Source organism: Paraburkholderia sp. EG286A, assembly GCF_040965375.1.
Taxonomy (GTDB): domain Bacteria; phylum Pseudomonadota; class Gammaproteobacteria; order Burkholderiales; family Burkholderiaceae; genus Paraburkholderia.
The window spans coordinates 516906-574250 of record NZ_JBFRCB010000005.1; the positions used below are offsets into that span (position 1 = coordinate 516906).

Genomic DNA, 57345 nt, shown 5'->3' on the forward strand with positions numbered 1-57345 from the left:
GAAGCCCGCCGTCGCACTCACTTCGGCGAGATACGGATCGGCCATGGAAAGCCAGAAGCCGACCTGCTTCCTGCGCGCGGCGAGCGCCGCCTTGAACGGATTAAGCCCTGACGTCTGCGGGTTCATGAATGCGTGTCTCCTGTGAGGGGTCGCCGAATTGGATGGGTTCCACCTTCCCGAGGAGGAACAGATAGTTGACGATCGCAATGCCGATCAGCGCCGCCGAGAACAGCAGCGCGGCAACGAACGAGCCGGTCGCGCCGACGATGGCGCCCGTCACGATCGGGCCGACCACGCCGCCGAGATTCGACACCGTGTTTTGCAGGCCCGCGATCATCGAGACCGCATTGGGCGGCGCGACGTCGCCGGGCAACGCCCACACCTGCGAGGCCGCGACCGTGGTGCCGGACTTGGCGATGCACAGCAGCAGCACCGCCACGAGCGCCGAATGCGCGAACGCCGCGAAGCCGATGCTCGACGCCATCACGAGCCCGATCACGAGAAACAGCTTGCGCGTTGCCGTGAGCGAAAGCTTGCCGCTCGCGAACACGCGATCCGAAGCCCAGCCCGCGAAAATCTCGACGACGATCGACACGAGCAGCGGTAGCGAGGCCATCCAGCCCATTTGCAGCACGCTCATGCCGCGCTCCTTCATCAGATACGTAGGCAGCCACGTGATGAAGAAGTACGAGTTGTAATTGATCATGAAAAAGCCGATGCACATCGCCCACACATTGCGGTGCGCAAGCAGCTTGCGCCACGGCGGACGCACGGGCGGCCGCGCGCTTTGCGCGCCTTTATCGCTTTCGATGTGCGCGAGTTCCGCCGCATTCACGCGCGGATGATCGGCGGGCGAATCGGTGAAGCTCGCGAGCCACACGACGAACCACACGATGCCGAGCAGGCCCGTGAGCACGAAGGTCATCTTCCAGTCGAACGCGGCCAGCATCCACGCGATCAGCGGCAAGGCGATCGCGCCGCCCAGCTTCGAGCCGCTGTCGAAAATGCCCGCGGCGGTCGCGCGTTCCTTGCGCGGAAACCAGCGCGTGGCGATCCCGGCGTTGCTCGGGTACGCCCCCGCCTCGCCCACGCCCAGCGCCACGCGCAATCCGACGAGCGAGCGAAAACCGCTCGCGAGGCCCGTCATCGCCGTAGCCAGCGACCACCAGAGCACCGCGAAACCCAGCACTTTCTTCTGGCCCAGGCGATCGGCGAGCAAGCCCGCAGGCAATTGCAGCAACGCATACGACCAGAAGAACGCGGACATGACGATGCCCATCTGCATCGCGTCGAGATGAAACTCCGACTGAATTTTCGGCGCCGCCGCCGAAAGCACCGTGCGATCGATATAGTTGATCGCGATCGCGGCCCACATGAGGCCCGCGACCCACCAGCGCATCTTCGAGCGGCCATGCCGTTGCGCAGATTCGAGCATCTGCTGTCTCCCTACCTGTTCTATTGAAGTCGATTCGAGGCGCGCAGTGACGCGCCCTCAGCTCACGATACCCATGTGCCAGGGCACGAACTCGTTGTCGCCGAGTCCGAGCAACTCGCTCTTCGTGCGCTCGCCCGAAGCCGCGCGCACGATCAGATCGAAGATGTCCTGACCCATTTCCTCGATCGTGCGTTCGCCGTCGATCACGAGACCGCAGTTGATGTCCATGTCCTCTTCGAGGCGCGTGAACATGGGCGTATTGCTCGCGAGCTTGAGCGTCGGCGCGGGCTTCGAGCCGAACATGGAGCCGCGGCCCGTCGTGAAGCAGATCAGGTTCGCGCCGCTCGCGATCTGTCCCGTCACCGCGACGGGATCGTAGCCGGGCGAATCCATGAAGACGAAGCCCGCGCGATCGATCGGCTCTGCGTATTCGTACACGGCCTGCAACGGCGTCGTGCCGCCCTTCATCGCGGAACCGAGCGACTTTTCGAAGATGTTGGCGAGACCGCCCTGCTGGTTGCCCGGCCCGACCACGCCGTTGAACTGGCCATTCTGGCCGCGCGTATAGCGCTCCCACCACGCGAGCCGGTCGAGCAGCTTCTGCCCGACTTCGGGCGACACGGCGCGGCGTGTGAGCATGTATTCGACGCCATGAATCTCGGGCGTTTCGGAGAGGATCGCGGTGCCGCCGTGCCGCACGAGCAGGTCCATCGCCGCGCCCAGCGCCGGATTCGCGGTGATGCCCGAGAACCCGTCCGAGCCGCCGCATTCGAGACCGATCTTCAGATGGCTGACGGGCACCGGCGTGCGCACGATGTCGTTCGCGGCGGGCAGCATGGCCTGCACGGCCTGGATGCCGGCTTCGATCGTCGCGCGCGTGCCGCCCGTATCCTGCATCACCAGCGCGTGCACGGCCTTGCCCGTCTTCAAGCCTTGCGAGTCGAGCAGATCGCCGACCTGGTTGCGCTCGCAACCCAGCCCGACGATGAGTACGCCGCCCAGGTTAGGATGACGCGCGTAGCCCGCAATGGTCCGGCGGAGCACGTCGAAGTGCTCGCTCGGCGAGGACATGCCGCAGCCGCTGGTTTGCGCGAACGCGACCACGCCGTCGACATTGGGATAATCGCGCAGGCGCTCGGGCGTGAAGTAATCGGCGATATGGCGAATGACCGTGGCCGAACAATTGACCGACGCGATAATGCCGACGAAGTTGCGCGTGGCGACGCGGCCGTCGGCCCGTACGATGCCGTTGAACGTCGCGCGCTGTTCCGGCGCGACGTAGTCTACGGGCCTCACGTCGAGACCGAAGCCCGGATCGCGAGCGAAATCGACGAGCGTGATGTTGTGCGTGTGGACGTGGTCGCCGGGCTCGATGTCGCGCGCGGCCACGCCGATCACGGTGTCGTACTTGCGGATGGGCTCGCCCGCCGCAATGCGCCGCGCCGCCACCTTGTGGCCCGCCGCGACCTGGGCGCGCAGGCGAATCGCTTCGCCCTCGATCTGGACTTGATGCCCGATCGTCAGCGGCTCGCGCGCGATCAGGACGTTGTCATTCGGGTTGAGCCGGATCAGCGGCCCGTTATAGGACTTGTTGGACTGGAGCATGCGCCTGTCTCCGCTGACGATCCGGAGAGCGCACGGCGGCGCCTGCTCCGGTCCCATGCGAGATGGTTGCTGGCCGCGCCGGGGAACGCGCCGCCTTTCGTTCTGGAACACCGTTACCGGTTAATGTAACCGGTAACATAGGTGCCATCGTAGTACAGTTTTGGGATAATTGCCAACACCTTTTTGCAGCAGGAGCGCCCGCGCCCGTGACCAAGACCTCGACAGAATTCGCCCCGCCCACCGCCGGCACCGCGTCGCGGCGTGCCCGCAAGAACACCGGCCGGGTCACGCTCAGCGATCTGGCCCGTCTGACCGGGGTCACGAAGGTCACGGTTTCACGCGCCCTCAACAATCCCGAACTCGTTTCGGTCGAAACGCTGGAACGCGTGCGCGAAGCCGTGCGGCAAACGGGCTACACGCCCGACCTGATCGCGGGCTCGCTCGCCTCGAATCGCAGCCACCTCGTCGTCGCGCTGATCCCGGCGATGGCGGGCAGCGTGTTCCAGGAAACCGTCGCCGCCCTGACTGCGGAGCTGGAGACGGCCGGCTATCAGTTGCTGCTCGGCCAGAGCGGCTACGACGAATCGCGCGAAGAGGCGCTGCTCGACGCCATCATCGGCCGGCGTCCGGCCGGCATCGTGCTCACCGGCGTGATCCACTCGGAGGCGTCGCGGCAGAAACTGCGCGCCGCCGGCATTCCCGTGGTCGAAACGTGGGACATCACGCGCTCGCCGCTCGACATGCTGATCGGCTTCTCGCACACGCGCGTGGGCGAGGCGGCGGCGCGCTACCTGCGCGAGCGCGGCGCGCGGCACCCGGCCATCGTCACGCCGGGCGACCGCCGGGCGACACTGCGCGCGAATGCCTTCATCGAAGCCTTCGGCAGCGAGCGCGAGATTCCCGTGGCCGCCGTGCCCTCGCCCGCGCATCTCGGCGACGGCCGGCGCGCGCTCGCGCAGCTGCTCGACGACCATCCGCAGATCGACGCGATCTTCTGCGGCGCCGATATCATGGCGCTCGGCGTGCTCATGGAAGCCCATGCGCGCAGGCTCGACGTGCCGGGGCGCCTCAAGGTGATTGGCTACGGCGACCAGAATTTCGCCGCCGACACCGACCCGGCCCTCACGACCATTCGCATCGACGGTACGAAGATCGGCAAGCTGGCAGCGTCCATGCTGATCGAGAAGATCGAGACCGGCACGAGCAAGCGCGCGAAAGTCGACGTCGGTTTCACGCTGATCGAGCGCGGCTCGGCCTGAGTTTCATCGCGTCGCGATGACAACGCAAAAAAGGCCTCGCAAACATCGCGAGGCGTTTTGCTTTTAACGCGTGAAAACCTGATCAGAACTTCGTGCGGATGCCCGTGAACACGTCGACCTGACGATTCGTGGACGACGCGCCGCCCGCATACGCGATCGCCGCGATCCTGCTGTAAGACGAACCCACGCGCGTCGACGCGTCGCCGGCCGCGAGCTGATACGTGCCCGAGAGGTAGACGTCCGTGCGCTTCGAGAGCGCGTAGTCCACGCCCAGCGTGAACTGATGCCACTTCGGCTTGAGCGTCGCGCCGCCCGTGCCCGGCAGGCCGTTCGCGCGGCCGTCCGTGAACGTGTACACGCCGATCAACGTCGTGGCCGGCGTGAGCGAGTAACGCAGATTCGCGTCGTAGTTGTTGAACTTGCGCGTGGAACCGTCGTTGTAGTTGAGTTCCGTGTGGCTGAACGCAAAGCCCGCAATCGCGCTGCCGATCTTGTAGTTCGCGCCGGCCACCGCGATCTGCTGACGGGCCACGCCGCCATCGAGGCCGTAGAAGAACCCGCCGCTGTAGTCGTCGCCGGTCGTGCTCGATGCGCCGCCGATCGCGCCGCTCGTGTTGGTCGTCGTGTTCGGATGATCGAGCAGCACGTAGCCGCCGCCGATCGAGAGCGGACCGTTCACGTAGTTCGCCGCGACGCCCCATGCGCGGTTGTTGCCGAAGCCTTGCCCGGCCGAGCCGCTCGCCTGGTTGCTGAACGCGTACATGCCGTCGACCGTGAAGCCCGCGATGGTGTCGCTGCGGAACTTTACCGCGTTGTTGATGCGGAACGTCTGGTTCAGGTTGTCGTTGTCGCCCACGTGGGTGGACGGCGACCACGTGCCCGGACCCGCGTATTGCGCGACCAGGTCCGCCAGCGGTTCATACTGGCGGCCGAGCGTGAACGTGCCGATGCCGCTCTTCGCAATGCCGACGAACGCGCTGCGGCCGAACAGGCGCCCGCCCTGTGCGGCTGTGCCGTCGCTGGGCTTGAAACCGCCTTCGAGCGTGAATACCGCGCTCAACCCACCGCCGAGATCCTCATTGCCTTTCAGGCCCCAACGGCTGCCGCTCAGGCGGCCGCTCGTCAGCTGGAACGCCGAGCCGCCCTTGATGTTATTGACGTAGCCGATACCGGCATCGACGAGACCATACAACGTGACGGAGCTCTGGGCCTGCGCCACGACGGGTGCGACGGACAAAAGCCCGGCCGCTGCGAAAAGTGCTTTTTTCATACAGGTGACCTGTCTGGTTTTAATATTTACAGGAGTACTACGAATTCCGGCTCGAGGGGATCAGCGGGAATTTTTCATCGACACAACGAAGGCCGATCGGGTGGAGTTACGGGGCGTTGCTGTACTCGCGCGCCTGCGGCTGCGGCGAAGCACCGTCGAGACGAATCGGCTCGACCTTGCCCAGCAGGAACAGATAGTTGACGATCGCCACGCCGATCAGCGCCGACGACACCACGAGCGCGGGCACGAACGAACCCGTCGCGCCGACGATCGCGCCCGTGACGATCGGGCCAACCACGCCGCCGATATTCGATACCGTGTTCTGTACGCCCGCAACCATCGACACGGCGTTGCGCGGTGCGACGTCGGCCGGCAGCGCCCAGACCTGCGAAGCCGCCACGGTCGTGCCCGACTTCGCGATGCACAGGAGCAGCACCGCGACGGCGGCCGAATCGGCGAACGCGGCGAAACCGATGCTCGATGCCATCAGCAAGCCGATCACGAGAAAGAGCTTGCGCGTGGCGGTAAGCGAAAGCTTGCCCGAGGCGAACACGCGATCCGACGCCCAGCCCGCGAAAATCTCGACCACGATCGAGACGAGCAGCGGCAGCGACGCCATCCAGCCCATTTCCATCATCGTCATGCCGCGCGCCTTCACGAGATAAGTGGGCAGCCAGGTGATGAAGAAGTACGAGTTGTAGTTGATCATGAAGAAGCCGATACACATCGCCCAGATGTTGCGATGCGCGAGCAGCTTGCGCAGCGGGGGCCTCGCCGCCCGGTCGCTTTGCTCCGCCAGCAAATCGCTCTCGATGTGCGCGAGTTCCTCGGGATTGACACGCTTGTGGTCACGCGGCGAATCGCTGAATGTGAATTGCCACACCACGTACCAGATCAGGCCGAGCAAACCGGTCAGCGCGAACGTGATCTTCCAGTCGAACGCCGTGAGCATCGCGGCGATGAGCGGTAGCGCAATGGCGCCGCCGAGCTTCGAACCGCTGTCGAAAATGCCCGCGACCGTCGCGCGCTCGCTGCGCGGGAACCACTTCGACGCAATGCCCGCGTTGCTCGGATACGCGCCCGCCTCGCCCACGCCAAGCGCCACGCGCAGCGCGACGAGCGACTTGAAACCATTCGCGATGCCCGTGGCCGCCGTCGCCAGCGACCACCAGAGCACCGCGAAACCCAGTACTTTCTTCTGGCCCAGCCGGTCGGCGAGAAACCCCGCGGGCAATTGCAGCAGCGCGTACGACCAGAAGAACGCCGACATGACGACACCCATTTCGACCGCGCTCAGATGGAACTGCGACTGGATGCGCGGCGCCGCCGCCGACAACACCGTGCGGTCGATGTAGTTGATCGCAATCGCCGCCCACATGAGGCCGGCAACCCACCAGCGAACCCTGGAGCGGCTTCGCACGTTGGTGGCCAGATTCATCTCGTGTCTCCTGTTCTATTAATAGTGGTCGCTTTCGGCCGCGCCGGGGTGAAGCGCGGCTTTGCTCATCGCAATGTTACCGTTTACTGTAACCGGTAACATTTGGCGCAATCGTAGTACGCCCAGCAGAGAAATGCCAGCGTCTTTTCCTTGGGGTAATTGCGGATACCCACCTTTCAATTCGCAAGCCTGGCCTGCGTGGGCGGGTTTGGAGCAGCGCAGGACTGGCAACCGGAACAGGCTGATTGATATTCGCGCGGGCATTCATGCAGACGAGTTACGGGACTCGCGCGCCATGCACCCAGAACCCGGCGCCGCTTCGTTCGCAGAAATAGCAGGAGTCTTAACTAAATCGGCCCGGCTCTCGCGGCGTGCATCAAATCTGTCGATGCATCCAGATCCAGGCGCGCCGCTAGCCAGGTGACAAATATTCGAGTTGCAGACTAGCCGCCGCCCCTGACACGCTCCCAACCGTGCTTCACAGCCGTCTTGAAGCGTTCCCATCCGCTTTCCGGATATCGCGACTCCCAGTTCGCGCGCGCACTCGCTTCCACGCCCTGCCAGTCGGCCCCGCGAAACCGCTCGTCGCGTCCGAGCGTGGCGCCGTGTGAATACGCACGTCGATACTCGTCGAATGACGCACCTGTGTTCGCGTAATGTGCGTCGTAGTCCTTTCTAAATTCGTTATCGTACGGCTGCTGGTCGTCATGCTGGCCGCCGAGTCCCGGGTCGCCCATGAAGCCCGTCCCCGATGGACGCTGGGCGTTTGACGCAGCGGCGTTGCCGTCGTGCGCTTGCGCGGTGTGCGGCTGTTTCTCCCCGGCCGGGGTCGAACCGCGCCCTGCTGCGGCAGGGGCGCCCGGGGAAGGCGTCGGCCGCGCCGCCGATGCGGCCCGCGTGTCACCGTGCCAGCCATGTGTGACTTCGTGCGGCTTGGCGCGTTCGCCGGTCATGGCGCTGCCTGGCTGCGCTGTGTGTTCCGGACCTTGCGCCTTCGCAGAACCGGCGTGCCATGCGCTGGCGCGCTCCTCGATGTCGGCAGCGCCCATGCGGATCATCGTGTCAATCGCCTGATCGACCTGCGATTCGGAAACATCGGCGCTGACTACCGTGCCACCGCGACGGATGAACTCCCTGTAATCCTCCGCATCCGGTGGATACGCTCCTTTCGTGAAGATGCGCGTGAACAACTGCTCCAGTCGATCGAAAACTTTCTTGTGGTGGTGCGTATCGACAGCACCCTGTACATAGACACGTGGCCCCTTTTCGCGAGGAGCATCAACCGATATCGAGTAGATGGCAATATCCGCTTGCGCTATCCCAGCCTCGCCCAGTGCGCGCTGCCCCGAACACGCATTCGCGTAGCTGTCGTACACGCCTAACACGGTTGGCCTCATGACTTTCCCCTCCGCAATTGGCGGGCGGCGTCCTCGCCGCCTGTCGGCGCGAGCCGCATAACTCGTGCCCGCGTTCGTCGTATAGATCGGTCACGAAGAAGCCGGGCACGCCTTCGATTGTAGGCCGTGACCAATATGCGCGTAACATAAGTACGCTGATTGCTCCGGCAGTAGCCCATTTACCGTATGGAGGGGCGGATATGCGGCTCGCAGACTTTATCGTGCGAGACATGGAGGCGATACTTGCGGCATGGGAGGCGTTCGCAGCCACCTTGCAGCCGGCGTCGACCGCTATGGGATCGGTAGAGTTACGCGAAGAGGCGGAGCAAATGCTGCGCGTCGTAGCCGCAGACTTGCGCACGCCGCAGACCAGAGAAGCCCAACGGAAGAAATCAATAGACCAGGGCCCCACACGGATAGGGACGTCCGAATCCTCCGCGCGAACGCATGGTTTTCTGAGGGCTCGGGCCGGCTTCACGGTTAACCAGCTCGCCGCCGAGTATCGAGCGTTACGCGCAAGTGTGCTTCGTCTGTGGATGGACGCCTGCGCGCCGGAAGTGCCCGACCTCGACGACATTATTCGTTTCAATGAGGCGATCGATCAGGCGCTCGCCGAATCGGTCACCTCGTTCAACATGCAGATCGAGCAGAACCGGAACCTCCTGCTTGGCATGCTGGGGCACGACATGCGCAGCCCCCTCCAGGCGATTCGGGTAACCTCAACGTATCTGGCAGCACTGAACGCCGGGGAAGACGTGTCGAAGGCCGCCGGCCGCCTGATACGCAGCGGGGCCCGGATGCAGGCATTGCTGGATGACTTGACGGAATTCAACCGGACAAAACTGGGCCTGGGCATCAACGTCTCGCCTACGCATATCGATCTGGCGGACGTGCTTGCCGAGGAACTCGACGAGTTGCGTGCCATTCATCCCGAAAGAAAGATTGAATTGCACGTGACGGGTGACTTGCGGGGCGTCTGGGACAGCCAGCGCCTGCAGCAGTTGCTGGGAAATCTTGTTCTCAATGCCATCAAGTACGGGGCACAGGACACACCGGTGCGCGTGATGATGACGGGTGATGTCACGCATGTCCGAATTGACGTCAGCAACAGCGGCGCTGCGATCGAACCCGCAACGCTCGCCCGCATCTTTCATCCGCTGGAGCGAGGACGAGGCGATCAAAATCAAGACGACAGATCGGGCAGCCTCGGACTGGGTTTGTTTATCGCAAGTGAGATCGCCAGGGCTCACCACGGCGCCATCGAAACGCGGTCGAATGAGACGGAGACCATTTTTTCGGTGTCGCTGCCGCGCGTGATAGCGTAACGTGAGGCCGACAGGTCGTTACAGTGACAAGCGATGCCGCGTGAAGTTGTCAGAGGACACGCTCACCTTCGCCGGCCGTGCACGCGCCGACAATCTGCATCGCCATTGCAAGATCAGCATGGAGCGGAAAATGCCGCGGGCACCGTGATCTGCTCCAGGCGCGTCAGCATCGCGGTGCTACACACCATGGTCTCGTACAAATCGATTGCCAGTTCGGTCTGGACACCGTGCCCTTCAAGCCCCGATATCCGGCGCTCCTGCTCGGCCAACAGTTCGCAGGCGCGCGCAACGCGCTGATGCTGCCGATTCGCGATTGCCGATGGGATGCCCGTTTCGCCCACCTCGTACGCGACGCCATGCGACATCGGGAGCGCGCTTGCGCTGCCACACTTCTTGCGCGCTGAAAGGCTCGCAAGAGCATCGAGAAGCATGCCTGGGTCGAAAGGTTTATGGAGAAAGCCTTCGGCAACAATACTTGCGTCTGTGTCGTCGCCGGACATGAGAATGACTGAAACATGGCAAAACCGTGGGATGGCTCGCAACATGGATACGGCGTCCGGCCCTTCGAGAACGGGCATGTGGACGTCTGAGACGATCACCTCGGGCGTGACCGCCAGGGCCGCCGAAACCGTTTCCAGGCCATTGCCAGCGGTCGTGACTTCATGGCCGGCATCGTCCAGCAATGTCTGAAGCGCATCACGAAAGGCTGTATCGTCGTCAGCCAGCAGCACGCGGCTCATCGCTATGTCCCAAACAGTTGGCTACTTCGCAGCATCGGCCGTTCCCACCGACAAATACCAGAAACGCATTTCGGAAACCACGGAGCGGTCGTGCCCCGAATCGCCTCAATGCACCGGTAATGCATCGCCTGGGTGACCAACCGATGACAGGAGTCTTTGCGACGTTCCGCACCGTCGCTGCCGCTCGTTTTGTTAGGGATGCCAATAATTCAGCTAAGCAGGACGGCTTGCGCAGATATCTCGTTGCATTGTGGGAAGCAAACCTTTCAAATACGCTACATCCGGCTGTAATGTTTGGTAATAATCCGCGCCTACAATCCTGTTCGTGGCAGCTGTCCCGTCGACGGCCATAACGAAAGGTGCTGACCAGATAGTCGCGCGCCGGGAGCAGAAGTTACATGCAGGAAAGTAAGGATGACGCCGGCGTCGCAAAGGTCAGCATCGAACAGGTTTCCGTCTCCCATGGCGCGGCGCGGTTCGACGTGCCGCATCCGCGCGAGTTGACCACGGGCAGCCGGCCGGCGTCGCCCGTCACGCCATTGATCCCGGCATTACCGCGTGCCCGCAAAGGCGGGCGGGCATTGGCGGCCTCACGTTGGTTCGTCGGGTTGCTTGCATTCGCGCTCGTTTGCGCCTGGCTCCTGCCTGGCACGCTCGGCCACGATCCGTGGAAGCAGGACGAAACCTACACCTTCGGCATCATCGAGCACATGCTCGACACCGGCGATCTGGTCGTCCCGACCAACGCCGGGCAGCCCTTCGTGGAAAAACCACCCATCTACGATTGGGTAGCAGCCTCACTCGCGTGGATGTTCGGCCGCTCTCTGCCGCTGCACGACGCGGCCCGTCTCGCGAGCGTCGCCTTCGCTGCCCTCACGCTTGCCTGTACGGCGCGTCTCGCCTGGCGCGCTACCGGCGCCGTGCGCTGGTCCGACCCGCGCGTGGCCGGAACACTCGCGCTCTTCGCCAGCACGCTGGTGGTCGTCAAGCATGTCCACGACATGATGACGGATGTCGCGCTGATGGCCGGCGCTGCGCTGGCATTCGGCGCACTTTACGAGCTTGTCTGCGCTCACTTGCGGATGGGCGGCGGATTGCGTCGTTCTCCTGATGGAGACTGCAACACTGGACCCGCATGGCCAGAATCCCCCCCTTCACAGCATGCGTCCAGCGACTGCGAGGACAGCCGCATTCAAGGGCGCGCTGCCCGGCATGCCGCTGCGATGTTCGGCGTTGGCGTCGGCATCGCCTTTCTGGCAAAAGGCCTGTTCGTGCCACTCGTGTTCGGCGCGACCACCTGCGCGGCGATGCTGCTTTACCCAGCGTGCCGTAGCAGCCGCTTTGCGCGCTCACTGGCACGCTCCGCGCTGTACTTCGCGCCGTTCGCGCTGATCTGGCCGCTTTGCCTCTATCTGCGCTCCGAAACGCTGTTCAGGATCTGGCTGTGGGACAACAACATCGGCCGCTTCTTTGGCTTTTCAGTGGCGCAGCTCGGCTCGGAAAACGTCGGGCACCTGTTTGTGCTGCGCACGGCGTTGACCGTCGGCTTTCCAGTCGTGCCGCTCGCGCTCGTGGCGCTTGCGGGCGGCGCATGGCGACGTCTACGCGAACCCGAAGTTGCGCTGCCGGTGCTGTTTTCGGGGATCGGCTTCGCGGTACTGCAGGCGTCGGCGACGGTGCGCGAACTCTACATCCTGCCGTTCATCGCCCCGCTCTCCCTGCTGGCCATGCAGGGAGTCCGCTATCTGCCGCAACGGGTGCACCTCGTTTGGGACATGACGAGCCGTATCGTGTTCGGCGCGTTCGTAGTGCTTGCATGGTTCGTATGGTGGACGATGACGGCCTCCCCCGACACCCACGGCGCCCTGCATCTGCTTGGCCGTTGGCTGCCGCTCGACTGGGTGATGCCAATTCAGCCGAAGCTGATCATCGCGGCGCTCGCCCTCACGCTCGGGTGGGGATTGCTGCTGCCCAGGCTCAAGTCAGCGGGCAACTGGCGTGGCGTATTCAGCTGGTGCCTGGGCGCCATCGTCACATGGGGTCTCGTCAGCACGCTGCTGCTACCCTGGCTCGACGTCGCGAAGAGCTATCGCGCACCGTTCGAGGATCTGCGTGCCACACTGAACGGCGCCTGGAAAGCCGGCGACTGCATGGCGAGCAACGGGCTCGGCGAGTCTGAAGCGCCCATGCTCTACTACTTCGCCGGGGTCATGCACGAGCCCACCGCGGACCCTCAGGCCACGTCCTGCAACTGGCTTATCGAACAGGGTCGACCTGCGCAGGGACAGCCGCCCGCCGGAGGCTGGCGACTGTACTGGGAGGGCAGCCGTCCGGGTGACAACGACGAGGTGCTGCGCGTCTATCAGCGCATGGCGGCGACGACGTCTTCGTAATCGGTGCCGCTGAGTCCGTTGAAAATGGCTCAATTGCGGCCGCTTCGAAACGCTCAGTTTCAGATCGCCGGCGCCCGTACGTGGTAGCCGACGCCCCCACCGCCTCTCGATCACTCACCTGCAGCCCATCGCGACATCGCGCAACAGAAACGCAAGACAAGCGCAACGGTCCGCTCGATCCGCGATGCGAACAGCGCTCCGGTGGCCAATGCCATAGATGCCCAGACAACAAGGCCCGCAACGTCGTGCAGAATGAACACGCGTAACCGCACCGCCAAGGCACCGCACAACGGCATCAAAAGAAATGAGAGTCCTGGGACGAATCGCGCGATGATGAGAATGCGTACCCCCCAACGCCCGAAGAAACGCTCGATGTACGCGATCGGCATCTGCCGGGCCATCAACAGGTTGCAGACCGCGTAGAACGAGTGAATGCCGTAACGTTTGCCGCATTGGAACCACACGAAGTCGCCCAACACCCCACCGATCACGGCCGCTCCCATCACCTCGACCAGGTGCATCAGGGTTGACGACACACCGCCCGTCGCACGCAAGATGTTGGCGCCGATCATGATCAATGTCGGAGCAGCGGCAAGCGGCAAACCAAGGGAAGATCCAAATACACTCAAAAAGACGATCAGTATGCCAAACCGTTCGACCAACGCATACGACAACATGATGTTCTCCTGTGCGGAAATCCTCGCATCGACGGCTCGAAAGATGCTGGGCACGATGCCTGTACGAAGTCCTGTCGTCGACCGCGTATTCGCGCCCTGCACTTTCACCACCCGTATGTATGCGAGGCCTCGTGGTCAGTAGTCCCAGAAGACCGGTACCCAACGAAACGCGTCGCCGTTGACTGCCACCCGGCCGACTGACGGAAACGGCAGGTGAGTGGCGACCAGCAGGCCGCCGGTCGCCGCAAGCTCCCGCAAAAGACCGATGCGCACGCGCACCGACTCCTCGGGGTCATGTTCGAAGCCGTTGTGCCAGTCCGGATGGTCGAACCCAACCGGGAATATGGCGTCGCCGGCGAACGTCAGCTGGTCGCCACCGGACGCGAGGCACACCACGCTGTGCCCGGGCGTATGGCCGCCGGTGCGACGGACGATCACCCCTCGCGCCACTTCGGACTCCTCCTCGAAGATCCGCAGCTGGCTCTGGTACTCGTTGAAGAAGCGTGTGGCGGCGGAACGAAGAACCGGCGGCACCGACGGCGGCATGGAGGTACGGGAGAAATCGGGCGACTCCCAGAACTTGACCTCGGCTGCGGCGACGTGAATCCGCACATCCGGACGCAGCCGCCCCTTCACCCCGTCGACGAGCAGCCCGCCGACGTGATCCATGTGCATGTGGGTAATCACGATGTCAGTCACGGACGCCAGCTCGATGCCGGCAGCCTCGAGGCGCGAAGGCAACTGCCCTGCCCGCGGAAAGCCCGGGTACTCGCCGCCCAATCCGGAGTCGATGAGAATGTTCTGGTCGCCGCTACGCACCAAGGCAACGTTCAGCGGCCAGTCGAACGCATCCGGAGGCAGGAACATGTCGTCCAGCCAGGTCGCCCGCTCGGCCGGATCGGCATTGGTGGCCATCGTCGCCGTTGGCAGCGGCAGCACCCCGTCGCTGACCACCAGCACGTCAATCTCGCCGATCCGCAGCGCGTAACGCGACGGAACGAGGTCCCCGGTCTCCGGCTTGCCGAGGTTGTTCGAGTTCATGTTTGCATCCTGTTCGGTGTTGAGGATCATCTGATTCATTTCGAAAGCTCCTTCGTTCGATCGTGGGCAGGCCGCGCTTCCGGCGAGGAACACGCGTGAAATGCGGGTGGGGCGTTCAGAGATCAGTGACACGTTCCGGATCTGCCGACGCGAGCGCCGCGGCGCGTTCGGCCTTCGGCGGATAGATCCAGACGGTGTTGATCTCGCGTTTCGTCTTCCTGGCGACGTCGCCGACCATCTCGACCTTGCGCTCCCAGCCGCGTGTGAACAGCGCGCCGGCCTCGCCGAGATCGAGGCAGGTGACGTAGGCTTTCTGGTGGTAGGGTCTGGCCGGAACGCCGAGCAGTTCCGCCGCGGCGTTGTTGCCGGCAAAGGCGCCCATGCGCGTGGCGTGCTGGCACGACATCAATGCGTAGTTGCCGTCCTCGTCGCAGGCGGCACGGGCCGCATCGCCGGTCGCGAAGACGCCCTGAACGCCAGGCACGCGCAGATCGCGATCGACCAGTAGCCGGCCTAAATTGTCCCGTTCGGCGGGAATCTGCGAAGTCAGCGGAGCGGCACGCATGCCCGCTGCCCAGATCACGGTCTCCGTCTCGATGTGTTCCCCGCTGGACAATGTCACGCCCGATTCGTCGAGCGACGCGACGCTGGCGCCGAGACGGGTTTCCACACCGAGCTTGCGCAATGCGTCCTCGATGACAGGCCGGGGACCCGCACCCATATCGGGCGCGATCGCGCTGTTGCGATCGACGATGATGACGCGGGTCTTCGCGTCATTGCCGAGAATCTCGCGCAGCCGCGCCGGCATTTCCGTCGCCGCCTCGATACCGGTGAATCCGCCGCCGGCCACGACGACCGTGTTGCGCCCATTCGCAGGCGGACGCCCGGCGAGGCGATGCAGGTGTTTGTCGAGGGCGACCGCGTCGTCGAGCGAGTCCACGCTGAATGCGTGCTCGGCAAGACCCGGAACGTTGGGACGGAACAGCCGGCTGCCAGTGGCCACGACCAGTCGGTCATAGGCGAGCGATTTGCGCGAGCCGTTTCCGGTCGCAATCTGCATCGTGCGGGAGTCGGTATCGATCGTCTCGACACTGCCCTGCACATACACCACGTCGATTGACTCGAGCACATCCAGCAGCGGCGCGGTGAGGGTTTCAGGGTTCGGTTCGTAGAGCCGCGGGCGAACCACCAGCGTCGGCTCCGGAGACACCAGTGCGATTTCGAGTTCTTCGGACGAAGCGCCCCGGATGTCGCGCAGGCGAGCCGCGGAAAGTGCGGCGTACATGCCTGCGAAGCCGGCGCCTATGATGACGATTCGCATGAGATGGGTTCCTGTAGTTAGGTAAGCTGACCGACTTGCGCACACGGTCGCGGCAGAGCAATCTTTCGTTTCAATCTGTTCGAAAGCTGGGCCGTACAGCTTTGTCGGGCATTGGTTTGACGCCGCCGTTCGTTGTCGTGGGCACAGCCATAATCTAGTGAACTGCGCCCGCAACTGCTCCAGAGCGATTGACCTGATTGCAGAGCAATTGCTGTTAACACGTGCGTTGTTGCGAACCACGAGCTTTGCCGACTGCGCCTGGACAGGGCGTCCAGGAGCTGGCTTCATGCGATTGACGGGGCTGTGGCGAGATCGCTGCTAACAGGCGCTTCGTCGCCAGTCGCTCGGCGTTTCTCCGGTTAGCTTCCGGAACGCCGCGGTAAATGCAGTTTGGGAGGCATAGCCAAGCGCCGCGGCGACCGACATGACCGATGCTTCCGTGTCGCGCAGCATGTTCATGGCCTGCTCGAGCCGGTGTTGGCGCAGCCAGGCATGAGGCGAAAGCCCGGTGCTTTCCTTGAAGGCGCGGCAGAAGTGAAACCGCGAAAGGCCCGCCTCCGAGGCGAGCGCCGCGAGCGACACGTCCGCATCGCTATCCGAACGCAAGCGTTCGACCGAGCGAAGCAGGGTTTTCGGCGCCAGGCCGCCCCTGACCGGCTGAATCGCCGCTGGAGAGCCGGTGTGTGCAGCCAGGAGGCGCGTGGCCAGCAGGTCTATCAGTTGCTGCCGGAACAACGTGTCCAGCGCTTCATTGCCGCCCACGGCATCTGCCGCGCTCAAGAGCAAACGGGACGTAACCGCATCGGGCTGCGCCGTTCGCTCCAGGAGTTCGACCGGCGTGGCGACGTCGGCTTCGTTGGCGACGCGCTCGAGCGTTGCATGTGGAAGATAGAGTTGAACGACATCCACAGGCTTCGGGATATCCCATCGGGAACTCGATCCTTCCGGGATGACGATCACTACGCCGGGACGAAACGTTCCGCTCACCGCCGATCTTCCCGTTCGCCGCTCCATTCGCTGCACGGTACCGTTGTATGCCATGATGACGTGGTGAGTCATGGGCTCCACGACATCGTGCAGCGGTTCATGTTTCCAGTGGGCAATCCCGGCGCCGGATGCATCCAGAGCCATGCGAAACGGTATGGTCCCGAGTACCCGCGCCATCTCCCTATCGGCCGGTCGCATGTCGGAAACCGGCAAGTTGTGCTGTCGCGACTCAGAGGTGGTCGGCGCATTCCCCGAAGGATCGTGCGAGTTCGGTGACAGTGCCATACTTCGCTCCCGGATGGACTGCTTTGGACAGCATGAATTAGCCTGCCCCGCAGAGCCAGATTGCATTTCACCGGAAAAACTGGATGGCGTTTTGCGTGGAGGAGCAACTGCCCTCTTCTGTCCTCGCCGAAGTGACCCGTCCAGAACCGTGCGAACGAATAATTTTTACCACACGCACGAGGGCGTGTTTGTTGCATGCAAGGCAACGCCGTGATTGCCTGGATCCGGCTTTCGTGCCGCCTCCCGGGGCGTTACTGTTCGATGGAAAAGTCAGCGGACTTTTCCTCAATCCACAGGAGCCTGCCATGCGATCGCTTCTCAAGCCACTCAAGACTGTGTGCGCTTTCGCGCTGTTCGCAACGCTGCCCGCAGTCGCAACCGCCGAAACGTTTTCCCTGCAAGTCGCCGAACTGGATCATGGCCGCTTCAGGAATGAACAGGTATTCAGCGGATTCGGCTGCCACGGCGAGAACGTGTCGCCACGCATTTCGTGGTCGAACGTCCCGGCCGGTACGCGCAGCATCGTCGTGACGATTCATGACCCTGACGCCCCGACGGGCGGCCTCGGCTGGACGCACTGGACCGTGGTCAATATCCCGGCTTCGCAGACATCGCTGGAAAAAGGTGCCTCCGGCAACACGCAGCGACTGCCGGCAGGCGTCACCGAAACGCTCACTGACTTCGGCGAATCGAAGTACGGCGGACCTTGTCCGCCGCAAGGCAAGCCCCACCGCTATGTCGTCACCGCTTATGCACTCGACGTCCCGCATATCGATGTGAGTCCGGCGTCGAGCCCGGCACTCGTGGCGTTCCAGATGCATGGCAAGATCATTGCACACGCGCGCTATGTCGCAACCTACCAGAGCGCGGCGAACTGAGCGGTGTCACGCGTGACTTCAATTGAGGGCCATGCCGCCGTCGACGCGCAGATTGACGCCGTTGATAAAGCTGCCATCGTCACTCGCGAGAAAGAGCGCCGCGCGCGCAAGCTCCCCGGGACGTCCGAGGCGGCCTAGCGGAATGCGCCCCGCTATGGCCGCCTCGAACGCCGGCCGCTCGTCATTCGCGACACCAAGCTTCGAAAGGATTGGCGTGTCGACGGGTCCTGGACTCAGGACATTCACGCGAATGCCGCGCGCCTTCAGTTCGATCGCCCAACTCCGCGCGAAGGCTTCGATTGCGGCCTTTGTGCCTGCATAAACCGCGTGCCCTTCGAACACTTTCGAGCTCGCGATTGAACTCGTCAACAGAATGGCGCCGCGTTCGCGCATGAGCGGAACCATCCGCTGCACGCCGAAGAAAACCGCCCTCGTGTTGACCGCGAAGTGCGCATCATAGGATTCGGCGCTCACTTCGCTCGACGCCTCGATCGTGTTGATTCCCGCATTCGCGAAATACAGGTCAAGTCCGCCGAAGCGCCGGGACACCAGCGCGGCCACTTCGTCGTGCGTTTTCGGGTCCGCGAGGTCCCCCGTGAGGCCCAGCGCCCGGTCGCCGAGATCAGCCACGGCTGCATTGATGGCATCCGGGCGCCGCCCCACCATGATGACGTGCGCGCCCTCTTCAACCAGCAACCTGGCGGTGGCCAGGCCGATTCCGCTATTCGCGCCGGTGACGACAGCAACCTTGTTGATGAACCGATTCATGCTATCTCCGCTATATTCCGCCTGTCCGGCGTACAGTCAGAATTTAGCAATGGCCTCCGGATCACTGAAGTCACACAACGGCAATTTCACTTATTCCTGTTTGTCACATCATGTCCGCAGAAAATTTTAGCGGCCTCCCCGCATTCGTTCGCGCAGTCGAGACGGGCTCGTTCACGGTTGCGGCGCAATCGTTGGGCACAACGCCGTCCGCCGTGTCGAAGAGCGTGGCGAGGCTCGAAAAGCGCCTGGGCGTCACGCTGTTTCAACGCTCGACACGCGCCTTCGTTCTCACCATCGAGGGTCAGGCGTACTACGAGCGTGTTGCGCCGCTCATGCGCGGCCTGGAAGGCGCGGAAGAGGTGCTGCGCTCGCCGGCCTCCGCCACGGGAAGGCTGCGTGTGAGCCTGCCTGGCGAACTGGGCCGCCTGTTGCTCGACCCGCTCACCCGGCAACTCATGGCAACCCATCCGGAACTCGCACTCGACGTGAGCGTCAGCGACCGCCACGCCGACCTGATTCGCGATCGCGTCGATATTGCGATCAGAGCGGGATGGCTGGAAGACAGCGGCCTGCATGCGCTGCCGCTCGCGAGTCTTCCATTAACGTTGGTGGCGTCACCTGCTTATCTGCGCGAGCGGGGAACACCGCGTGTGGTTGCGGATCTCGCTGCGCATCGGCATGTGCGCTACCTGCTCAGCGGCAGGGCGTACCCTCTGATTTTCGCCGATGGAACCTCCATGTCCATCGAAGGCAGGTTCGACGCGGACAACGGCGACACAATGCGCGTGGCGGCTTTGAATGGACTGGGTATCGCGCAGATACTGGAAATCGCGGTACGGGACGACCTGGCCGCCGGGAGGTTGCAGACCGTGCTGCCCGATCAGGCGCTGGCGTGCGTCCCTGTGCACGCCATTCATGCTTTCGGAAAGAACATGCCCACGCGCGCGCGCGTTTTCGTCGAATTCGTCGCAGCTCAACTCTCGGGCTGGAATACCGCGTGATCCCGGCGTTCCACCGGGTTGCCCACCAACGCGCCGCGTTCGAACCGGGCGACGAAAGCGCCGCTCATTTCGCGGGCACGAGAACCGGCGCGCCCTTCTCCTTCAGCAACAGCACGATGAACTTCGCGGGCTTTGTCTGGCTCGCGTTGCGCCCGACTGTGTGGACGTCGTTCGGACCTTCATAGAACGTCTGCCCGGGCGAAAGCGTAACCTGCTCGCCGCCCCTCACCTGCATGACGATCGAACCTTCCAGCACGTAGATGAAGCCGTGCGCGTTGTGCCGATGCACGGGGTCCACCGCACCCGGCGGATACTCCACGCTGATCATCAGCGCTTCCTTGCCCGGATAGTCGTCGAGCGCCCTGGTCATGAGCGGCGTGACGATAGCTTCGGGCGGCGCGGCCTGCGCGCAGCACACCAACGCCTGCGTGGCGAGGAGCGCGGCGATAGCGGCATGTTTGAAACCGGACATGATGAGCCTCCAGTCAAGCGGCCCGCATAAGCGGGCCGGCGGCGAAGTGCAAAAGTGCGGGCAATCAGGCCAGATTGGCCTTGTCGAGGCCGAACGCCTTGTCCGCCGAACCTGGTACGGTGGTGAACGCGATATTCGCGCGGTTCCAGCCGTTGATGGCCATCACGTCGTAGGTCAGGTCCGAGAGTTCCTTCTCCGAGAACTGCGTGCGCACGCGCTCGTAAATATCGTCGGCGACGCCGTGCGCGTCGAGCTTCGTCAGCGCTTCGGTCCATGCGAGAGCAGCGCGCTCACGAGGCGCGAACAGCGTGGAGTCGCGCCAGATCGTCAGATGATGAATGCGCAGTTCGCGCTCGCCGTGCATGCGCGCTTCCTTCACATGCATATCCACGCAGAATCCACAGCCGTTGATCTGCGAGGCGCGGATCGAAACGAGGTCGCGAATCGTCTCCTCGATCACGCTCTCCTTCAGTTGATTGCTGAAATCCATGAACTTCTTGAAGAGTTCCGGCGACTGCTGGATGTAGTTGATACGCTGCGTCATGCATTTCTCCTTGCGTAGATGAGTGTCGAAGCGCGACTGCCTGCGGCCTCGAACGAGGGTCGTCGCGTAAGTCAATCGTAGGCTCGTGCGGTGCCTCGCGGTAGCCGCATGCACGGCTCCATCGTGTTGTCTTTTCCGCACCAATCGGATTTGCGCGCTTGAGCACGCGCTCATGCCAAGGACAATTGCGGTTTCGATGTCACACGTCACGCGTGTCGAACGTCTAATCAAGGCGGGGGACCGGCGTCATGCGGTTCATCCGCGCAGCGAATCATTCACCGCGTCGCGAGGCGAATACGACATGCATCTCGGCAAGTCCTATAAGTTGTCCGAATTCCTGTTCTGGACCCGCAGGCAAATCTATGCGCTCGCGATCTGGGGCACGCTGCCCGTCATCCTGTTCAGGTTTTTCAGCATGACGTGGCTATCGGTGCCACTCACGATCGTCGTTCTGCTTGGCACCGCCACATCGTTCATCGTCGGCTTCAAGAACGTTCAGACCTACAACCGGGCGATGGATGCGCAGGAAATCTGGAGCGGCATCGTTAGCGCAAGCCGGCGCTGGGGGCAGCTTGCCCGCGATTTTCCGAACGACGAAAGCATCAGCCGCGAGTTGATCGACCGCCATCTCGCCTGGCTGACCGCGCTGCGTTACGCGCTGCGCCGCCCACGCGTATGGGAAAGCATGAGCAAGGCATTCAACGCTGAATTCCGTCGCTACTACACAGTACCGGAATGGGAAAGAAGTCTCGACGACGCGCTGGGCTCCTATTTGTCTGCTCCAGAAACCGCGCGCGCGCTCGCTTCCCCAAATGTGGCGGCCGCGTTTCTGAACACCCAAAGCGCGCTCCTGCAAAAGCTCCATACGGCCGGAAAACTGAATCTGTCGTTCTATCTGGAACTTCAACGCACCCTGGGCGACTTCGTTACGCTGCAGGCAAAGGCGGAGCAGTTGAAGAACTTTCCGTATCCTCGTCAATACTCGACCGTGAGCGCATTGTTCGTCCGCTTCTTCTGCCTGCTCTTTCCGTTTGGCTTGTTAAGCGAATTCGACAAGCTCAACGCGAGCGTGAGCGGCTTTATGCACGGCAACATGATATGGCTCGTCGTGCCGTGCAGCGTCGCGGTATCGTGGATGTACACCTCGCTCGACCAGGTGGGCGACAGCACGGAAAATCCATTCGAAGGCAGCGCGAACGACGTGCCGATCTCGACGTTGTGCGCGCAGATCGAGCGCGATCTTCGATCGATGCTGGGCGAACAGACAGAGGAGTCCACGCAGGGGAAGATCGCGATGTAGCACCGGAACGCGCAGCCTGAGGGCTCAGTCAGCCTCTCCTGGCGCCGCGAGCGCCACGACGTTCTCGATACCCTGTCGCGCCATCTTCGTGTACGGCGTGAAGCGTTCCGTTTCATGCGTCGAAATCGTCCCTGCCACCATCATGCCGGCTGCGGCTCGACTGTCCGGGCCATGGCGACCGGCATCGTACACTCGAGGTCGAGCAGACGCGTGTGTTCCGTCATGTAATCGACGAACACGCGAATGCGCGCCGGAAGCAGCTTGCGGCTGAGATAGCAGAGGTAGTGTCCGCCGTCGTCAGGAGCATGCTGGCCGAGGCAGCTAACGAGCCGCTCGTCACGCAATAGTTCACACACCTGGTACGCGGGCAGTTGCGCCAGTCCCAGGCCGTCGAGTACCGCCTCCAAGGCCAGATCGGGGTCGTTGAACGTGTGAAGCGCGACGGGCTGGCATCGTTGAGCGAGGCCATCCACCTTGAATTCCCACTCCGTCACGCGTCCCGTTGCCGTGCGCAGATTGATGCAGCGATGAACGCCCAGTTCTGCGACGTGACGCGGCAAACCATACATGCGCGCATAGGCAGGCGCCGCGCAAACGATCATCTGCATGGGAATCAACCGGCGCGCGACGATGCCGCTGTCCTCCATGCGTCCGTCGCGAAACGACACGTCGACGCGATCCGAGGTGAAATCGGCCGGCCGGTCGTTCAGCAGCAGTTCGAGCGATATGTCGGGATACCCTTTATGGAAACCTCGCAATAGCGGCGCCACGACCTTGCGTCCGAAACCCGGCGTCGAGGCGATGCGCAAATGGCCGCGCGGCGGTCCGTTGCGCAACTCCCGCATGTCTTCGAGCGCCTGCGCGATGCGCGCAAGGCCTGGCTGACAGTTCTCGTAGAAAAGCTCGCCTTCGCGCGTCAACGAGGTGCTGCGCGTCGTGCGCTGGAAAAGGCGCGCGTCCAGCTGGGCTTCGAGCTTCTGAACGTTGCGGCTCACGGAGGAGCGACCAATGCCCAGGCGGTCGCCTGCACGCGCGAAGCTGCCTTCGTTCGCGACCGCGAGAAACGATACGACGCCGGCATAACTGGTAGCGAAGCTGCTCGCCAGCGGATCGTCGGCGCCGCTCGAAGGGCGCGATGGATAGTCTGTCATGGAAGTGAGAGTCGTAGTGTCCCTGATGACTAGACGTGCCAATGCGCTCCTTTGTGACGCAACGCCGGAAGTTTTTATCGATGGGCCACTTCTCAGGCGTGCGCGATGCAGGGAATCAGACCTTACCGTGTACAGCCGCGATGCGCGCCAGCTTTTCGGGGTTGCGCTGCACATGTATGCGAACGATGCGATCGCCGTCCGTCTCGAACGACTGGGCCGATTCGAGCTGGCCCTCGAAATAGCGCAGCAGCGCCCATTGGTCATTGAGCAGTACGAGCTTGAACTGCATGGCGCTGCGAAAACGCAGATGCGATGCGTAGAAGAGTTGCGCGATGCGTCTGCCGCCCACCATCGGCTTCGGGAAGCTCGTCACCTTGCCGCCGCCATCGCCAATCAGCATGGCGTCCTCGGAGAGCAGCGCATTGATCGAGTGGAAGTCGCCGCATTCGATTGCCTGCGCGAACCCCTCCAGCAGCCGCCGATGCGTTTCGCGCGAGACCGCATAACGCGGCCGCTCGTCGCGCAATTGCGCTTTTGCGCGGCTCACGAGCTGACGGCACGCCGCCTCGCTCTTCCCGATGGCCTGCGCCACTTCCACGTAGTCGGCGTCGAACACCTCGCGCAACAGGAACGCCGCGCGCGCCTCGGGAGTGAGCCGCTCGAGCAGCAGCAGAAACGCCACCGATACTTCATCGGCACGCTCCCTCGCCTGCTCCGGCGTGGTCGGGGAGTCAGTCATCTCCGGTTCCGGCAACCATATGCCCGTGTAGTATTCGCGCTGAACTTTTGCGGCACGCAGCCGGTCGATCGACATGCGAGTCGTGACCGCGACCAGCCACGCTTCGCCGTTCTCGATCGTTGCCCGGTCGGCCGCGTGCCAGCGCAGCCAGACGTCCTGCACGATGTCTTCGGCCTCGGCCACCGAGCCGAGCATTCGATACGCGATTTTTTGCAATCGCGGGCGCAGACCATTAAAGACGCACGCGTCGTCGTCCATAGAAACGATTCCCTGAATGAAAACCCTCGCCGGGCGAGCGGGTTACCGAGAATCGAATATTGCCATGAACGCAGCAATCGCGCGGGAAACGGCAATCGTCACCGCAATACGATTGCGGATAATCGCGGACGGCAGCGCTTCGTGAGTGCCGGGCCGCGGCGTTTATCTTCAGACCGAGCGACTTGCGGACGATCGGTGGAGCAAATCGTAGGTGCATCGCAGAACGAGCGGTAGCGCCCTCGAATGGCTCACCGTGTTGCCCCCGTAGCAACAGTCCGAATGGCTTGAATCGCTTGCCGGACTGCTACTCTGTTTCAGACGATACGCCTTTTCTCACGACGTCTGCCTTCTCATCGATTTGTTTCATTCACGCTTTGCGCTTTTTCGCCGAAAGGTGATTTCTGCCGGTCGGGCGCCGGATCATGACGACCGCTATCGCCCGGATCACGTCAAAGGAGTGTAACCATGCCGTACGTCAGGACGACGGATAACGTCGACATCTTCTACAAGGATTGGGGTCCAAAAGACGCCCAGCCCATCGTCTTCCATCACGGTTGGCCGTTGTCTTCCGACGACTGGGATGCGCAGATGCTGTTCTTCCTTGCGAAGGGCTACCGCGTAATAGCGCATGATCGCCGCGGTCATGGTCGTTCGTCGCAGGTCTCGGACGGGCATGACATGGACCACTACGCTGCCGATGCCTTCGCGGTTGTCGAAGCACTCGATCTGCATAACGCGGTGCATATCGGCCACTCGACGGGCGGCGGCGAGGCAACGCGTTACGTGGCGAAACACGGGCAGCCCGCTGGACGCGTAGCCAAAGCCATCCTCGTCAGTGCCGTGCCTCCGCTCATGCTCAAGACTGAAGCCAATCCAGAAGGCCTTTCGACCGACGTATTCGACGGTTTTCGAAAAGCGCTTGCCGACAATCGGGCGCAGTTCTTCCTCGATGTCGCGGCCGGCCCCTTCTATGGCTTCAATCGACCCGGCACAAAGGTCTATCAAGGCGTGATCGACAACTGGTGGCGCCAGTCGATGATGGGAAGTGCGAAGGCGCATTATGAGGGCATCAAGGCCTTCTCGGAAACCGACCAGACCGAAGATCTTCGGGCGATTACTGTTCCGACACTGGTACTGCATGGGGAGGACGACCAGATCGTACCGATCGCCGACGCGGCACTGAAGTCGATCAAGCTGTTAAAGAACGGAACACTGAAAACGTACCCGTCTTTTCCGCACGGCATGCTGACGGTCAATGCGGAGGTGCTCAACGCGGATTTACTTGCCTTCGTGCGGGCGTAACGGCTTCGGCATGAAGCCGTTTCGGCAAGACTTCTGGCACGACAACGGGGCGATCGGCCGGTTGCCCCGGTTGGCCGAGACCGAAGCGGATCGCCGCGCGATGGCCTCCACACAAGCGGCGCTTAGTTGGACAGGAAGTCCAGCACCATGCGATTGAACTTGTCCACGTGTTCCCACTGCACCCAGTGACCACAGCGGTTGAACATATGGAATTCGGCATTGGGGAGACCCGCCATCAGACGAAGACCCATGTCGTAGGGAAGGAAGCGATCTTCCCGCCCCCAGACGATCAGTGCAGGCGCCTTGATCTCATGGAGTTGCGTTTGATAGTCCGAGAATTGCTTCGGGTTCGCGGCCATGCTCTTCACCCAGTTATCCAGGTGGTGCTTGCTGGCCTGCATGTTGTCCACCCTCTGTTGCAGCAGATCGTCGGTCAGGGCCGAGGCATCGTAGACAAACACATTCATCATGCGCTTGACATTTTCGAGCGTGGGCTCCCTGTACACGAAGTTCAGGAGCTTGATCCCTTCAGCCGGCTGCGGAACGAACATCGAGGGCCCGGCGGTACCGCCGCCCATATAAACCAGACGGTTGACCCGCTCCGGGTTCTTCAAGGCAAACGCCGTCGCCGAGTGGGCACCCATCGAATTGCCGACCACGCTGACCTTATCGACCTGAATCTGATCCAGAACCGCGCGAACGACCTGACCGTTGAATTCGGAGCGGGAGCCTCGGTCGATGACGACCGGATCGCTCTTGCCGAAGCCCGGCATATTGATCAGTAGCAGGCGGTATCCCGCATCAGCAAACGCGTCAATGTTTCGATAGTAGTTGGCCCAGCCGGTGGCGCCGGGGCCCGAACCGTGGAGCATGACCACCACGGGATCCTCGCTGTCCCCGATGTCGTTGTAATGCACCTTGTACCTGGTGCCGTCGACCTCGACCGCTACCTCATGGCTGGTCTGCACTTCATTGAAAAGCAAGCTCATATTTGTTCTCAAACGTTGAAAATGGCTACTGTCCGTGAAAGTTGAGCCGATTCGTCTCGCAGTTGTTGCGCCGCGGCCGAAGCCTGTTCAACCATTGCCGCGTTACTCTGCACCTGCTGATCCATCTGGGTCACGGCCTGGCTGATCTGCTCGATGCCTTGAGCCTGCTCCTGACTCGCAGAACTGATTTCCCCCATGATGTCCGCTACCCGGGTGATGCTTTGCACCACCTCCTTCATGGTTGTCCCTGCTTCGTCAACCAGCCGCGTACCGGCACCGACTTTGCCAACCGAATCATCGATCAGGTCTTTGATCTCCTTTGCAGCACCCGCCGAACGTTGAGCCAGCGAACGAACCTCACCCGCAACCACGGCAAATCCACGACCTTCTTCGCCAGCTCGTGCAGCCTCGACCGCAGCATTCAGTGCCAGGATATTGGTCTGGAAGGCGATGCCTTCGATCGTCCCGATGATGTCTGAAATCGAATTAGCGCTGCGATTGATGTCCTGCATGGTCTCGACAACACGGGTCACAGCCTGGCCGCCACGGGCCGCAACTTCAGAGGCGCTGCGGGCCAACGTATCGGCCTGGATCGCGTTTTCGGCATTGAGGCGCACCGTCGAACTCAATTGTTCAATCGATGCGGCCGTTTCTTCCAGCGAAGCTGCCTGCGACTCGGTACGGGAACTCAACTCCTGATTGCCCTGCGCAATTTGAACCGATGCGTTCCTGATCGAGTTCGAAGAATTTCGCACGTCGCTCACGATGCGACTCAGGCTCTGGCTCATGTCGGCCAGGGCGCCCAGAACTCGTCCCGTCTCATCCGTAGAATGCGTGTCGATTCGTTGGGTCAGATTCCCGTTCTTCACGTTCTGCGCAACCTGCACCGCCGTATTGAGCGGAGTGGAAATCGCACGAATCATCCAGGCGGAAAATCCGAATGCCATCAGCCCACCGGCAAGCACGCCGACAATACAGAGGACTCGCACGATCTGGTAGTTTTGCTGCGAGCGCTCGTACTCGCGTTTAGCCAGTTCGCCCTCCAGATGCACCAACCGGTCCAGTCCATCCTGCACTGGCTCATAAAGGGCTTCCAACGGCCCTCGTGAGATATCGTCAATCGCTGATATGTCGTGGGCTGCCATAGCTGCCATAGCCGGCTGCACTACTCCGACAACGAACTTGCCGAATACCGGCACGAAAGCGTCAGTCTCCTCTTTTTCTTCAGGAGTCAGGTTCTTCGTGTAATCCGCCCAAGCTTGATCCCCGCTCTTCATATCGCTCTTGAAGCTCTGAAGCTTCGCATCGATATACGCTTGCTTCGTATCCAGCGCCGAGGACGCAATGGTGAATCGCAGACGATTCAGCGCTGTGTTCATTAAATCGATACGTTGAATGGAAACCAGTCTCGCCTCGTAGACTTCGTGTAGCGAATCGTTGACTCTACTTATGCTCCAGAGCCCCATCAGGCCCCCGGCTAGCAGCAGCACACTCAATGCAGTCATGACGGCGATCAGTCGCGCCTTGATCGTGAGGCTCTTCAAAGGTCAATTCCCCGATTAATACAATAGACACAAGCGTATTTTCGCCGTCTACAAAACCCGGTCCTGCAACGTCAGATCGTCATGCCGCCGTCGACGCTCAGGGTCGTTCCCGTCACGTATCGAGATTGATCCGACAGTAGCCATATCACAGCACTCGCAACCTCGTCCGGCTGACCGATTCGATGCATCGGAATCATTGCATCCAGCAGATGGACATCGCCGCCGGTGCTGCGCATGTAGTTCGGCGTCTCGGTGGCTCCCGGACACACTGCATTCACGCGAATGTTCCGAACCGCGTATTCCTTGGCGACTGCACGTGTCAGTCCCACCACCGCGTGTTTGGCCGCCACATAGTGCGCAATGCCATCCATACCGCGCAATCCAAAGATCGAAGCGTTGTTGACGATGGCGCCCCCACCAGAACGCAGCATCGCTTCGACCTGGTACTTGACACCGTAATAGACGCCCTTGAAGTTCAGATCGATCACCCATTCCGCCTCATCGATTGGCGTTTCGTGAATGGGTTTGAAGTCCCCGTGCCCGCCGGCGTTGTTGAATGCGAAATCGAGGCGACCGAACGTCTTTTCCACGAATTCAACCAGCACTCGATTGTCTTCTCGCTTCGAAACGTCCGCCCGGAAGACTGCCGCCTGACCATCCAGGGCTTCGATTTCTTTCTGGACGGAAACCAGCTTGTCTTCGTCACGACCGGCGAGAACAACCGCGGCCCCTTCCCTGGCGAGTTCCAGTGCTGCCGCCCTGCCCATTCCGGAACCGCCGCCGGTCACCAGACCAGTCTTCCCTTTCATCAACATCTTTGTCTCCGTTTTGTCACAGCGAATTACGCGGCCTCTGCCTGTGATTCGTCAGGCACCCGCTCCTCGTGCACCAGATTGCGCCGCAATACCACAGCCTGGCCGCCGTGCGTTTTACCGTTGATCCACGCGGACAAGGACGAGTCCATATAGTCCGCGTGGCCCGGAAACCAATCCATCAGCGATTGTGCGAGCCTATGCACGGCGCCCAGCCTAATCTGACCGATAGCTGCCAGTTGGTGCACCTGAAACACTGAAGCAAGCACTTCGTCGTGTTGATCTCGATGGCACCTGGAATAGACGTCGGGAAAGCCCGTTTTGTCCATCCACGCATGTTCAAGATCGAAGTGGGCAATCAAATGTTTCTCCACTGCATCGAGAGCAGCCAAAGCGGTGTGCGCCGTACTATTGCGCAATGCAGTGACAACCTGAACAAACTCACGATGTTCATCATCCATAGGGCCATGCCCGAGTAGCAAAGCATCGCTCCATTCCAGCCTTTCGACGCGTTTGGTCTTTCGCTGTGCATGGTGTGCGTGATGGTCATTGTGACTAGTCTGTTGAGCGTTCATTTTTCATTCCCCCACTTCGGCACCTGGTCAGGCCTTCCGCACGGCTCCAATCAGAATCGAAGCCATCACGGCAGGTGCATTGCTCTTGTTACGCCATGCATGACGCGTACCGTTCTGAACCACGATATCGCCGGTTTTCAGAACACGCGTTTCCCCGTCATCGAGTTCCAGACAGAGTTCGCCGCTGAGGACGATGTCGTAGTCAACCGAGTCGGTGATATGAAAGCCCGAGCCATCGGGTTCGAAGCATTCAGCCAGACCCGGCAGGATCGCCGCATACTCGGCGCCGGCGGCAGCGCCATCGAACGCGGGATCAGCCATCACGGCGTCAGGCGGGAACTGCACGATCATCAGACGCGTTCCGTTCAGCGCTGGCATCACTGTGGCTGCGGCGGCAACGGGGTCCCCTGCCGAATGCGGAAGCACGGTTTCGGGACTCGTTGCCCAAATCTGCGTGGTCCTGAAACCGGAAACGGCTGCGAACGCATGGCCCGGTTCTTCGGAATCGCTCAAGATAACGGACTTGCCATTGATTTGGCCGGTCACAACGCGACGTACCATTTCGTCTATCTCCTAGTCTTGAATCACTACGACGTTGACGAAGCCCGTGACGCGCTTTGCTGCGTCTTCCAGCGCTTCATTTGCTTGATCGAGCGTGTAGGTGTGGTTCTTGAAAGACGACACATCGAGCGTCCCTGCTTCGATCATCGCGACCAGATCCTGGCCTTCGCCGACCGTGAACCAGAGTGAGCCGATCACCGACAACGCCGAACACATCATTTCGTGCATGTTTACCGGCACTTCGTTGATCTGGGCACCGATCTCCACGAGCTTGCCGCCGCGACGCAGAGCACCGAATGCATCTTTGGTGACTTGCATGTTCGGACCCGGAGCGATAGCGTCCACCACCGAATCGACGCCCACGCCGTCCGTCTGCTCTTTGGCCCATGCAGCCAGGCCCGACGAACCGTTGGCGACCGAGTACGTCAGAATACGGGCCGGGTCGATTGCCTTGACCTGGGCCAGCGTCTGCTCGTTGCGAGCCACGACCAGGATCTTCGTCGCGCCCATGGCACGTGCGATCAGCGTGGCGCACAGGCCCAGCGTGCCCGTTCCGCCGATGATCATCACCGACTTGCCGGCGGCGACTTGTGCCTTGCGCAGACCCGAATAGGCCGTGCCGAGATAGCCCATGCGCGCGCCGATTTCGAACGAAACCTTGTCGCCGAGTTTCACCAGTCCTTCTGCGGGCGCCGTAGCGTATTCGCTGAGGCCACCGTACGGGTACTCTTCATACAGGAACTGCGATTTCGGTCCGAAGCCGAAGTAGCCCTGGAATGCGTAGGCTTCGCAGTTGATGGGCTCGCCTACGCGGCAGGCGTGGCACGAACCGCACGAACGGCCCGGATTGATGTACACGCGGTCGCCGACCTTGAGGCCCGTCACCGCCGGACCGACTTCAGCCACGACACCGGCTGCGTCCAGGCCGTAGATGGCGGGCAGTGCCGCATGCGCCAGATACGGCTTTTCCGAACGGTAGTTGGTGATCACATTGCCCAGATTCGGAACGATGCCGGAAGCTTTTAGCTTGACGACGACGTCGGTCGGGCGCTTGAGCGTCGGATACGGAATCGTATCGATGCTGAACTTGCCCGACGTGTTGTCGTGGAGGCGCGCAGCGCGCATGTATCGGCCTTCATTGCCCATTCGTGTCTCCTTAAAATGTTCCTGACGCACAGTGCGTCAGGAACCGTCTCTATGTGTCCGCTCTGGATCAGAAAGAATGAATCAGACCGAGGCTGAATGTAGTTTGACGGCCGCCCGAAGCCGGACCTGCAGCCATCAGGATCCATGCCGGCCCACCGGACGATTGCTGGAACGCCAGCGTGGAATACAGGCTCGTGCGCTTCGACAGCAGATAGACCAGCGAAAGCGTTTCCTGATTCACGTGCTGCTCGTTCAGCACGTCGTTGCCCTTTTGGTACTGGTACGAGAAGTGAGCGTGCAGCGGAGTGGACAGTTCATACGTCAAATCCCCTTCGTAGACGTCGATGCGTGCGCTATTTTGCGTATTCGCCGTATTCGTATACAGCGCAGCGAATTCAGCAGCGCCCAGGATGTACGAAGCGCCAACGCCGAAGTTGCGAATACCGTCATTACCGTCGTTCAGCGAGGGATACTTGATATACGTGTATGCGCCATTCAGCGAGAAGCCACCATTGCGGTAGTTCACACCGAAGCTCTGTGCCGAGTTCGAACCGAAGTTGCCTGCGACGCCGCCGAAGCTGTACAGACCACCGAAAGAGAAGCCGTTATACGTCGGGCTCGTGTACTTGATGGCGTTCGGGATTGCCGATCCCAGGAGACGGTCGAAGTCGAACGAGCCGTTGCCGGGACCGCCGCGCGGGCTATTGAGGCCCTGGAACGAGCTTTGGCGCAGGTTCATTGCATTGACAACGGGGAATGCGGGACCCCAGCGCTGTGCAACCAGCGAATCGAACATAAAGTCGATTTGGTTACCGGCGGTCAGCGTCCCCCACTTTTCGTCCTTGAGGCCAACGTATGCCGTATGGCCAAACAGACCGTTGATCATGGCGCCGTTGTTCATGTTGAACTGGCCTTCCAGCTTGAAGATCGCCTTGGTGCCGCCGCCAAGATCTTCACCGCCCACCAAACCGAACAGGTCCGGTGCTTGAGTATCCGGGTCGATGGACACCAATTTCTTGCCACCGACGTTCGACGTGTACATGACACCCGAGTCTATAAGACCGTAGATCTGAACGGATTGAGCGTTGGCGTTGATCGCCACCACCGAACCGATCAGTAGTGCAAATGGTTTGATCTTCACTTCTGGTTTCTCCTCGCCTGTCAGCACCCGCCAGATTTACGGGCGCTGTGTTTAGCGCTGTGTCCTTGGGGACCGCGATATATGACTCCCTCTGCAATGGAGGGAGTCGCCTCCGAGCGTGACGGCTAACCGTCGCCGATTTTATTTTTTCGCTTTAAGCAGATCCAAAGCCACGTCAACGATCATGTCTTCCTGGCCGCCAACCATACGGCGCTTGCCCAGCTCGACCAGAATGTCCACGGTGTTCAGACCGTACTTGCTGGCCGCGACTTCCGAGTGACGCAGGAACGACGAATACACGCCTGCGTAGCCCAAGGCCAGCGTTTCGCGGTCTACACGAACCGGACGATCCTGGAGCGGGCGCACGATGTCATCAGCTGCATCCATCAACGTCATCAGATCCGTGTCGTGATTCCAGCCCATGCGCTCTGCTGCGGCGATGAATACCTCCAACGGTGCATTACCGGCGCCAGCGCCCATGCCGGCGAGCGATGCATCGATACGGTCACAACCTTCTTCCACGGCAACGATGGAGTTTGCGACACCCAGTGACAGGTTGTGGTGGGCATGCATGCCAGTCTGCGTTGCGGGATCGAGGACCGCCTTCAGCGCACGGAAGCGATCACGGACGTCTTGCATCGACAGCGCACCGCCCGAGTCCACGACGTAGATCGTGGTGGCGCCGTAGCTTTCCATGAGCTTCGCCTGCCCGGCCAGTGCTTCCGGCGTAGTCATGTGGCTCATCATCAAAAAACCCACGGTATCCATGCCGAGTTCACGTGCGTATTCGATGTGCTGCTTCGAAACGTCGGCTTCCGTGCAGTGGGTAGCAACACGAACTACGCGCGCGCCCGCCCGGTAGGCAGCCTTCAGATCGTGAATGGTGCCGATGCCGGGCAGCAGCAGGGTCGCGATCGTCGAATGCGTCACCACGTCGGCAACCGCCTCGATCCACTCCAGGTCCGAGTGTGCGCCAAAGCCGTAGTTGAAGCTCGAGCCTTGCAGACCATCACCGTGTGCGACTTCGATAGAGTCGACTTTCGCCTTATCCAGTGCGCGTGCGATCTCCTGCACGTTCTGGATCGAGTACTGATGGTGAATCGCGTGCGAACCGTCGCGCAGCGTCACGTCCGAGATGTAGAGTTTCTTGCCCTGAGTCATTTGCGGTCCCCTTATGCGCCGATCATGGATTGAGCCATGCGCTCTGCGGTACGCATACCGGCGCTGGTCATGATGTCGAGGTTGCCTGCATAAGCGGGCAGGTAGTGTGCAGCCCCTTCCACTTCGAGGAAGATCGAGGTCTTCAGACCGCTCAACTTGCCGAGTCCGGGGATGTTCAGATTCTGAACTTCATCGAACTGCACCTTCTGCTTCAGACGATAGCCCGGAACATAAGCGTTCACGGCCCTGGCCATCTCTTCAATGGATGCCTCAACGGCATCACGATCTGCGAGTTCCGACAGGGTGTAAACCGTGTCACGCATGATGACCGGAGGCTCAGCCGGGTTCAGAACAATGATGGCCTTGCCCTTCGATGCCCCACCCACGGCTTCGATTGCCTTCGAGGTGGTTTCCGTGAACTCGTCGATGTTGGCCCGGGTGCCTGGACCTGCCGACTTGCTGGAGATCGAGGCGATGATTTCGCCGTAGTGGACCTTTGCCACGCGCGAGACCGCCGCAACCATCGGAATCGTGGCCTGACCACCGCACGTCACCATATTGACGTTGAGTGCATCGACGTTCGCTTCACCGTTCACGACAGGAATGCAGTACGGTCCGATTGCAGCGGGTGTCAGATCGATCACGCGGATGCCGGGTTTCAGCGTGCGAAGGAATGCGTCGTTCTTCACGTGAGCGCCAGCCGACGTGGCATCGAACACGAAATCGATGTCCTTGAACACGGGCAAGCGGGTCAGGCCTTCAACGCCCTCATGGGTGACCGCAACACCCAGACGCTGCGCACGAGCCAGACCATCCGATTTCGGATCAATACCGACCATTGCGCCCATTTCCAGCACCTGGCTATTGCGCATGATCTTGATCATCAGGTCGGTGCCGATGTTACCCGACCCGATGATTGCTACTCTGAGTTTCTTCGCCATATTCGTTACTCGATGAAAGTTGCGCGGACCGAGCCCAGCCCTTCGATTACCGCCGTGTAAGTGCCGGGCGCGGTCACGGCAACCATGGGTCCCAGCGCACCGGTAAGAACCACATCGCCCGCACGCAGCGGCGCACCCAGTGCAGCCATACGATTTGCGAGCCATACCGCGGCATTGAGCGGATTACCCAGACACGCCGCGCCGTTGCCTGTGGAGAGCACTTCCCCCTCGGATTCGAGCCTCATCGCGCACGCGGTGAGATCGAGCTGCGAGAGTGGGACCGGACGCGAGCCCAAAACGAACGCGGCACTCGATGCGTTGTCGGCAACCGTGTCCACGAACTTGATGTCCCAGTTGCGGATTCGACTGTCCACGACTTCGATGGCCGCCACCGCGTAGTCCGTCGCTCCGATCAGATCGGCAAAGGTATGACGCTCGTGCGTCAGATCGCGCTTCAGCACCAATGCGATTTCGGCCTCGACCTTCGGCTGGATCAGTTTCGAAAGCGGGATCGGCTGACTGTCGCCGTACGCCATCGACGCGAACAGTGCACCGAAGTCCGGTTGATCGACGCCCAATTGCTTCTGTACCGCCAACGAAGTCAGACCGATCTTGCGACCCACGATGCGCTCGCCGCGAGCGACACGCGCCTCGACATTGATCTGCTGCACCGCATAGGCCGTTGCCATATCGTCAAGCGCGATTTCCGGATGAACCGCAGGGACCGTCACTCCCGCCCGTACCGGAGCGATAGTTTGGCGGGTCGCTTCTGCAATCCGCAGTCGTTCCGCGATAGCTTGCTTGCTCATTTGTTCTCTCCTTGCGCCTTGGGTGCCGCATGCATGTAGGCGAACCCGGCGATCCACTCAGGTATGGCCCGATAGAAGTCGATTTCAGCCGCATACTCACCAAACGCGGAAAGTGCGGCAAACGCTGCGACCCATGCCCGGATCTCGTGCGCGCTCTTGCCCGCGTCACGCGAAATGTCCTCATTGCTCAGACGATCCACGGCAAGCAGATCGCTTTGCATCATCTTCAGGAATGCCATGTCCCATTCTGGGTTCAGCGCACGCATGCCCGGCGCGTCACCTGCTGTGAACGCCTTGGCCGCGTGGATAACGCGTTCCTGACGCGCATTCCGATCTTCCTGGCTGAGATGGCGACCCGTGTGGATCAGACGCTCCGAGATCTCGTGCGTGGCATGCTTCAGTTCGGGAATCGGCGGCTCGTGGGAGATTCCACCTGACCCGAGAATCAACACACGCTTGCCCGTCGATTTCAGGTACTCGCCAATCACCTGGCCCATCATGCGCGAGCGACGCAGCGGCGACATCGGCGGCGCAACCGAGTTGATGAAAACAGGAATGACCGGGTAGTTGTCGAGGCCGCCCGTCACTTCTTCGAGAGCTTGTGCCGCACCATGGTCCACGGACATGCGATACGAAATCGCCATATCGATATCACGGTTCAGCACGTACTCGACCATCGCCCTCGCCTCTTCAGCCGGAACCGGTAGATCCCCGGCCAGGCTCTTATAGTCGCCAATAGCGCGGGCTTTGGCACCGACACAGAAGCTGGGCATCAATTCGTAGAAGAAGCCGTTGTAATGATCGGGCGCGAACACGACCACGAGTTCAGGATCGAACTGGCGAACGCGTTCCCGTGCGGCGGCGCTCATTCTGGCCACTTCGGCAACGACTTCGGGCCTCGGATCGAAATACCCGTGCAGCGGCGTATGGGAAAGGCATTCCAGAATCACTGACATGCACAGGCCTTAAACGCGTTCGAACGTGAGACGAGCGACCCGGGCTTCCGACGTACCCGCTTCCAGCGTATGCGTGGTCAGCGACAACAGATCGCCCTTCAGCTCCGCATAGCGCTTCTGTTCGCCACCTACCCAGTTCGGGAACAGGCAGTGCTTGACCGCGTGCGTGACCACGTTACCTTCGATGCGCCAATCGCCGGCGTAGGTCAGGTACGTGTCGTATGCCAGGGCCTTCTCTGCGTCCGATGCATTCCACTGACCGCCGGTCGTGAACGGTGCGCGATCCTTTTTGGTAATGGCGCAGAACATGCCGTTCGGCCCGTATTCCATGAATCCTTCGAGCTCGGTGCCCATCGGGTAGGTGACTCGACCATCCTCAAATATTTGTTCCCAGGCCTGAATTGCCCAGCGGCCTTTGATATCGAGATTTTCCATCATTGTCCCGTTAATTAATTGAGCAGGAAGTCCGAAACAGCGTGCGTGAACTGCGCAGCCTTTTCGATCTGCACCCAGTGTCCGCACTGATCAAACTCTTGCAGTGTCGAGTTCGGGAGCAACGCCTTCATGTGTCGCGACCACTCGACCGGGATCACCCGATCGTTCAGGCCATGGATGAGCAACGTCTCGTGCGCGATCGCCGCCAGATCCGGTTCAGCAAGGGCCAGCATTTCCACGCCCTGCTGACGCGGCGCCGGGAACAGGCGGGCAAATCGTTCCTGCACGTCCGCGCGGATCGATGCCTCGTAACGCATACGCACCAGATCGTTGGTGATGATCGAGTGATCGTGGGCGAACACTTCCATGAGCCCCTTCATGGCTTCCAGGCTGGGCGTGTAACCCCATACCTTTTCAAGGCCCTCGCTGATCGGCGCATTGATGCCCGCCGCACCCATCAGTACCAGACGATTCACACGCTCGGGATGTGCCGTGGCGAGTGCCAGTGCGATGGCACCACCAAACGAGTTGCCGATCACCGACACTTTCTCGATCTCCAGCGCGTTGAGCAACGAGATCAACGATTCCACCCAGACAGCGGGAGTCAGCTTGAGTTGCTCGGGGCACTGGGTATATCCAAATCCCAGCATGTCCGGTGCGATGACTCGAGCCTTCTGGCTCAGTACCGGGATAATGCCGCGCCAGTTAGCCCAGGCGGTGACGCCGGGGCCTGAGCCGTGAATCAGCAGGATCGGTTCGCCCGCGCCCTCACCCACGTCGTGATAGTTCAGCGTCACGTCACCCAGCGTGAGTGAATTTGCGATTTCGGGACTTGCGTTGCTCATCACTTTGCCTTCCGTGTATCAGGGATGACAACCGGTGCACGCATGCCTTCGGCCGCCAGTTGCTTGAGAATTTGTCGCGCTTCTTCGCGCTTGTGGTCCGGAAGCCATGTCCGGTCATGCCCCCAGAGGCTCATGCCTTTCAGTTCCTCGACTTCCCAGTCAGGTCCAACCGTGCGCGTCGCCCAACCCAGTTCGAACATCCAGCCATCGGGGTTCTTGAGATAGAACGAGGTCGCGTGGTCGTTGATGTGACGACCCAGCGTCACGCCAATCGAAGCGGGATTCAGGAGCGCGGTATCGTACGCACGACCGACGTCATCGAAATCGTTGTATTCGAGCATCAGGTGATAGATACCGGCCTTGCCACCCGTATGCGCGATGCCAATCGTATGGTGACGTGGGTTGCAGTGCAGGAATTCGACCTTGAACGGCTTATAGGTGTAGTCCGTGAGGTGCATGCCCAGCACGTTGCGATACAGGTTCGAGAGTTTTTCGAAGTGCCCGGTAATGAGCGCCACGTGACCGAGGCCCATGTTGCCGGTACGGAAGCCGCCGATCGGTCGGCCGGGCACGAATTCCGTATTTGCCTCGGCCAGACCATAGGCGATCTCCAGACGTACACCGTCATCGTCGCGGAAATGCACCATGTTCTTGACGCCCCGGAATTCGATTTCCTGAGCCGTACCGGGCGTCGTTTTATAACCAGCGGCCTCCAATGCCTTCGTGCATGCCATCAGGGTCGGGGCGTCGGGAACTTCGAAGCCCATACCCATCGTGGACTCGCCATCGGTAGCGGTGACGACAAAACGCTGAATCTTTTCGTCCGCGCGAATGCGTATGGTCTTTCCAGCTTCGGTCACTTCGACCTGCATACCGATGTGGTTCGTCACCTGGTCGATCCATTCCTGGATACAGGGGGTCTCGACCACGATGTAGCTCAGCGCATTAATCATCTCTGTTCAATCCTTGCAGAACCAACGGTCAGGGGCGCGCAATGCCGCCCAAAACGCCTTCCAGCAAAATGCCAATGGCGAGCAGTCGTCGATCCGAACCTTGCGGACCGTCGAACTCCATGCCAACCGGGAGCCCCGTTCGGGAACCCAGTCCTGCCGGAAGATTGAGGCCCGGAAGCCCGGCGCTCGCCATCGGCTCGGTGTTCTGGATCAGGCGCCGGAAGTTCTCTTCCTCATAAATGCTGTCGTCAGCATTGGGCGCCACGCACGCGGTAGTCGGGAAGATCAACGCATCCAGCTGATGCCGGGCAAACAGTTCTGCATACCTGGCCCGCAACTGATCACGTCCGCCGCCGGACTTTTGTGCCTGTTCGTACAGGGGTGTCACATCCATGAGTTCACCTGCGGCATTCGGGAACTTATTGGGCAGCACCCAGTTTTCATAGATCCACTTCACGTCTGGACTGTCGATCTTCCCGGCCAGTTTCTCGACCGTCATCGGATGACCGTTGTCCTTCAGGTACTGCTCCATACTGGATCTGGACTCGCCAACGACCGCCTGGAAGCCAACTGCATCGTTCAGTTCCATCAATCCGGTTTTGCCCAGATCGATGATGGTCACGCCCAACTGTGTGAGACGCGTCACCACAGCGCCCGCGACCTCGCGCGTGTCCGGATCGAGATTCGCCCAAAACTCGGCGGGAAGGCCCAGCCGTAGCTTCCTGAGTTCCACGTGGGGCAACGCGTACTCGTCGGAGATCACGCTGTCGAGGAGCGCCACGTCGTGCATGTTCAATGCCATGGGGCCCACGGTATCCCGCGTCCTCGCAATGGGGATCACGCCCAGCCCCGAGTAGCGACCCCACGTCGGACGCAGCGAAGCCACGCCATTGAGTGCGGGGGGAATGCGCATCGAGCCGCCTGTATCGGTTCCCAATGCCCCGAGTGCCATCCGCGCACCCAGCGCAGCGGCCGAGCCTGAGGACGAACCGCCGGCAATCCTGGTCTGGTCGTATGCGTTACGAACCCCACGGCCTGCGCCCGTATTGAAGGCGCCGTTGTAGCCCGTCGCCCCGTAGGCCAGCTCATGCATGTTGGTCTTGCCCAGCACGATGGCCCCTGCGTCCCGGAGCTTGCGCAAGGTCGGTGCATCCGTGACCGGCACGAAGTCCGCGAAAGCGGGACTGCCTGCGGTGCAGCGGATGCCCGCGCTATGAATGTTGTCCTTGACCACGATAGGGATGCCTGCCAAAGGCCCCAACGGAATCCCTGTCTGCCGTGCCTGATCAATAGCCGCCGCAGCCTTCAAAGCGCCCTCTGCATCCACGGTAACGAATGCATTCAGGGCTTTTCCTGCGTTGATACGTTCCAGACAGGCCAGTACCAACTGGGTACTCGTCACCGATCCGTCGCGAAACGCCTGAGCGGCGTCGGCCATCGTGAAATCGATGAACGGTTGATGTTTATCGTGGGTCATATCTAATCCTTAACGCAGGCATCCTTGACGGCTTTAGAAGCCGAACGCGGCATCCTTGTTCGTTTCCGGGCCCGGGAATGCGGTCTTGCTGTGGCACAGACCGAGATCGAGCAGCATTTCGCAATACTTGTATGCGACCACGCCTGGGTTCAGAACCGGTACGTTCAGGTGCCTCGCCAGGTATTCGTGCGACTGATGCATCGTGGTGGAACCCAGGACCAGCACGTCCGCACCGTCTTCTTCGACTGCCTTCCTGCCCGCCTCGACCAGGGCCGCGAATACCATGTCTTCCTTGCCCTGCAGCAGTTCCTGTGTATCCGGGCGAACGCCGATGTCACGAATCGAGGCGAGACGATGCTCCAGGCCGTATTCCTTCGTCGTCTTTTTGTACAGTGCGTGCCACTGCGGCCACATCGTCAGGACGCTGAACTTGTGACCCAGCGAGCACGCGAGATGGAACGACGTGATAGCGGGGGCCATCACCGGAATCGACAGACGCGAGCGGAGCGCGTAGAGGCCCGAATCGGAAACCGTGTTGATACACACGGCATCGAAGCCCTGCTCCTCAGCCTTGATGCCCGCCTGAATCACAGCCATCTCCATGACTGCCATGTCGAGGTACGAATCCGCGAGCGTCATGACCTGACCGGCGCCTACGAATTCGACTTCGATGTCTGCGCGCTGCATCGAAGGCGGCAGTTGCGATTCCACCAGCGGACGAGTCGCCTCGCTCATCGGCACCGGGAAAATCATCTTGATGCGCTTCTTGCTCATGTCAGTCTCCTTCCTTGCTTTCTGGTTATGGAACTACGACCACAGAAACTCAAAGGCCAAGCTCGCTCCGGTCGCGGGTAAGCGTGTCGATCGCCGCATACAGGATTTTTTCGGCGCAGGGCATCAGGTCCGGAACATAGGTGGCGCCCATGCCGCCCAGACCCTCGGCAACCGGTACCGGAGCGCCCTGAGCCGGCCACGGCCAACCGATGCGAGCAGTCGGCACACCATAACGACGCAGCGCCGCACCGTCGGTTTGACCGGCCAGCATGTCGGGTACGCCATGCGGACGTCCCTCGATGTGCTCCCAGCCGCGCTTCGCCGACTGGATAATCCAGTTCTCCGGATCCGTGGTGCCGCCCGGGACCGAGCCGTACATTTCCCAGTCCATCGTGATTTCCGGATGGCGAGTCTTTACGTCCTGGATAAAGTTCGCGAACTGTGCCTTGACATCAGCGGGGCTCGTCCGGGGATTCACGCGAACGTCGAAGAAAATCTCCGTGACTGCGGACGGGAACGCAGGCCTTTCGATCTGACCGCCACGAACGCCCGCAATCCAGCCATGGGGCTCGATAACGCCCGACGTATTGCGTTTCGTATATTCGGGAAGCCAGGCTTGCAGCGCCTGGATCACCGTGGCAGCGGGAACCACCGACGAACGGAAACCCGGCACGTCGTGCGGGATACCCGCATAGCCCATCGTGCCCTTGACCGTGATCTTGAACCACGCCATACCCGGTTCTTCGTGATAGACCCAGTTCCACGGCTTCATGATGATTGCGAAATCGGGGTACATGCCACGATTCAGCAGATTGATCACGCCATTCGACATGCCCGAATGACGCTCCTTGATGTCAACGGGCATTCCGCCGTCGGCCATACCGACAAGCAGATTGCCCTTCAGCGGAATACCCGTTTCCAGCACCGCCGTTGCCACTTCAACGTGCGTGGCGATCATGCCCTTCGGATTCGAAGCGCCGAGGCCGAACACCCAGTCTTCGATTTGCCTGGCGTGCGGCTGCAAATCCGCTTCTTGACCGGGGCCCGAAAGAATCTCTTCTTCCCTGGTGCGATCCAGGTGAGTGTCGATAGGCGCATAAAGCAGCAACGACGCGCCGCCGCCGGTGCCCCGGTGTTCACCCATAACCGAACGACTGATGGCCGAGTTGTCATGCGTTTTCGTACGCAGCCCGATCAACTCCATGTGACGCTGCATATAGTCAGCAGCTTCACGCGTGGAACCCGTAGGACTGTGTATGTCCGTCAGCTCGAACAGCAGTTTTTGAAGACGCTTCGAACTCAGGTTGGCCTTGGCCTTTTCGTACCATTCGGTCTGCTGAGCCGAAAACGGCATTTGCTTCGTAGGATTGAATTGCATGCCCATTCCTCAATTCGATGCAACAAACTGCTCTGCGAAAATCAATTCCGGCTTCATGCCCAACTCGATCAGACGCGTGGTCGCCGCGTCGATCATCGGCTGCGGACCGCACAGATAAGCCACCGTGTTCGGATCCGTCACATCGCCTTCCTTGAGGGCCGAGACCGGCGATCCTTCATGCAGGCCTTCCGTGGCGTGGCGATCCACGCAGATGCGGGTCTTCAACGTCGGCAGCCAGTGCTGGCGTAGTTCCATGTCATCCAGCGCAAACAGCGCTTCAGGGACCGCGCAACCAAACGAGAGCAGCATCGGCGGCTTCTTGCCAGATGCCTGCCTCAGGCCGTCGATCATCGACAGGATCGGAGCCAGACCCGTTCCACCGGCAACGAAGATGTGCGGCGCACGACGATGCTCTTCACGCAGGAAGAACGCGCCATAGGGGCCCTTCATCGTCAGAACCTGGTCCACTTGCGCCTCGTTTTCGAGGAACGTGGACATCGCGCCATTGGGCAGCAGCCGGACCAGAAATTCCATCTTCGGCAGAGTCAGCGACGTAGACGACGGGCTGTAGCTGCGGAGAACACCCAGACCTGGTACCGTGATCTGCATGAACTGCCCGGACCTGAATTCGAGCCAGTTGCCTTCGGCCAGCTCGACAGTCAAACGCATGACGTTGGGCGCGATACGCTCCACGGAGTCGATGAAGACCTTCACCTCCTGGGCGACCGACGAGCCGACTTCCGAACCGTATGCGACGTTGAATGAACAATCCGATTCGGCCTTCGTCACGCAGAGCAGCCAGTTTCCTTCTGCGTATTCCGAAGCCAGGAGCGTCGAACTGGCACCGGGGATCGTCACGGCCTCTCCTTCCGCGAGCTTGCACGTGCACGACGCGCAGGCACCGGCCTTGCACTGATACAGCACGGGCACTTCGGCCTTGATTGCGGCTTCGAGAATGTTTTCACCCGACCCGGCGGCAAATGTACGGCTCACGCCATCTGCGAAGTGAATGGTTACCTGATGAGCTTGGGTCATGACTTAATCCGCAAAATAAACACTTTCAATATCCATCAAGCCAACCCAGGCGGGACCTGACGATGCCAATCACTATGGCGCTGCAATACCATGCCGACCATACACAGCAGATCGTCTTGATACTTGCGGCCAATGAGTTGCCCACCGATGGGCAATCCTTGCGCGGTAAATCCGATGGGTACCGACAATGCGGGGTGTCCCGAGGCGTTGAACGGCGACGTGAACTGAATCAGGCGCCGGTTAGCCTCAGGATCCGAAGCCAAACCTGCCAACTGTTCATACGTCGGTGCCGCGTAGGGCTGCACCGGAGCCAATACGGCATCCACTTCTGTGAATACCGCATCCATCTCGCGGGTGAACTGCTGGGCATCACGAATGATGCGCTCGTAGTCCACAGCCTTCAGTTCCCGCCCTTGATCGATCAAACGGGCCAGTGCGGGACCGTATTCAGCGGCCTTGTCGGGATACGTCGCTTCATGAGCAACAGCCGTTTGAACCCCGCAGTGATGCTCCCAGTTGGAACTGGTCGCCCGTGTATCCGGAACCTTGATGCTCTTGATTTCGCCACCGGCCTCAGCAAGGATGACCTTGACCTGCTGAATCGCGCGCTGAATCACGGGATCGACGCCATCCGAAATCCACGCTTCGTCCAGGCCGATTCGCAATCCCTTGAAGCCCTTCAGGAAATTATCGAATCGTTGCTCGTCGATGGTGGCAAGCAGTCGTTGCGTATCGTGACCACCAATGATTGCGAGAAGGAGCAGCACATCACGGGCCGAGCGAGCCATGGGGCCCACGTGATCCAGCGACGCAGCCAGTTCCATCGTGCCCTTACGGCTGATCGTGCCGTAAGTGGTTTTCAATCCAGTCAGATTGTTCGCGGCACTGGGGAACCGCACCGAGCCACCCGTATCGGAACCGAGCGTGCCGTAGCACAGACGAGCCGCAGTAGCGACACCGCAACCCGAGGAGCTCGCACCACACCAGTGTGCGGCGCCCCACGGATTAACGGGATCAGGAATCGTCGGATGGTGGATGGCAAAGGCACCTTCCGTCATTTGCAGCTTGCCCAGCATCACCGACCCTGCATCTTGCAGGCGCTGCACGACCGTCGCGTTTTCCGTGGGTACGCGCTGTGCATGGATCGGCATGCCACCGGCAGTCACGATGCCCTTGGTATCGAACAAATCTTTGACTGCAAGCGGAATACCGTGCAGGGGACTCCTTACGTCTCCTGCCTGAATCTCCTTCTCTGCTTGCTCAGCCTGCTTCAATGCCAGCTCAGGGGTGACACGGGCATAGCTATGCAATTTCGCGTCCAGTGCTTCCACGCGGGCCAGAATCGCCCTGGTGACTTCTACCGGACTGATCTTGCCGCTGCGAATCTGCAACGACAGGTCGTAGATTTCGAAATCAGGCAGGTCGCGTGGAAGGCTGCTCATGACGGATACGGGTAATAAATTTAGTTAGGTCCAGGCCTGATGGCACACAGAGACGAGAATGGAGACCGATAGGATGACGAATCGATCTCCCTCCTCGTAACCGGACATCAGGATGCTGCAAGGTGCCAAGGGGAACTGACAGGCACCCCGGCGAGTGCCGATCAAGCTTTAGAACCAGACTTGATCCACAAAGTACGCCGGGCGCTTGCCATCCGCGAGATCCTTGAGGCGCGTGCTATGAGTCTTCACTGCACCGTAGACGCCCTTGCCAGGCTTCGCGATACCCCGGTTGTGGCGCGAAGCGAGCTTGCGCCACGTGACCGGAGAGATGTCGGTCGACACCAGTTGCTCGTCGTCCCAGCCCGTGCCGTCCGCGTAGAAGTGCTGCATACCTTCGCGGGCGTAGAGGTCGCAGTCGTTGAAGCCGTGCAGGCACAGTTCCTTGTATACGCGGTCAAAGCGGTACTTGAACTTCTTGCGATCTTCTTCGGTCGGGCAGATGCGGACCAACACTTCCCAGTACTCGTGCAGATCGTCCGTGATCGGAACGTACCATTCGTACTGAACGACGTGCTCTTCCGGCCAGTTTTCGACCATGAGCACACCCGGGAGGACCACCGACGTGCGATAGAAGCGACCGTTCAGGTTGTCGATCTTGAGGCCCAGTTCCTTGTTTTCCAGCACCGGTTGCCACTTGTCCGTGAACAGCCATTGCATCATGCCCTTCGGACCATTTTCGTCTTCAATGACCTGAATGCAGTCGTCCGAGACCGGCAGAATGCCCAGCGGGAGCACCCAGTCGTTCACGTGAACGATGGAGTTGTCCTTGTGAACCAGGATGTGTGCGTTGTCGAAGCCGTTTTCGCACGCGATACGCCAGTTGCCGAAGCCCGTGCGGTGCATCCCGTGCGCGACTGCGTTGTCGTCCAGGATCGATGGCGTGTCCGGCCACAGCGGGTGCGGGAAGCGCTCGTTGTTTTCCGGGAAGCGGAACGGCAGGTCATCCGACAGCGGGGGAACGTCTTCGAGCGGGAAGTCGTCTTCACGAACGAACACGAAGATCATGCCCGCGACTTCCTGAACCGGGTACGTCGTGATACCGGTCGTGCCGATCAGTTTGTCCTCCGGATTGGCAACGATGGTCGAGAGCTTGCCGTCGTCCAGATTGAACGTGAAGCCGTGGTACCAGCACGTGATCGTTTCCTTGTTGAAGCACATCGGCTTCTCGGAAAGACGAATGCCACGGTGAACGCACTGATCCTTGACTGCGTAGACCTTGCCGTCGACGCGTCGCAGCACGATGGGCACGCCGGCGATCATGATGCCCTTGATGCCCGTCTGGAGTTCTTCTTCGTTCTCGGTCGTGGTTTCCACCAGCTCCTTGCTGAACATCGCCGGATACCAGTGGTTGATGAAGCCCCAAGCTGCGTCCTTGTAGGGCTGGTATTGCGATTGCGACTTTGCATCGTTGTAGCGCGAATCGCTGATCGAATGCTGCGCTACGCGACGACGAACAACAGTTTGGTCCGACATCTGTCTGTCTCCTCAGAGGGGGCTAGCCCTTGTAAAGGGGGTAATTTTTTGCGCACCAGGTAAGGCAGTGACCGCAGGACAAATCGTATTACCCGACCGCGTACTCGACACTCCAATGACTACGAGCCCTATCCCATCTGTGCATTCAATATGCGTTTCGAGGGTTTATCCCTACAAACACAAACGGGGCTCCTGAGAGCCCCGTCTGGGTTAGCGTTTGATTTTATCAGCTATTAAATTCGTAGTCCTTTTCGTCTATGGCGTGGCGAAATTCCCACGGTGAAGGACCAGCGGGGTCGCTCCATTCTCAGTTCAGCGTTGTCGAGGTAACAAGGGGGCAAGCGTTCGGATCATCGAAAGCATTGGAGAGCCGGCGCACGATTTCCGGATTCTGGCCGCACTCGGTGAAGATCTTCAGTTGCCGCTCAGGCGGGGGGGGCCAGGTGCGAGTTCGCGACGCTCCCCTGCTTACCGGCTTAACGAGCTAGTGTTTCGCTAGGGGTCTCGCCAAACCAACGTTTGTAATAGGTGGTGAAGTGACCTAGATGGGCAAAACCCCACTGATACGCTACTGCCGTCACCGTTGTATTTCTTGGATCTGACTTCAACAACTGCTCACGCACCCGACTGAGCCGGATGCTCTTCAGCAGATGCATGGGTGATGTATTCCGGTACTTTCTAAAGCCTGTGTATAACGAACTGGTGCTGACCCCTACGTGCTCCGCAATGGTTCCCACCGTAATAGGCTCATGCGCCCGCTCCTCGATGAAAATCTCTGCCTTCCTGATAAACGCCGGAGTCACGGAGCGCGACCGATCTTCGTTAAGTGCCAGACTATGATTGCTTGCTTGACTGATGAGCAGCAGCGAGCCGATCATGTGCTCGATTTGCGCCGCCAACAGCGGCGATGACGACGGCGTACCGTCCAGGTAATCGAAGAGCCACTGCATGGTGGAAGCCCACCGTCTGCCGGCAGCGGAATCGAGCGGCATTGCAGTATCGAATTCCACCCGGGTTTGCGCATCATTGCCGAGATGCTGCCAACACAGGCGCTCTACCAAACCGCGATCAATACGGAGAATCAGCTTTTCGGTGCCCGTCGTGTGAACGATTTCATGTTGTTGCCCGGCATTAAGAATCGAACCTACCGTAGGCGATGAACTGACGGACTGATTGCCATTGGTGATATGCTCACCACCACTGAGTGGCACCTGTACTAAATAAAAATCATCAAATGTAGTCGGTCGAATCCTGAGTTCGCCGCCATAACTCATTCGTCCAATGCCGATTGATCCGTACTTTCGATACATTAGACGCGCATCGAGTTCACCACGCACGTCAATATTTCGAAGTTCGTTTTCGCAGAATGTACGCGTGCCCCAATCTCTGGCCTGTTCTATATCCCGGGTCCGAAATAACCCGACATCGGCTGAGGGACTAGAGTTGTCGTTAGCCTCAGAATGCAACTCCTCTTTTAGTTTCATTGGCTTTATAACTCAGAAGTATTCAGCTACCGGGGATCAGGACTAGATTGCTGGAGAAGTATACATTCCTTAAAACAACCCACCCATACGTGTCTCCCCTACCGGCAACGCGAACTGGCCCTGATCAATTGCGGAGGTCGAATTCGACTGCTTACGCAATGCAAATTTCTGAATTTTCTGGCGAAGAATTGGGTACTTTACAAAGACGAACCGCCCTGGGAACCTTGATCGAAGCCAGCAGTGAGCGGCCGTGAGCGACGATTTCGTCGGGCGTGCGTTCCACGTGGGGTCGGAGTTCAATAAGGGCACAAGGAACCCCACCCCACTTCGGACATCGGCAGTCAGAACACCTGTGCGGAACCATCCGCCAGCGCCCCCCTCTTCTGGCGCCTTTTTATTCTTGTGGCCATAGACGTCGGACGTGCGAACCTGGAGGTCCACCGGGGCCAGCGGGGTGTAGTTGGCATTGCAACGCTGCAATCCATCTTCATACATGTGCATTCGCACCGTCTCCGTCGATTTTTGACTGCTCTCTTGAATGCCTTGATCGCGCTCAAGATTGTTGCACGCAGACTATTCCAACCCCACCTGGTGAACTATCCAATTCGTGCACAGACTATCCCGATACTGCAAGAACCGTAGCCCACGACTGCGTCAACGCTGAGCAAGAAGGGGCAAGGGTGAAGACTTGAATTCACAACTCGACCTATTTCGACTCGCCGGCGCGATAGCGGTCGGCTGCCGACGCACGAGACGGCGGGCCGGCACTGACGCCATTAACCGCAAATCTGCGACATCTCGGCCCCGCGCATCCGATCGCCGATCCGGCTCAACACCTTGCCTTCCTGACATCGCCGCGCGTCCGCTCGGACAGAATGGCGCTCGCAATGACCTGAAAGAGATGATCGGCCCGTGGTGCGAATGAGGGTTGGTCACCGAGCCAGCCGAGCGCCGACATCAGGGCGAACAGGTCGTCGCCATTCACATCGGCACGCGCGAATCCCTCGGCCTGAGCACGGCGCAGCAGCCGCTCGCCCGCTGAGTGCACCGCTGTACATGAAGCGTAAAGCGCGGAGTCCGGGGTCGCGTGGGCGCTCGCCATCAACGCGACAACGCCGCTATAGCTATGAACGAATGCCACCCCTTCGCGAAACCAGGACACGAGCGCTTCGTCAGGTGGATTCGACGTTTCGAGTTCAACTGCCTTCTGCGTCAGCGCGTCCAGATTCTCTCGCAGCAACGCTTCGAACAAGGCCTCTCGAGTGGGGAAATGACGAAACAGCGTGGCCAACCCGACGTCGGCCCGGCGGGCGATATCTCGCATGGACGCATCGGCGCCATGCTCGGTGACGACGTCCCGCGCGATTGCTAGTAGATGGTCGTAATTTTTTCTGGCGTCGGCCCGCATAGTTTTCTTGACAAGTGGATCAGTGATCCGTATCTTCGGAATCGGGATGTGGATCAGTGATCCACAAGATACAGCGGATTTGTGCAAATGGGAACAGAGACGCTGTCCGACACCACGAAAGGAGCCAATATGGGAAAGCTCGAGGGTAAGGTTGCAGTCATCACCGGTGGTTCGAGCGGCATGGCGCTGGCAAGCGCCAAGCGGTTCGTTGAAGAAGGCGCCTATGTTTTCATCACGGGCCGGCGGCAGGAAACGCTGGACGAAGCCGTCGAGTTGATTGGCCGGAACGTCACCGGCGTGCGCGGCGACGCCGCCAATCTCGACGATCTCGACCGCTTGTTCGCTACCGTCAAGCGGGAAAAGGGCAAGATCGACGTCCTGTATGCGAGCGCCGGCTGGGGCGAAGCCGTCCCACTGGGCGAGATTACCGAGCAGCACTTCGATGCGATCTTCGACCTGAATACGCGCGGCACGCTGTTTACGGTTCAGAAGGCGTTGCCGCTGTTCAACGATGGCGGATCGATCTTCATGACCGGGTCAGTTGCTTCGGTAAAAGGCTTTCCTGGTTACGGCGTGTATGCGGCGAGCAAGGCGGCGTTGCACTCATTCGCACGCACCTGGCTCAACGAGCTGAAGGGCAGGAATATCCGCGTGAACGTGCTGAGCCCGGGGCCGATCGCGACACCGATGCAGGACCAGATTCTCGACGAGGCGGCGAAGCGGATGTTCGAATCCGTGATTCCGCGGGGAAAGATGGGGCGTCCCGAGGAAATTGCGACGGTCGCGCTGTTTCTTGCTTCAGACGATTCGAGCTTCGTGAATGGGGTGGAGTTGTCCGTCGACGGCGGCTTGTCGGCCATCTGAAATCGCGCCGTAAAGCTGCAAGTGAGTGATCCAGATTGTGTAGATAAATATGGATTCCTGATCAATAAGCGGAATTGGATTTGATGATTGTCCAGCGGCTATTGTCACGCCCGCTCGCGCTGCCTTCGCTGCAAACGGCGGGAGCGCGCCTCCGCGCATCTGGTATGGCCCGCGTCGCGCATCGCGCGCGGCGGGCCTCCAAACGCGGATAACAGTCCCGCTCGCCCGGTTACCCATTGAACTGGGTTCCTGGTTGATCAAAACGTCCCCTGAATGGAGAGTTCGCATGAGCTATTCGATTATTGGCTTTGGCGCCGTGTTTACGGGCGCAACATTCGTGAAGGGCTTTAACCATCTGCCCGCTGCCGCTCTGGCCGCTGATCCGAACGTGAATGGCGGCAGCCGCGTCGTGTTTCTGTCGAGCGATGACGAAAACGCGGTGACGCCGGTCGCCGCTTTGGCCGAACAGATCGGATTCGCGCCGATTGCGCCAGGACCGCTCAAGGACGGCGGCTCGCTTGTCCAGGCCAAGGGGAATAGCTGAGTCTCAACTGATCTTCAAGGATCTCGTCAAGTTCAAATAGCTGCGCGTTGCGACAAAGTCAGATCGGCCACGCGCATCGCTAAATGCGTGCTGGTGATCTGACCGAGATTCAGCTGGCGCCTCCCTGGCCGCCCGCGAGTGGTTTAATAGGCGCCACCCGTGTCGACGGTCAGGTAGAGCATGTCATGCTCGAGAATGCTGATGAAATGTTCGTCTTCCTGGATCAATTCTTCGAGGACATCGCTATTGGATAGCACGCCGATTACCTTTCCCGAATCGATGACCGGCAGATGCCGGATCCGCCTCGTATGCATCAACGCCAGGCACCGGTCACAGGTATGTTCGGGCGTGACGTAAAGCACCTCGGTGGTCATGATCTCGCCGACCTTCGTCTCTGCCGCGTTGCGCCCGGCCAGTTCGACCTTGCGCGCGTAATCGCGCTGAGACAGGATGCCGACAAGATTGCTGCTCTGCAGCACCAGCACGGTGGTGACATCCTTATCGGCCATCAGACGCAGCGCCGTCAGCACTGAGTCCGCGGGGCCGACCGAGATCACCTCCCGGGGGTTCCCGGACAGAATTTGCCGGGCGGTTTTTCGCTCCTTTTTCATGGTCGTCTCCTGTAGAAGACTGGCAGTTGCGCGCCGACGCCATCAGTCGGCTCACAACGAAAGGGTACGCTCCTTCGCGTCGCTACAGGAAGGTCTGCTGCCGGGAAAACCACGGGAGATCTCAGCGTCGAAAACGGAAACTCAAGCGGTCAGCCACTATTGCCGCGTGAGCATGAGGTTCAGGTTCTGAACCGCCGCTCCGGATGCGCCTTTGCCAAGATTGTCGAAAACCGCCGACAGCAGGACGTGCCCGTGTTCCTCGTCGTGAAATACGCTTAAGTGCATGTCGTTCGTACCGTTCAGCACTTGCGGATCCAGCTGTTTTAAGGCGCTCGATTCGTGCAGCGGCAGGACTCGTACGTGAGTTGCCTCGGCATAGTGGCGTGCGAGGCATGCGTGTAGCGTGGCGCCATCCACGCCGGGTGCCAGCAGCCGCAACGCCAGCGGCACCGTCAGCACGATGCCCTGGCGGAACGCGCCGTACGCAGGAACGAAAATGGGACGCTGCGCAAGCGCGGCGTGCTGCTGGATCTCCGGCGTGTGCTTGTGCGCGAGTTCCAGGCCATAGACCTGGTATGAAGGTGCGTTGGCGGCGCCCGTCCCCTCATATTCCTCCACGCCGGCACGCCCGCGTCCGGAGTAGCCGGATACCGCATGAATGCTGATCGGGTAATCGCCCGGTATGAGCCCGGCCTGCACCAACGGACGCAGCAGGCCAACTGCACCGGTCGGATAGCAACCAGGATTGGTGACCCGACTTGCGTTCGCAATCTGCTCAGCCTGCCCCGGCGTCATTTCCGGAAAACCGTAAGTCCAGTCCGGCTGGGTGCGGTGGGCGGAGCTAGCGTCGATCACGCGGACGTCAGGATTGACAATGGCGCCCACTGCCTCACGCGCGGCGGCATCCGGCAAACAGAGGATGGCGATGTCGCAGGCGTTGATGGCTTCTGCGCGACGCCGCGAATCTTTGCGCTCCGCAGCGGCAAGCGTGAACAGTCTGATGTCGGTCCGGTTGCGCAGCCGGTCGTGGATTTGCAGACCGGTGGTGCCTTGGTCGCCGTCGATGAAAACTACGGGAGAGCTCATACGTGGATGACTCCGCTGACTGGGGATTGGAACAGGAAAACGAACCCGTATGTTGCGCGGACCGATAGAATAGGGAAAGTTGAATTTCATAACGCAATAATTCAGTTTTTCTGAATCTGGACGCCGTCATGCGAGAGATCAGTCTGGACCGCTTGCGCACTCTGGTCGCCGTTGCCGACCGAGGTTCATTTGCCGATGCGGCGCGTGCATTGCACCTGGCGCCGCCAACGGTCAGCCTCCACATCGCCGAACTCGAAGACCGCATTGGGGCTCCACTCCTGTTACGCAAGCGCGGGCATGTGGGGCCGACGTCTATCGGCGAGGTGCTGGTGGAGCGCGCGCGCCGACTGCTGGCCGACGCGGAGCAGGCGTTGGACGATATTCAACGCCAGGTAGAGGGGCTCGAAGGGCGTGCGCGTCTCGGCGCGTCCACAGGCGTGATCGCGCACCTGCTGCCGCAAGCGCTCGAAGTCCTGCGCGAGCACCATCCCGCGATCGACATTCAGATTGCAGTGCTGACGTCGCAAGAAACCTTGTCCCGGCTGGTGGATGGAACGCTGGATATCGGGCTGGTCGCGCTGCCCCAGCCCCCGGTGGCCGGACTCGTGATAAAGCCCTGGCGCCGCGACCCTGTGATGGCCTTTGTGCCGGCGCATTGGCGGTCGCCGGCCCGCGTTACCCCTGAATGGCTCGCCGCCCAGCCTCTCATTCTCAATGACGCGACCACGCGTCTCTCGCGTCTGACTGCGGAGTGGTTCGCGAACGGCGGGCAGCATCCTGAGCCGCGCATTCAGCTCAACTACAACGACGCGATCAAGAGTCTGGTAGCGGCAGGTTACGGCGCAGCGCTGTTGCCCCATGAGGCCACTACGCCATTACCGGACAGTCGCATTGTCATGCGTCCGCTGCGCCCGGCGTTGTGGCGACGGCTCGGGATTGCACATCGTGCGGGGTACGTCGAGCGTTCCACGCAACACGTACTGGATGTGTTGTGGGATTTGCGATTGGCGTAGGCGTCGCCATTTGTCGCTCAGATTCCATTTTCGCTGAAAATGCCGCTGAATGTGCGGACTACCTGGCGGCCCATACAACATCGCCGTCCACCGAATAAATCCGGCATTCCTCGTGGCCGTTTGCACACTGCACCAAAGCCGCATTGATCGAATCGACCCCGGACGCCTGCCCCCACCCGCCATCGCGCGCGATCGCAAATGCCCGCGGTCGTGTCGCAGCCAGATAACGTGTATAGGCCTGCCGCCCATCGGCATGTAGCCAGGGCACCGCGTTGACGTCCTGAAGCGATGCGAAATTCGTGGGGGGCGGAGCCGATTCTTGACGCGGCCACACCACGGTATTGTCGACCGCGTAGAGCTGGCAATACTGCGAGACCTTCCAGCACTGCCGCATCGCGCTGCGCGCAGGATCGAAGCCACCGGAAGCCCACATGCCGCTCGTGCTGCCGATAGCGATAGCTTTAGGCGGCGGCGCCGCCAGATAGCTCGCAAAGAGTGCGGTCTTCTGCCGTGCGTTGAGATAGGGAACTGCGCTGAAGTCGTTGATGCTCGCATAGCCGCTGGCCTTCGGCTCAGGACGAGGAAGGTACTCTGGATTGACTTCGTTGCCCGGCATGCCGATGCTCCGCAGGAAGGCGTCGGCCTTCGCGACCCATAGCGGAAGCCCCGCACCTGAGGCCGTCATGGCGTGAGCGTCCTTCTGGAAGTCGCCATAGTCCACCAGTTGCGCGTGGCCGCCAGCAGCCGTGTAGTGGGCATACATGCCTTTCCACGTCGCTGTAGAGAAAGTCTGGTCGTTGTCGCCGTAGAACCAGATCGATGGCAAGCGCGTGCGCGAGCCGAGGTCGCCGGCAGCCGTAATCAGACTTTCGTCGGGCTTGCCGCAATCGCCCTCTTTCACGCCACCAGCGAAATTGAGCAGTCCCTTCACGTCCGCAGGATTCTGTGCGCCGAATACGAGCGTACTCCAGCCCCCCATGCTCTTGCCCGCGACGACGATCTGGCTGGCGTCGATGCCCGGGATGTCCTTCACATCATCGAGCACCTTGCGAATGTCCTTGGCGGCATCGTTGCCGATCGCAAGTACGTCGCAACCGTGCGGCGTCAGATGGCCCCACGAATGGGCGTAGCCGCGTTGCATCGGCATGGCGACGGCGTAGCCGCGCGAGAGGAAGTACCACGGTATGAATTGATCGCCCACGCGCGGCGCGTTCATGGGGTCGTGTGAAGCGCCGTGATTGATAAGCGCGAGCGGAAAGGGACCGCCGCCAGCAGAGTGCGCGGGCATATACACCGTCACTTCCAGTGTGACTAGCGGCGACGATTGAACGGGGACACGAACAATTTTCTCGTTGAGCGGCGCCTCGGGTTCGACTGCGCCGTGGTCCGCCGACCATGCGGCCTGCGGCAGCGCGGCAAGCAAAACGAAAGCACTATGAAGAAAGGAAAGAGAAAGCTTTAGGCGTAGCGGCATCTATTCTTTTTTGTTTAGGGAATTCGCTGCGGGCCGCCCTTACGGCAACGCGTCGGTACGTCGTGATCAACGGCACATCACAGAAAAAAAAACTTTAAGAATTGACCCTACATGTCCTCGATCTGCGCACGCACGGGCCCCGCATGCAAGTAAACAGCTATCCCATGCATCAAAGCATCCGCGCACCTTGCTTGCGAACGCAACGAGACGGTGGCGGCCTCTACAACCTTCACCTATCTGTCATCGAACCTGGCAAATAACTGACGAAGCAATAAAGAACGATTCGCATTCTGAATATCCACGCTCAAATCATGTCATTCGATTGACATTCGAAACTGACTAAATGTTACCTGGCTGAAAGCGCCGGGATGGCGCCACTGCAATACATCCCACCTGATCCAATCGCTGGCACGTCTCCGCAATCAGGGGCAACAGACCTGACAAATGATTCCGTTTGAATCGAATTTGGCGTTTCTGTTTTGATTATCTGGAGAGAACCAAAATGAATCGTAACGTCGTTCAATCTGCCTTAGCATTAGGATTACTGACTAGCTGTATTGCATTTGCAGCACCGCCGCAGGGCAACATGGAACTTCTGCCGACGGGCCAGTTCATCTCCCCGAGAGCCATTCCGGGCGCTGTGCAGCAGTTGCTCAACCCGCAACTCGCGGCAAAGCCGACCCAGGTCGTCAGCGGCGCCATCCGCTCGCAACTCAGCCCGGACGGTAACACGCTCGCCGTGATTACGGCGGGCTACAACACCGTCTACACGGGCGCCAGCAACAGCACGCTCGACAAGAACGACTCGACCCAGTACATCTTCATCTACGACGTGTCGGGCGCCAACAAGGCCAATCCGAAGTTCGTCCAGGCCATCCACCAGAACAACGCGTTCGATGGCCTCGTCTGGAATGGAAACCAGACCCTGTACGGCACCGGCGGCGCCGACGACGCGGTCTACGTGTACAGCCGCCCGTCGGCTCTTCCGTCGGCCCAATGGTCACAGACCGCAGCCATCGCCCTGAATCACAGCAAGGGGATCGGCAACGGTGTGAAGCCGAATGCCGGTGGTCTCGCACTCTCCGGCAATGGCCGGATCCTCGTCGTTGCCAACAACTACAACGACTCGATCACCATCATCGACACGACGACGAACACGGTCACGTCGGAATATGATCTGCGCCCGTTCAACACGTCGGGCACGCAAGGCGCCGCAGGTGGCGAATACCCGTGGGCCGTTTCGCTGAAATCCGACGACACCGCGTTCATCTCGTCGGTGCGGGACCGTGAAGTCGTGGTGCTGAACCTGTCGAACCCGGCCGCCCCGCAATTCATCACTCGCATCCCGGTGAAAGGCAATGCCTACGGCATGACCCTCTCGCCGGATCAGTCGAAGCTCTACGTCGCGGTGGCGAACACCGACCAGGTTGCGGTCGTCAATACCGCCAGCCACCGGGTCGAGAGGACGATCGACATCGCCAGCCAGTCCGGCGACGGCGACGGCGATGGCGACGATCAGGGCCACGGCAACAACAAGAAGTACAGCGGCCGCGACACGGTGAACGTGACCGTGTCACGCGACGGCAGAACCCTGTATGCGGTCAACAACGGCGACAACTCGATCGCCGTGATCTCGCTCGATGGCGACGAAGGCTACCACGTCACCGGCCTCATCCCGACCGCCTATGCGCCCAAGGACATCACGCTGAGCGCCGACGGGTCGCAGATGTACATCATCAACGGCAAGTCGAACACCGGCCCGAACCCGCTGTACACCTCGGGCACCTCGGCCCAGTACCAGTTCGGTCTCGAGCAGAGCAGCCTCGTGAGCGCACCGGTCCCGCGGGGCGATGTGCTTGCCCGGTTGACCAGCCAGGTCGCTGAAAACAATCACTACTCGGTGAGAGAGTCGGAAAGCGATCGCCAGACGATGCATTTCCTGCGTAATCACATCAAGCATGTGATCTACGTCGTCAAGGAAAATCGCACCTTCGACCAGATTCTCGGCGACCTCGGCAACGGCTCGAACGGCGATCCCTCGCTGACGATGTACGGCAAGTCCACCACGCCGAACTTCCACAATATCGCCGGCAACTTCGTCACGATCGACAACTTCACCGATCCGGGCGATGGCTCCATGGACGGCTGGTCGTGGGTGCAGCATGCGCACGTCACGCCGACCGAGGAGGTTTCGCAGCAGGAGAACTACGCTGGCGTGAGCCGCGGCATGTCGTATGAGTCCGAAGGCGCCAACCGCGGTCTGCCGGTCGGCCTCGCCACGACTGCCATGCGCGACACCGCCTCGGGCGGCGCCTACTCCACGGTTACGTCGTCGCTGCCGGGCGGCACGGCCAACGCGCTGCCGGGGATCGCCGATATCTCGGTGCCGGATGCCCCGTTCGGCTATCAGAAAGCGAGCATCTACGACGCGGTGCTGCAAGCCGGCGGTACGGTTCGCAACTACGGCGGCATGGTCAACAATACCGGCTCGATCGGCACGATCGCCAGCCCCCTCCTCACCCCGTTTGCCTCCGGCAATATTCAGGTCTACCCGCTCAAGCCGTCGCTCGTCACCCTGACGGACCCGTACTATCGCGGCTTCGATCAGGCCTATCCGGACACGTTCCGCGAACTCGAATGGAACCGCGAGTTCCAGCAGTACGTCGCGAACGGCCATCTCCCGTCGTTTGAATTCGTCCGCATGGGTTCCGATCACACCGGCAGCTACGCGCAGAACGTCGGCCAGATGGGCACCGCTGAGCAGGAGC

53 protein-coding genes and 2 pseudogenes (2 of these 55 running past the window's edge) are annotated in these 57345 nt (G+C 60.8%); 13 read left to right on the forward strand and 42 right to left on the reverse strand.

The features are described from left to right. The 3 genes in view from hpaI to AB4Y35_RS25480 are tightly spaced (at most 57 nt apart) and all read right to left on the reverse strand, a layout consistent with a single transcriptional unit that may run on beyond the window. Positions 1–126, reverse strand: the start of a protein-coding gene (gene hpaI, locus AB4Y35_RS25470) for a 4-hydroxy-2-oxoheptanedioate aldolase (RefSeq protein WP_368706495.1). It extends 666 nt beyond the left edge of the window; the window shows 126 of its 792 coding nt (coding positions 1–126); its start codon is at positions 124–126; its stop codon lies off the left edge, out of view. Further along, entirely contained in the window at positions 101–1435 is a 1335-nt protein-coding gene (locus tag AB4Y35_RS25475) for an MFS transporter (protein WP_368706496.1), read from the reverse strand. Before AB4Y35_RS25475 ends, hpaI begins: the two co-directional genes overlap by 26 nt. A 57-nt stretch (positions 1436–1492) precedes the next feature. Then, complete coding sequence (locus AB4Y35_RS25480; RefSeq protein WP_368706497.1) at positions 1493–3040, reverse strand: UxaA family hydrolase; 1548 nt, start codon at positions 3038–3040, stop codon at positions 1493–1495. 206 nt (positions 3041–3246) lie between these two features. Here AB4Y35_RS25480 and AB4Y35_RS25485 point away from each other — a divergent pair, with 206 nt between their 5' ends. Then, positions 3247–4299 carry a LacI family DNA-binding transcriptional regulator gene (locus AB4Y35_RS25485; RefSeq protein ID WP_368706498.1) on the forward strand — a complete coding sequence of 351 codons (1053 nt, stop codon included), beginning with the start codon at positions 3247–3249 and terminating at the stop codon, positions 4297–4299. Between the two features lie 82 nt (positions 4300–4381). Here the strand turns inward: AB4Y35_RS25485 and AB4Y35_RS25490 are convergent, their stop codons facing one another. The 3 genes from AB4Y35_RS25490 to AB4Y35_RS25500 all read right to left on the reverse strand — a co-directional run bounded on the left by AB4Y35_RS25490 (position 4382) and on the right by AB4Y35_RS25500 (position 8383). After that, complete coding sequence (locus tag AB4Y35_RS25490; RefSeq protein WP_368706499.1) at positions 4382–5569, reverse strand: porin; 1188 nt, start codon at positions 5567–5569, stop codon at positions 4382–4384. Positions 5570–5675: 106 nt separating this feature from the next. Then, positions 5676–7007 (reverse strand): MFS transporter, encoded by a 1332-nt coding sequence (locus AB4Y35_RS25495; protein ID WP_368706500.1) that lies wholly within the window; start codon positions 7005–7007, stop codon positions 5676–5678. A 443-nt stretch (positions 7008–7450) separates the two neighbouring features. Next, complete coding sequence (locus tag AB4Y35_RS25500) at positions 7451–8383, reverse strand: hypothetical protein (protein WP_368706501.1); 933 nt, start codon at positions 8381–8383, stop codon at positions 7451–7453. Between the two features lie 221 nt (positions 8384–8604). On the opposite strand from AB4Y35_RS25500, the gene AB4Y35_RS25505 reads away from it, so the two are divergent. Beyond that, positions 8605–9729: an ATP-binding protein gene (locus AB4Y35_RS25505; protein WP_368706502.1), complete on the forward strand. Its 1125-nt coding sequence runs from the start codon at positions 8605–8607 to the stop codon at positions 9727–9729. A 113-nt stretch (positions 9730–9842) separates the two neighbouring features. Here AB4Y35_RS25505 and AB4Y35_RS25510 read toward each other — a convergent pair whose 3' ends face one another. Further along, positions 9843–10469, reverse strand: a complete 627-nt coding sequence (locus AB4Y35_RS25510) for a response regulator (protein ID WP_368706503.1) — start codon at positions 10467–10469, stop codon at positions 9843–9845. Between the two features lie 398 nt (positions 10470–10867). On the opposite strand from AB4Y35_RS25510, the gene AB4Y35_RS25515 reads away from it, so the two are divergent. Continuing rightward, positions 10868–12862, forward strand: a complete 1995-nt coding sequence (locus tag AB4Y35_RS25515; protein ID WP_368706504.1) for an ArnT family glycosyltransferase — start codon at positions 10868–10870, stop codon at positions 12860–12862. Positions 12863–12972: 110 nt separating this feature from the next. Here the strand turns inward: AB4Y35_RS25515 and AB4Y35_RS25520 are convergent, their stop codons facing one another. The 4 genes from AB4Y35_RS25520 to AB4Y35_RS25535 form a co-directional block, all read right to left on the reverse strand. After that, positions 12973–13539, reverse strand: coding sequence for a DedA family protein (locus AB4Y35_RS25520; RefSeq protein WP_368706505.1), 567 nt, complete (start codon positions 13537–13539; stop codon positions 12973–12975). Between the two features lie 135 nt (positions 13540–13674). Further along, positions 13675–14580 (reverse strand): MBL fold metallo-hydrolase, encoded by a 906-nt coding sequence (locus AB4Y35_RS25525; RefSeq protein WP_368706758.1) that lies wholly within the window; start codon positions 14578–14580, stop codon positions 13675–13677. Positions 14581–14695: 115 nt separating this feature from the next. Beyond that, a complete protein-coding gene (locus tag AB4Y35_RS25530; protein WP_368706506.1) occupies positions 14696–15901 on the reverse strand; it encodes an NAD(P)/FAD-dependent oxidoreductase in 1206 nt (401 codons plus the stop codon). Positions 15902–16219: 318 nt separating this feature from the next. Continuing rightward, complete coding sequence (locus AB4Y35_RS25535) at positions 16220–17173, reverse strand: helix-turn-helix domain-containing protein (RefSeq protein WP_368706507.1); 954 nt, start codon at positions 17171–17173, stop codon at positions 16220–16222. 305 nt (positions 17174–17478) lie between these two features. Between AB4Y35_RS25535 and AB4Y35_RS25540 the strand changes: the two genes are divergently transcribed. Further along, positions 17479–18051, forward strand: coding sequence for a YbhB/YbcL family Raf kinase inhibitor-like protein (locus tag AB4Y35_RS25540; protein ID WP_368706508.1), 573 nt, complete (start codon positions 17479–17481; stop codon positions 18049–18051). Between the two features lie 18 nt (positions 18052–18069). Here AB4Y35_RS25540 and AB4Y35_RS25545 read toward each other — a convergent pair whose 3' ends face one another. Then, entirely contained in the window at positions 18070–18819 is a 750-nt protein-coding gene (locus AB4Y35_RS25545; protein ID WP_368706509.1) for an SDR family NAD(P)-dependent oxidoreductase, read from the reverse strand. Positions 18820–18929: 110 nt separating this feature from the next. Here AB4Y35_RS25545 and AB4Y35_RS25550 point away from each other — a divergent pair. Both AB4Y35_RS25550 and AB4Y35_RS25555 read left to right on the forward strand, forming a co-directional pair. Continuing rightward, a pseudogene (locus tag AB4Y35_RS25550) lies at positions 18930–19112 on the forward strand (LysR family transcriptional regulator); the annotation flags it as partial. A 39-nt stretch (positions 19113–19151) separates the two neighbouring features. Then, positions 19152–19820, forward strand: a complete 669-nt coding sequence (locus AB4Y35_RS25555; RefSeq protein ID WP_368706759.1) for a substrate binding domain-containing protein — start codon at positions 19152–19154, stop codon at positions 19818–19820. 64 nt (positions 19821–19884) lie between these two features. Here AB4Y35_RS25555 and AB4Y35_RS25560 read toward each other — a convergent pair whose 3' ends face one another. Both AB4Y35_RS25560 and AB4Y35_RS25565 read right to left on the reverse strand, forming a co-directional pair. Then, positions 19885–20292, reverse strand: a complete 408-nt coding sequence (locus AB4Y35_RS25560) for a cupin domain-containing protein (protein WP_368706510.1) — start codon at positions 20290–20292, stop codon at positions 19885–19887. Between the two features lie 64 nt (positions 20293–20356). Then, on the reverse strand, positions 20357–20836 hold the full coding sequence (locus AB4Y35_RS25565) for a carboxymuconolactone decarboxylase family protein (protein ID WP_368706511.1): 480 nt from the start codon (positions 20834–20836) through the stop codon (positions 20357–20359). Between the two features lie 301 nt (positions 20837–21137). Between AB4Y35_RS25565 and AB4Y35_RS25570 the strand changes: the two genes are divergently transcribed. Further along, positions 21138–22136, forward strand: a complete 999-nt coding sequence (locus AB4Y35_RS25570; RefSeq protein WP_368706512.1) for a bestrophin family protein — start codon at positions 21138–21140, stop codon at positions 22134–22136. A 140-nt stretch (positions 22137–22276) separates the two neighbouring features. On the opposite strand, the gene AB4Y35_RS25575 is transcribed toward AB4Y35_RS25570, so the two are convergent. Both AB4Y35_RS25575 and AB4Y35_RS25580 read right to left on the reverse strand, forming a co-directional pair. Then, positions 22277–23287, reverse strand: coding sequence for a LysR substrate-binding domain-containing protein (locus tag AB4Y35_RS25575; RefSeq protein WP_368706513.1), 1011 nt, complete (start codon positions 23285–23287; stop codon positions 22277–22279). Positions 23288–23402: 115 nt separating this feature from the next. Continuing rightward, positions 23403–24284 (reverse strand): RNA polymerase sigma-70 factor, encoded by an 882-nt coding sequence (locus AB4Y35_RS25580; RefSeq protein WP_368706514.1) that lies wholly within the window; start codon positions 24282–24284, stop codon positions 23403–23405. Between the two features lie 16 nt (positions 24285–24300). Here AB4Y35_RS25580 and AB4Y35_RS25585 point away from each other — a divergent pair, with 16 nt between their 5' ends. Together AB4Y35_RS25585 and AB4Y35_RS25590 are read left to right on the forward strand one after the other, a co-directional pair. Next, on the forward strand, positions 24301–24429 hold the full coding sequence (locus tag AB4Y35_RS25585) for a hypothetical protein (RefSeq protein WP_368706515.1): 129 nt from the start codon (positions 24301–24303) through the stop codon (positions 24427–24429). Between the two features lie 320 nt (positions 24430–24749). Next, entirely contained in the window at positions 24750–25586 is an 837-nt protein-coding gene (locus AB4Y35_RS25590) for an alpha/beta fold hydrolase (protein ID WP_368706516.1), read from the forward strand. Positions 25587–25708: 122 nt separating this feature from the next. Here the strand turns inward: AB4Y35_RS25590 and AB4Y35_RS25595 are convergent, their stop codons facing one another. From AB4Y35_RS25595 to AB4Y35_RS25705, 23 genes are all read right to left on the reverse strand, one after another. After that, entirely contained in the window at positions 25709–26575 is an 867-nt protein-coding gene (locus AB4Y35_RS25595; RefSeq protein ID WP_368706517.1) for an alpha/beta fold hydrolase, read from the reverse strand. Positions 26576–26583: 8 nt separating this feature from the next. Continuing rightward, entirely contained in the window at positions 26584–28119 is a 1536-nt protein-coding gene (locus tag AB4Y35_RS25600) for a methyl-accepting chemotaxis protein (RefSeq protein ID WP_368706518.1), read from the reverse strand. Between the two features lie 71 nt (positions 28120–28190). Continuing rightward, entirely contained in the window at positions 28191–28934 is a 744-nt protein-coding gene (locus AB4Y35_RS25605) for an SDR family NAD(P)-dependent oxidoreductase (protein ID WP_342924299.1), read from the reverse strand. Between the two features lie 26 nt (positions 28935–28960). After that, complete coding sequence (locus AB4Y35_RS25610; RefSeq protein ID WP_368706519.1) at positions 28961–29506, reverse strand: hemerythrin domain-containing protein; 546 nt, start codon at positions 29504–29506, stop codon at positions 28961–28963. Between the two features lie 27 nt (positions 29507–29533). Continuing rightward, entirely contained in the window at positions 29534–30067 is a 534-nt protein-coding gene (locus tag AB4Y35_RS25615) for a cupin domain-containing protein (RefSeq protein ID WP_368706520.1), read from the reverse strand. A gap of 12 nt (positions 30068–30079) precedes the next feature. After that, positions 30080–31213, reverse strand: a complete 1134-nt coding sequence (locus AB4Y35_RS25620; protein ID WP_368706521.1) for a zinc-binding dehydrogenase — start codon at positions 31211–31213, stop codon at positions 30080–30082. A gap of 67 nt (positions 31214–31280) precedes the next feature. Beyond that, complete coding sequence (locus tag AB4Y35_RS25625) at positions 31281–32354, reverse strand: porin (protein ID WP_368688956.1); 1074 nt, start codon at positions 32352–32354, stop codon at positions 31281–31283. Positions 32355–32495: 141 nt separating this feature from the next. Beyond that, positions 32496–33515 carry a 4-hydroxy-2-oxovalerate aldolase gene (dmpG, locus tag AB4Y35_RS25630; RefSeq protein ID WP_368706522.1) on the reverse strand — a complete coding sequence of 340 codons (1020 nt, stop codon included), beginning with the start codon at positions 33513–33515 and terminating at the stop codon, positions 32496–32498. A gap of 11 nt (positions 33516–33526) precedes the next feature. Beyond that, complete coding sequence (locus AB4Y35_RS25635; RefSeq protein WP_368706523.1) at positions 33527–34456, reverse strand: acetaldehyde dehydrogenase (acetylating); 930 nt, start codon at positions 34454–34456, stop codon at positions 33527–33529. Between the two features lie 5 nt (positions 34457–34461). Further along, entirely contained in the window at positions 34462–35265 is an 804-nt protein-coding gene (mhpD, locus tag AB4Y35_RS25640) for a 2-keto-4-pentenoate hydratase (RefSeq protein ID WP_368706524.1), read from the reverse strand. After that, on the reverse strand, positions 35262–36221 hold the full coding sequence (locus tag AB4Y35_RS25645; RefSeq protein ID WP_368706525.1) for a 3-carboxyethylcatechol 2,3-dioxygenase: 960 nt from the start codon (positions 36219–36221) through the stop codon (positions 35262–35264). Before AB4Y35_RS25645 ends, mhpD begins: the two co-directional genes overlap by 4 nt. A gap of 9 nt (positions 36222–36230) precedes the next feature. Further along, complete coding sequence (locus AB4Y35_RS25650) at positions 36231–36659, reverse strand: lipocalin-like domain-containing protein (RefSeq protein WP_368706526.1); 429 nt, start codon at positions 36657–36659, stop codon at positions 36231–36233. A gap of 11 nt (positions 36660–36670) precedes the next feature. Next, positions 36671–37501 (reverse strand): alpha/beta fold hydrolase, encoded by an 831-nt coding sequence (locus AB4Y35_RS25655; protein WP_368706527.1) that lies wholly within the window; start codon positions 37499–37501, stop codon positions 36671–36673. Then, positions 37501–38454 carry a VOC family protein gene (locus tag AB4Y35_RS25660; protein WP_368688949.1) on the reverse strand — a complete coding sequence of 318 codons (954 nt, stop codon included), beginning with the start codon at positions 38452–38454 and terminating at the stop codon, positions 37501–37503. Before AB4Y35_RS25660 ends, AB4Y35_RS25655 begins: the two co-directional genes overlap by 1 nt. Before the next feature lie 28 nt (positions 38455–38482). Further along, entirely contained in the window at positions 38483–39931 is a 1449-nt protein-coding gene (gene iaaH, locus AB4Y35_RS25665) for an indoleacetamide hydrolase (RefSeq protein WP_368706528.1), read from the reverse strand. 33 nt (positions 39932–39964) lie between these two features. Further along, on the reverse strand, positions 39965–40705 hold the full coding sequence (locus tag AB4Y35_RS25670) for an aspartate/glutamate racemase family protein (protein WP_368706529.1): 741 nt from the start codon (positions 40703–40705) through the stop codon (positions 39965–39967). A gap of 49 nt (positions 40706–40754) precedes the next feature. Further along, positions 40755–42083 carry a M20 family metallopeptidase gene (locus AB4Y35_RS25675; protein ID WP_368706530.1) on the reverse strand — a complete coding sequence of 443 codons (1329 nt, stop codon included), beginning with the start codon at positions 42081–42083 and terminating at the stop codon, positions 40755–40757. A gap of 9 nt (positions 42084–42092) precedes the next feature. Beyond that, a complete protein-coding gene (locus AB4Y35_RS25680) occupies positions 42093–43118 on the reverse strand; it encodes an FAD-binding oxidoreductase (RefSeq protein ID WP_368706531.1) in 1026 nt (341 codons plus the stop codon). Between the two features lie 35 nt (positions 43119–43153). After that, the gene (locus AB4Y35_RS25685; RefSeq protein WP_368706532.1) at positions 43154–44560 is read right to left on the reverse strand and encodes an amidase; all 1407 of its coding nucleotides are present in this window, start codon (positions 44558–44560) and stop codon (positions 43154–43156) included. A gap of 168 nt (positions 44561–44728) precedes the next feature. After that, positions 44729–46093 (reverse strand): Rieske 2Fe-2S domain-containing protein, encoded by a 1365-nt coding sequence (locus AB4Y35_RS25690; protein WP_368706533.1) that lies wholly within the window; start codon positions 46091–46093, stop codon positions 44729–44731. Positions 46094–46569: 476 nt separating this feature from the next. Further along, the gene (locus tag AB4Y35_RS25695) at positions 46570–47577 is read right to left on the reverse strand and encodes an AraC family transcriptional regulator (protein ID WP_368706534.1); all 1008 of its coding nucleotides are present in this window, start codon (positions 47575–47577) and stop codon (positions 46570–46572) included. A 69-nt stretch (positions 47578–47646) separates the two neighbouring features. Then, a complete protein-coding gene (locus tag AB4Y35_RS25700; protein ID WP_368706535.1) occupies positions 47647–48078 on the reverse strand; it encodes a hypothetical protein in 432 nt (143 codons plus the stop codon). 328 nt (positions 48079–48406) lie between these two features. Further along, positions 48407–48985, reverse strand: a complete 579-nt coding sequence (locus AB4Y35_RS25705; protein WP_368706536.1) for a TetR/AcrR family transcriptional regulator — start codon at positions 48983–48985, stop codon at positions 48407–48409. A 129-nt stretch (positions 48986–49114) separates the two neighbouring features. Between AB4Y35_RS25705 and AB4Y35_RS25710 the strand changes: the two genes are divergently transcribed. Both AB4Y35_RS25710 and AB4Y35_RS25715 read left to right on the forward strand, forming a co-directional pair. After that, the gene (locus AB4Y35_RS25710; protein ID WP_368706760.1) at positions 49115–49849 is read left to right on the forward strand and encodes an SDR family NAD(P)-dependent oxidoreductase; all 735 of its coding nucleotides are present in this window, start codon (positions 49115–49117) and stop codon (positions 49847–49849) included. A 319-nt stretch (positions 49850–50168) separates the two neighbouring features. Beyond that, positions 50169–50433, forward strand: a pseudogene (locus AB4Y35_RS25715) (NADP oxidoreductase coenzyme); the annotation flags it as partial. 103 nt (positions 50434–50536) lie between these two features. Here AB4Y35_RS25715 and AB4Y35_RS25720 read toward each other — a convergent pair. Continuing rightward, complete coding sequence (locus AB4Y35_RS25720) at positions 50537–51004, reverse strand: CBS domain-containing protein (RefSeq protein ID WP_368706537.1); 468 nt, start codon at positions 51002–51004, stop codon at positions 50537–50539. Positions 51005–51160: 156 nt separating this feature from the next. Further along, positions 51161–52090: an N-acetyl-gamma-glutamyl-phosphate reductase gene (gene argC, locus AB4Y35_RS25725; protein WP_368706538.1), complete on the reverse strand. Its 930-nt coding sequence runs from the start codon at positions 52088–52090 to the stop codon at positions 51161–51163. A 128-nt stretch (positions 52091–52218) separates the two neighbouring features. Here argC and AB4Y35_RS25730 point away from each other — a divergent pair, with 128 nt between their 5' ends. Continuing rightward, on the forward strand, positions 52219–53103 hold the full coding sequence (locus AB4Y35_RS25730) for a LysR family transcriptional regulator (RefSeq protein ID WP_368706539.1): 885 nt from the start codon (positions 52219–52221) through the stop codon (positions 53101–53103). Positions 53104–53161: 58 nt separating this feature from the next. Here AB4Y35_RS25730 and AB4Y35_RS25735 read toward each other — a convergent pair whose 3' ends face one another. Continuing rightward, positions 53162–54577, reverse strand: coding sequence for an alpha/beta hydrolase family protein (locus AB4Y35_RS25735; RefSeq protein ID WP_368706540.1), 1416 nt, complete (start codon positions 54575–54577; stop codon positions 53162–53164). A gap of 586 nt (positions 54578–55163) precedes the next feature. Here AB4Y35_RS25735 and AB4Y35_RS25740 point away from each other — a divergent pair. After that, positions 55164–57345: the 5' portion of a bifunctional YncE family protein/alkaline phosphatase family protein gene (locus AB4Y35_RS25740; RefSeq protein ID WP_368706541.1), read on the forward strand. 635 nt of this gene lie beyond the right edge of the window; only the first 2182 of its 2817 coding nucleotides appear in the window; the start codon lies at positions 55164–55166; the stop codon falls past the right edge of the window.

Coding starts and splice junctions, on each gene's coding strand:
- AB4Y35_RS25475 (WP_368706496.1), bottom strand. CDS start 1,435: ATGCTCGAATCTGCGCAACGGCATGGCCGCTCGAAGATGCGCTGGTGG.
- AB4Y35_RS25480 (WP_368706497.1), bottom strand. CDS start 3,040: ATGCTCCAGTCCAACAAGTCCTATAACGGGCCGCTGATCCGGCTCAAC.
- AB4Y35_RS25490 (WP_368706499.1), bottom strand. CDS start 5,569: ATGAAAAAAGCACTTTTCGCAGCGGCCGGGCTTTTGTCCGTCGCACCC.
- AB4Y35_RS25495 (WP_368706500.1), bottom strand. CDS start 7,007: ATGAATCTGGCCACCAACGTGCGAAGCCGCTCCAGGGTTCGCTGGTGG.
- AB4Y35_RS25505 (WP_368706502.1), top strand. CDS start 8,605: ATGCGGCTCGCAGACTTTATCGTGCGAGACATGGAGGCGATACTTGCG.
- AB4Y35_RS25510 (WP_368706503.1), bottom strand. CDS start 10,469: ATGAGCCGCGTGCTGCTGGCTGACGACGATACAGCCTTTCGTGATGCG.
- AB4Y35_RS25515 (WP_368706504.1), top strand. CDS start 10,868: ATGCAGGAAAGTAAGGATGACGCCGGCGTCGCAAAGGTCAGCATCGAA.
- AB4Y35_RS25520 (WP_368706505.1), bottom strand. CDS start 13,539: ATGTTGTCGTATGCGTTGGTCGAACGGTTTGGCATACTGATCGTCTTT.
- AB4Y35_RS25525 (WP_368706758.1), bottom strand. CDS start 14,580: ATGAACTCGAACAACCTCGGCAAGCCGGAGACCGGGGACCTCGTTCCG.
- AB4Y35_RS25530 (WP_368706506.1), bottom strand. CDS start 15,901: ATGCGAATCGTCATCATAGGCGCCGGCTTCGCAGGCATGTACGCCGCA.
- AB4Y35_RS25535 (WP_368706507.1), bottom strand. CDS start 17,173: ATGGCACTGTCACCGAACTCGCACGATCCTTCGGGGAATGCGCCGACC.
- AB4Y35_RS25540 (WP_368706508.1), top strand. CDS start 17,479: ATGCGATCGCTTCTCAAGCCACTCAAGACTGTGTGCGCTTTCGCGCTG.
- AB4Y35_RS25545 (WP_368706509.1), bottom strand. CDS start 18,819: ATGAATCGGTTCATCAACAAGGTTGCTGTCGTCACCGGCGCGAATAGC.
- AB4Y35_RS25555 (WP_368706759.1), top strand. CDS start 19,152: ATGCGCGGCCTGGAAGGCGCGGAAGAGGTGCTGCGCTCGCCGGCCTCC.
- AB4Y35_RS25560 (WP_368706510.1), bottom strand. CDS start 20,292: ATGTCCGGTTTCAAACATGCCGCTATCGCCGCGCTCCTCGCCACGCAG.
- AB4Y35_RS25565 (WP_368706511.1), bottom strand. CDS start 20,836: ATGACGCAGCGTATCAACTACATCCAGCAGTCGCCGGAACTCTTCAAG.
- AB4Y35_RS25570 (WP_368706512.1), top strand. CDS start 21,138: ATGCATCTCGGCAAGTCCTATAAGTTGTCCGAATTCCTGTTCTGGACC.
- AB4Y35_RS25575 (WP_368706513.1), bottom strand. CDS start 23,287: ATGACAGACTATCCATCGCGCCCTTCGAGCGGCGCCGACGATCCGCTG.
- AB4Y35_RS25580 (WP_368706514.1), bottom strand. CDS start 24,284: ATGGACGACGACGCGTGCGTCTTTAATGGTCTGCGCCCGCGATTGCAA.
- AB4Y35_RS25585 (WP_368706515.1), top strand. CDS start 24,301: ATGAAAACCCTCGCCGGGCGAGCGGGTTACCGAGAATCGAATATTGCC.
- AB4Y35_RS25590 (WP_368706516.1), top strand. CDS start 24,750: ATGCCGTACGTCAGGACGACGGATAACGTCGACATCTTCTACAAGGAT.
- AB4Y35_RS25595 (WP_368706517.1), bottom strand. CDS start 26,575: ATGAGCTTGCTTTTCAATGAAGTGCAGACCAGCCATGAGGTAGCGGTC.
- AB4Y35_RS25605 (WP_342924299.1), bottom strand. CDS start 28,934: ATGTTGATGAAAGGGAAGACTGGTCTGGTGACCGGCGGCGGTTCCGGA.
- AB4Y35_RS25610 (WP_368706519.1), bottom strand. CDS start 29,506: ATGAACGCTCAACAGACTAGTCACAATGACCATCACGCACACCATGCA.
- AB4Y35_RS25615 (WP_368706520.1), bottom strand. CDS start 30,067: ATGGTACGTCGCGTTGTGACCGGCCAAATCAATGGCAAGTCCGTTATC.
- AB4Y35_RS25620 (WP_368706521.1), bottom strand. CDS start 31,213: ATGGGCAATGAAGGCCGATACATGCGCGCTGCGCGCCTCCACGACAAC.
- dmpG (WP_368706522.1), bottom strand. CDS start 33,515: ATGACTCAGGGCAAGAAACTCTACATCTCGGACGTGACGCTGCGCGAC.
- AB4Y35_RS25635 (WP_368706523.1), bottom strand. CDS start 34,456: ATGGCGAAGAAACTCAGAGTAGCAATCATCGGGTCGGGTAACATCGGC.
- mhpD (WP_368706524.1), bottom strand. CDS start 35,265: ATGAGCAAGCAAGCTATCGCGGAACGACTGCGGATTGCAGAAGCGACC.
- AB4Y35_RS25645 (WP_368706525.1), bottom strand. CDS start 36,221: ATGTCAGTGATTCTGGAATGCCTTTCCCATACGCCGCTGCACGGGTAT.
- AB4Y35_RS25650 (WP_368706526.1), bottom strand. CDS start 36,659: ATGATGGAAAATCTCGATATCAAAGGCCGCTGGGCAATTCAGGCCTGG.
- AB4Y35_RS25655 (WP_368706527.1), bottom strand. CDS start 37,501: ATGAGCAACGCAAGTCCCGAAATCGCAAATTCACTCACGCTGGGTGAC.
- AB4Y35_RS25660 (WP_368688949.1), bottom strand. CDS start 38,454: ATGATTAATGCGCTGAGCTACATCGTGGTCGAGACCCCCTGTATCCAG.
- iaaH (WP_368706528.1), bottom strand. CDS start 39,931: ATGACCCACGATAAACATCAACCGTTCATCGATTTCACGATGGCCGAC.
- AB4Y35_RS25670 (WP_368706529.1), bottom strand. CDS start 40,705: ATGAGCAAGAAGCGCATCAAGATGATTTTCCCGGTGCCGATGAGCGAG.
- AB4Y35_RS25675 (WP_368706530.1), bottom strand. CDS start 42,083: ATGCAATTCAATCCTACGAAGCAAATGCCGTTTTCGGCTCAGCAGACC.
- AB4Y35_RS25680 (WP_368706531.1), bottom strand. CDS start 43,118: ATGACCCAAGCTCATCAGGTAACCATTCACTTCGCAGATGGCGTGAGC.
- AB4Y35_RS25685 (WP_368706532.1), bottom strand. CDS start 44,560: ATGAGCAGCCTTCCACGCGACCTGCCTGATTTCGAAATCTACGACCTG.
- AB4Y35_RS25690 (WP_368706533.1), bottom strand. CDS start 46,093: ATGTCGGACCAAACTGTTGTTCGTCGTCGCGTAGCGCAGCATTCGATC.
- AB4Y35_RS25695 (WP_368706534.1), bottom strand. CDS start 47,577: ATGAAACTAAAAGAGGAGTTGCATTCTGAGGCTAACGACAACTCTAGT.
- AB4Y35_RS25700 (WP_368706535.1), bottom strand. CDS start 48,078: ATGCACATGTATGAAGATGGATTGCAGCGTTGCAATGCCAACTACACC.
- AB4Y35_RS25705 (WP_368706536.1), bottom strand. CDS start 48,985: ATGCGGGCCGACGCCAGAAAAAATTACGACCATCTACTAGCAATCGCG.
- AB4Y35_RS25710 (WP_368706760.1), top strand. CDS start 49,115: ATGGGAAAGCTCGAGGGTAAGGTTGCAGTCATCACCGGTGGTTCGAGC.
- AB4Y35_RS25720 (WP_368706537.1), bottom strand. CDS start 51,004: ATGAAAAAGGAGCGAAAAACCGCCCGGCAAATTCTGTCCGGGAACCCC.
- argC (WP_368706538.1), bottom strand. CDS start 52,090: ATGAGCTCTCCCGTAGTTTTCATCGACGGCGACCAAGGCACCACCGGT.
- AB4Y35_RS25730 (WP_368706539.1), top strand. CDS start 52,219: ATGCGAGAGATCAGTCTGGACCGCTTGCGCACTCTGGTCGCCGTTGCC.
- AB4Y35_RS25735 (WP_368706540.1), bottom strand. CDS start 54,577: ATGCCGCTACGCCTAAAGCTTTCTCTTTCCTTTCTTCATAGTGCTTTC.